We start from the raw sequence: 57,671 nt of genomic DNA on the forward strand, positions 1-57,671 counted from the left end.
ATCTTCCTAAACAACATCCTATTGAAGAACTTGCATGACAATGGTCTAACAGACGTTGTGGCAAGCCAAGTACCGACAGCAATGCTGTTGCCGGGCGCAGGTATGTTGTTTGGTCTTCTAACTGCGATCTTCTTTAGCTACCGTAAACCTCGTGAATACAAAGAGACTGAGCTGACCGTTGTTCAAGAATCTGAAGAGAAGCTAAACAAAAAGCATATCGTGGTTGCAGGCTTAGGTATTCTTGCTGCGCTAAGCGTACAGCTATACACGGGCTCAATGATCATCGGTGCACTAGCAGGCTTCATGGTGTTCACTTTCGGTGGTGTTATCGCATGGAAAGAAACGCACGACGTGTTCACTAAAGGTGTACACATGATGGCAATGATTGGCTTCATCATGATTGCGGCGGCAGGTTTCGCTGCAGTAATGAAGCAAACTGGCGGTGTTGAGACGCTTGTACAATCGCTATCAACCAGCATCGGTGACAACAAGCCTCTTGCAGCACTACTAATGCTTATCGTTGGTCTGTTGGTAACAATGGGTATCGGCTCATCGTTCTCTACGATTCCAATCCTTGCAACTATCTATGTGCCGCTTTCGCTAGCATTTGGTTTCTCACCGATGGCGACAATCGCACTAGTAGGTACAGCAGCAGCTCTAGGTGACGCGGGTTCTCCTGCTTCTGACTCAACGTTAGGTCCAACATCGGGTCTAAACGCCGATGGTCAGCACGAGCACATTTGGGAAACCGTAGTACCAACATTTATCCACTACAACATCCCTCTGATCATCTTCGGTTGGATTGCTGCAATGGTGCTGTAATCGCGTCATTAAATGGATACAATTCGTTACGAAAAAGCCGCTCATTGAGCGGCTTTTTGTTGTTTTGGCTTTGAAAACCGGTTTCGGATTATTGCGCTGGCATGTTGTCGATAATGCGCTCGCGAATCAGCTTCAACGTGTTTTCTGTCGACACATAATCCACTTCAATCGGGAAGTAAGCGTCGTTAATTTGCAGTACCAAACTCGGGTAAGAATTTACACCAAGACTCTTAGCAAGGCTCAATTGATCTTCGAACACACCTTCTAAGAAAGAGCCATCCATGTCATTCTTGAATTGCTGAACATTCAAGCCAATTTCTCTCGCTAGTTGCAAGTGAGTGGCTTCTTCATGAGGAGGCATCGCACGTAAGTAATACGCATGCTGAATCGCTTCTAGCATCTGCTCATAAGAGTCTTGAAAGCCCGCTGCAATAACCGCACGACAAGATTGGTAAGTGCTTCTAACTGGCGTACAAAGCTTCCAGAAATCGTAGTTAAACTTAGTGCCTAACTGGCGCTCAATCTGCTTCCAAATACCTTCGAGTTTTTGTTGCATCTCGGGCGGCATCGGTAAATTAGTATCTGGCGCAAGACCACCAACCACATACTCAAACTGAATCACACCTGGCAGTTGCTGTTTTAGTTTATCCAGCGTTGGTTTGTAACCCCAACACCAACTGCACATTGGGTCATGCACGTAGTAAAGCTTTATATCCACTTTAATAATTAAACCTTTAAAATCATCTCAAAATCTCAGAGTAATTATACAGTCTCATAAGTTGAAAAACTGCTTTATCTTAATAATTCGCTCTAAAGCCAGTCTATACGAGGCGTGTTAAGTTTCATTGTAGATCTTAGGTTAGATAAACAAGTCTGTCAGCTGAGAACTCTAGCCCACCTAGCTCATTTTGTTCGCACAAACTCTTAAAATGTTCAGTACAATACAGAAAGCTCGCTCCTAGCATCTTTGACTTGAAAACAACCTTTTCTGCAACGTCGCTTTCATTAAATACTAACACCTCTACACCTGCTAAGCTGCCATATTCAATTTTTTGGACGCACTTATCTTCATCTTCTTGCCCAAACTCCAACGGTGTATACAGGTACCATTCCTCTTCTTTATAGCGAATCGATAAGAACTCGCCTACTTTGCTCAATGGCTCTTTTAAAGATGCATAAGCTTTAGGGCAAAGCACTAAGAAAACCCGTAACCATAAACTGATATCAGGAAGTAATGAGTCTTTCTTGAGAACATCTTCAAACTCAATATCTACCTCACCCCATATACTTTTGAAAGAAAAGTTTTCTAATGGCTGCACAAAGATTTTTTCTATTAAATCCATGTCACCTAACTGCCTAGCTACAGAACTAGGCGTAGTGCTCACGATTTTATATTCATTGTGACAGTCGAAAATTTTATAAACCGTCATTAATCTATCAACTCCTCATGTTTTACTACCAAGTGCTACCTATGGGTAAGTTACTTTTCAAATCATTTTTCATGAAGGAAACAGGCCTAAAAAAGCTGCGTTTTAGAGGAGAAAGCTAATTTTCTCGTCGACCATTACAGTGCTTACAAACCTCAAAATCAGAGAAATAGTATTTTCATATTAATAAAAATCACTAATTAAATGGATCTGTCAAATTAGAAGAAAACATGATGCCATTGAGCTGATTTTGTTCACACAAAGCCTTAAACTTATCTGTACAGTACAAGGTGCCCGCTCCTTCTAACCGAGACTTGAAAACCATTTTGTCTTTAACATCATCGTCAATAAAAACAAGGGTATCTAACCCATCTCGGCTCCCATATGCGATTTTTTCTACACACTTTCTCTTGTTTTCCTGTCCAAAAGTCAGTGATGCATATAAATACCATTGCCCACCTTGGTAGTTAGCAGGTAAAAACTCCCCGTGTTCACTTAGATAAGCATTCAATATTTCATATGCCCTCGGAGATAAAACAAGGTATGTTCGCGCCCATAAACTAATATCAGGCAATAGAGAATTGTACTTAAATACATCTTGAAACTTTACCTCCACAGGCTTCCAAATATCTTGCAGAGATTGGTTTTTAATAGCCTGTAATAAGATCCTCTCAAAATAGTCGAAGTCACCTAACTGGCTAGCGATTTCATCGGGACCAGAGCAGACCGTTTGAAATTCTCTTAAATTATCTATTATCTTGTAAACTGTCATAATTCTCCCAAAACTTGGTTCTTAGCGTCCAATGCTGATTTATGATGGGGCTTACTCTTCGAGTGCATTTTGTGCCGAAATAAGTTGGCCTAAAAATTCTGGGGAGTTAAATTGCCTTTAGTGTAATTCCTTAACCAAATACCATTTGTAGCAACTCCCTTATCAAAGACGTGTAAGCAATGATGTTTGAAAACGACTTTACGAAATAGATGGCAGCATACATCGTAATTACACGCCAATATACATCAAAATTCATACTGGAATTTTTGTATACACTAGGCGGGATTAACATGGCTTCGCGAGGTTTACGAGATAGGCAGTTAGAACAAAGCTTTATGTTCATTCCACTAACCTAAAAAGAAAAAGGAGCCAGTACGGCTCCTTCGTATTCTATCGCTAAATGTGAGTATTTACGAATTACTCAGCTTGATCTTCAGCGCGCGCTGCTGCTTCTTTGATTAGAGGCTGCAGTTCACCTTTTTGGAACATTTCTAGAATAATGTCACAACCGCCGATAAGCTCACCTTCAACCCATAGTTGAGGGAAAGTTGGCCATTGCGCGTACTTTGGTAACTCAGCACGGATATCTGGGTTTTGCAGAATGTCTACGTAAGCGAACTTCTCACCACATGCCATTAGTGCCTGTGACGCTTGAGAAGAGAAACCACAGCTAGGTAGTTTCGGTGATCCTTTCATGTACAGCAGGATTGAGTTTTCAGAGATCTGCTGTTTGATTTTGTCGATAGTTTCCATCGCTTCCTCATTCATGGGTTTGAACTTTATTTATTTGCCACATTCTACTCAATAACGACAGAATAAAAACCATATAATTAATAAGGCTTAATTTTAGGTTGCTCATTGGCGAGCAATGCAGCACTTCACCACTGCTAACCTCTTAAAATATTTTCATATCGGGGTTTTAATAAAGTAAAAACTTGCTAAAATACTTAGCAAGTCAGCCTTAAAGGCGACATAGCTATAAAAAAACACTAGAAGCAATCGAAAGGTCATCCTTTCAAATCAATGGAGAATCGAGTAATGGCATTTGAACTACCAGCTCTTCCTTACGCGAAAGACGCACTAGAACCACACATCTCAGCAGAGACTCTAGACTACCACCACGGTAAGCACCACAACACTTACGTTGTTAAGCTTAACGGTCTTATCCCTGGTACTGAGTTCGAAGGCAAAACTCTAGAAGAGATCATCAAGACTTCTACTGGTGGCGTATTCAACAACGCAGCGCAAATCTGGAACCACACGTTCTACTGGCACTGTCTTGCTCCAAATGCGGGCGGCGAGCCAACTGGCGCAGTTGCAGACGCAATCAACGCAGCATTCGGTTCTTTTGAAGAATTCAAAGCGAAGTTTACTGATTCAGCAATCAACAACTTCGGTTCTTCATGGACTTGGCTTGTTAAGAAAGCTGATGGCTCTCTAGAGATCGTTAACACTTCTAACGCTGCTACTCCTCTAACAGAAGAAGGTACAACACCACTTCTAACTGTTGACCTATGGGAACACGCGTACTACATCGATTACCGCAACGTACGTCCTGATTACATGAACGGCTTCTGGGCTCTAGTAAACTGGGACTTCGTAGCTGAGAACCTAGCGAAGTAATATACTTCCCCCTAAGTTCAATTTAGTCTTATTCAAAAGCTCGCTATTTAGCGGGCTTTTTTGTTTCGCCTTCCCTAGCACCTTTAAATAATTCCCTCTTTTACTAAAGTTCTTCTTATTCACGCCGTTAAAAGAGCATCGAGCGAGGAACATCATGCAAATTCATACGTTAGACAAAGCTGCAATTATCAACGAACTTCAGTTCGGTAATGGTATTAACCATGCCGTACACGAAGGTCGTCGTGCGGATTTCTCGCTGATTCTGTCTATGTTCTCTAATGATGTTCGCGATGTGGTCCCAGTTGAAGAGGTCCAGGAAGTCATCACCAGTGACAGTATTCTTCGCCAACAATTGGGTTTATCGCAACCTCAAGCTCTTCGTTCTGATAGCAGCAGCTATGAACTCGCAGCTGAACAAGCGAAACAGTTTCACGATGCAGGATTGCCTTCCGCAAAGCTGAGCCATTACCTAAAACCAGATGCGCTGACTTACCTGCCTGAAGACACATTCAACCTACCAGAGGAGGTTTATCACAACCTATCTGGTCATGAGCGACGCAGATTGGGCGAACGCAACAAACAACTGATCCCAGATGCTGGGCTATATAATCAGCTAGTGACGGCTCAACGTCAGCATCAAATTCAAGCTAAAGCATAGAGATCCGCTTTTTATCCAATAGCTTGCAATACCTACACGTCAGAAATGTGACATCTTACAAATTACCGCACAATAGTCCTCACTCGAAAGCGTTAGTTTGAAGCCTTTCACACTGAACCCAACGAATTTCAACCATGCTATTAGCACAAACCACTGGTGTATTGTTTTTCACATATGGATACAGTGAAGGTGCTATGGATATCAAAGAATCAATTATTCTCGTCACGTCTGCAGGTTCGGTTATAGGAAGAACCTGTGCAAATCACTTTGCTCACCTTGGAGCAACGTTGATTCTTTGTGACCAAAATTCTAGCGCTTTGAGAGCGAGCTATGAGCAAATCAGCGCTTTCACTGACAAAGTGTATGCTATGAATGTGTGTAGTGATAACACAACGTCCATTAACTTATTGTTTGACCAGATAGAATCACAGCTACGTGCGACACCAGATGTGATTGTTAATTGCTGGACCAGCTCCCCTATGCCTGGCTTAATGGCGCCAGAACCAATGAGTACTTACATTGATCACTTGTCGTCTGCGGCACGCTTCCTTTATACCTACGGCCAAGTAGGAGCAGAGCGCTTTCGAGCCAGAAACAAGAAAGGCGTCATTGTTAACGTCATTTCTCATGACAACCATGAAGACTTTACGGGAGTTGAAAGCATGGCGGCGTTGGTGTCAGGTTTTACTCACAGCTGGGCAAAAGAACTCACACCATTCAACATTCGAGTGGGCGGCGTTATTCCCTCGGTAAATCATACAAAAGAAGAGCTCAACGAGAGGCACTGGGCTGAGATCCAAGACGAACTAGTCCGCAACACAGCATACATCGTCGCGAATGAATACTTCAGTGGCCGAGTAGTTGCGACCGAAGTGTAAGCATACACAGCAACTCTGTTTTCCCAAGCCAGATGTAAATCCTGCACCAAAATAAAAAAAGCCCCAGTCATTTGACTGAGGCTTTAACCTTTTCCCGATTAAGGTTCCGTGCTAGCGAAAACCTTGCTCACTCGATTTTTTAATTACGCGTCAGCTTTTTCTTTCTTTGCTTTAGGTGCTGCTTTTGCTGCTTCTTGGTCTGCTTTCTTCTTGATAACAGTTGTACCTTCGAAAGTTTCGCCTTCAACAAATGCTTTACCGTAGTAAGAAGCCATCAACACATCTTTAAGTTCGCTGATTAGAGGGTAACGTGGGTTCGCACCAGTACATTGGTCATCGAACGCTTCTACCGCTAGCTCATCCAGTTTCGCTACGAAATCTGATTCAGCAACACCTGCCGCTTGGATAGACATTGGGATGTCTAGGTTAACTTTTAGTTCATCCAACCATGCTAGTAGACGTTCAATCTTCTGAGCAGTACGGTCACCTTCTTGGCTTAGGCCTAGGTGGTCAGCAACTTCAGCGTAACGACGACGTGCTTGTGGACGGTCGTATTGAGAGAACGCAGTTTGTTTAGTTGGATTGTCGTTCGCGTTGTAACGTACCACGTTAGAGATAAGTAGTGCGTTAGCTAGGCCGTGTGGCAAGTGGAACTCAGCACCCAGTTTGTGAGCCATTGAGTGACAAACACCTAGGAATGCGTTCGCAAATGCAACACCAGCGATAGTAGCTGCGTTGTGTACTTTCTCACGAGCGATTGGGTCATTTGCACCGTTCGCATAGCTTGATGGTAGGTACTCTTTTAGCATCTTAAGTGCTTGAAGAGCTTGGCCATCTGAGTATTCGTTAGCAAGAACAGAAACGTAAGCTTCTAGAGCGTGAGTTACGGCATCGTAACCACCAAATGCTGTTAGAGACTTAGGCATGTTCATTACTAGGTTCGCATCAACGATTGCCATGTTTGGCGTGATTTCGTAGTCAGCTAGTGGGTATTTCGCACCAGTCTTGTCGTCAGTAACAACCGCGAATGGAGTAACTTCTGAACCAGTACCTGAAGTTGTAGTGATACATACAAGCTCAGCTTTTTTACCCATTTTAGGGAACTTGTAGATACGTTTACGGATGTCCATAAAGCGCATTGCTAGTTCTTCAAAGTGAGTTTCTGGGTGCTCGTACATTACCCACATGATTTTCGCTGCATCCATTGGTGAACCACCGCCTAGCGCTAGGATAACGTCAGGTTGGTAGCTAGCCATTTGAGCCGCACCTTTTTCTACTACAGACAGTGTTGGGTCAGCTTCAACATCGAAGAATGTTTGAACTTCCATGCCTTGAGCTTTTAGTAGGCTTACTACGTCATCTGCGTAACCGTTGTTGAATAGGAAACGGTCAGTTACTAGGAATGCACGTTTCTTACCTTCTAGGTCGCCCAGTGCGATTGGAAGGCTACCACGACGGAAGTAGATTGACTTAGGTAGTTTATGCCACAACATGTTTTCAGCTCGCTTCGCTACAGTTTTCTTGTTGATTAGGTGTTTAGGACCTACGTTCTCAGAGATAGAGTTACCACCCCAAGAACCACAACCTAGCGTTAGAGATGGCGCAACGTTGAAGTTGTACAAGTCACCGATACCGCCGTGAGTAGTCGGGATGTTGATTAGGATACGAGCTGTCTTCATCTTGTCACCGAAGTAACGGATACGGTCAGCGTTAGTATCTTGGTTAGTGTAAAGACCAGATGTGTGGCCGATACCACCAATCTCAACCATAGTTACCGCTTGAGCAACCGCGTCTTCGAAGTTGTCAGCACGGAATAGACCTAGAGTTGGAGATAGTTTCTCGTGAGCGAATGCGTCATCGTGAGATACTTTGCCCAGACCTTCACCAACAAGAACTTTAGTGTCTGCTGGAACTTTAACGCCTGCCATTTCAGCGATTGCTGCTGCTGGCTGACCTACGATTTTCGCGTTTAGCGCGCCATCGATAAGAAGCACTTTACGAACTTTATCAGCTTCTGCTTTGCTTAGGACATAAGCTTTGTGAGAAGCAAAACGCTCTTTCACTTCGTCGTATACTTCATCAACTACGATTGCAGCTTGCTCAGAAGCACATACTACCCCGTTGTCGAAAGTCTTAGACATAAGGATAGAAGCAACAGCACGTTTGATGTCTGCTGTTTCATCGATAACAACCGGCACGTTACCTGCACCTACACCGATTGCTGGCTTACCAGAAGAGTATGCTGCTTTAACCATGCCTGGACCACCAGTTGCAAGGATAAGCGCGATGTCATCGTGTTTCATTAGAGCGTTTGAAAGCTCAACAGAAGGCTGGTCGATCCAACCGATGATGTCTTTTGGTGCGCCTGCTGCTACTGCTGCATCTAGAACGAGTTTAGCTGCATCGTTAGTTGAGTTTTTCGCACGTGGATGTGGTGAGAAGATGATACCGTTACGAGTCTTCAAAGAGATTAGAGATTTGAAGATCGCTGTAGAAGTTGGGTTAGTCGTTGGTACGATACCGCAGATGATGCCTACAGGCTCAGCGATAGTCATAGTACCTAGGTTGTCATCCTCTTCTAAGATGCCACACGTTTGTTCGTCTTTGTATTTGTTGTAGATAAACTCAGAAGCAAAGTGGTTCTTGATTACTTTATCTTCAACAATACCCATACCAGATTCTTCTACCGCTTGTTGAGCTAGCGGGATACGGGCCTGGTTAGCTGCAAGCGATGCTGCACGAAAGATTTTATCTACTTGCTCTTGAGAGTAAGTAGCGAACTCTTCTTGCGCTTTCTTAACGCGAGCAACCATTGCATCTAGTTCAGCCATATTAGTTACAGGCATAGGGAATCTCCTAAAATTAACAAATATTAAAAACTTTTTACTAAGGCTATTACTTATCGTTTTTACTGTTTATCAGTCACTTAGAAAACAAACGTCTTAGTAAATTGCTTTCAGGACTGAGTATAATATTTCAGAGTGTGAAAAAAATTGACTTGGATCAGTTCTCACCACCTAAATACTACCAAAGTGGTGCCTCATCACACCAAAATGACATAAATCACTGATAAACAAATAAATTAACTTTCATTTTTTATTGAGTAAAAAAGAAGCAAATGGACAAATAAATAAAAGAAACTACAACAACCTGTAAAAAAGTTTCATTTTTGACCAACAAAATTACATGTAGGCCCAATTCTTTGTGCTACTGAGAGTATATCGAACCGAATACATCTCTCTACAAACCACCTTGGTTTTTATCAAAAATGTGCGAATGTTAACGTTTATGTAAAACAGTGCAATTTATCAGCAACTTTATACGTAACATTTCCTTTCCAGATTAGATACAGTTTATTAAAGAATTAGTTTTTCTCACTTAAATGGCAGGGAATGCGTTAGTTTTTTTCATTTCTTACAACCTAACTTTTGCCTTACATTACGCCCAAATTACCCCTTCTCCTTTTCACTAATGTGAACTTTGATGAGTACGCAACATGCAAACTTTTGAACTTGCTATCTTCTTGCAGTTTTTTCTCGGTTTGGTCGCCGCAGTAAACCCTGTTGGTATCATGCCTGTGTTTGTGTCACTAACCGGGCATATGACACCAGACGAAAAGCGCAATACGGCAACAACAGCAAATGTGGCTGTTGCGATCATCCTGATCATTTCGCTTTTTGCTGGTCAGTTACTGTTAGACATGTTCAGTATTTCTCTGGATTCGTTTCGTGTCGCTGGCGGGTTGCTATTACTTAGCATCGCATTCTCGATGATGAGCGGTAAACTGGGGGAAGATAAGCAGAACAAACAAGAGAAAACGGAATACGTCAGTCGTGAACAGATTGGTGTGGTCCCTCTTGCAATGCCTTTAATGGCAGGTCCTGGTGCAATCAGTTCGACTATTGTTTATGGTGCACGCTACCCAAGCATGTTCGATACCGTGGGCATTAGTATTACGATTGGTTTGTTCTGCCTTTGTTCATGGCTATTATTCCGCTCTGCCCCATTGATCGTACGATTTTTAGGTCAAACTGGAATCAACGTCATTACTCGTATCATGGGTTTGATATTGGGCGCGCTTGGCATAGAGTTCATTGCGAATGGCTTACGCAACTTATTTCCAGGATTAGCCTGAGTTTCTATAAAATTGTATGATAGAGCGATTCAACAATGGATCGCTTTGTCATGACGACTGACTCTCTTAAACATACTCTATATGTCACCATTTTTGGTACTCATACCAAAGCTGGTAAAACGTTCGATATTGCTCTCATTATCGCGATCATCAGTTCGTTAATCGTACTGGTGTTAGATTCGATACCCTCCGTTCGGGCCGAGTGGGAAAAAGAGCTGAAGTTTATTGAATACACATTTACTGGCCTATTCACGATTGAATACCTTCTAAGGCTTTATTGCTCTCCTAAACCTGCCGCCTACGCAAAGAGTTTTTATGGTGTCGTCGATTTACTTGCGATTTTGCCCACCTATTTAGCACTCTTCTTCCCATCCGCTTCGTTTATGGGTGTGATCAGGGCGCTGCGAGTGATGCGAATATTCCGCATACTCAAGTTAGTCCGATACCTCCAAGAGTCCAATATCCTCTTACGTTCACTGCTTATGGCGCGCAGAAAGATTTTTATCTTCTTTAGTTCCGTCGCCATTATGGTAACGATTTTCGGCTCATTGATTTTTATCATTGAAGGACCTGAAAACGGATTTACTAGCATTCCTAAGAGTATTTATTGGGCGATCGTGACCATCACAACGGTTGGGTATGGTGACTTGGTCCCTCAAACAGACCTAGGTAAAGGGCTTGCATCACTCACCATGTTACTGGGTTATTCCATTTTGGCGGTACCTACAGGTATTTTCACTGCCGAACTGCACCAAGAGATGCAATCGCACAAAGTATTGGTGAAATGCCCAAACTGCTCCCACGCAGGGCACGACTCTGACGCAATTTACTGTAAACATTGTGGTAGTGAACTGGCCGATCCAGACAAAAGAGTCGTTCGAACGGAAGACGACGCATGAAAAAAGAGCTCCCTACGGAGCTCTTTTATTTTGTCATCAAATAAAGGATTGATGTGATTATGCTTTCTCAGACAGAATAATTCTCAGAGTACGACGCAATGGCTCCGCAGCACCCCAAAGCAGTTGGTCACCAACAGTGAAAGCATTTAGGAAATCATCACCCATTGCCATCTTACGTAGACGACCCACTGGTACAGACATTGTGCCCGTAACTTTTGCCGGCGTTAGCTCTTGAGCAGTGATGTCACGGTCGTTAGGAATCACTTTCACCCAATCGTTATGAGTGGCGATGATTTCTTCGATTTCGTCCATTGGTACATTTTGTTTAAGCTTGATAGTAAGTGCTTGAGAGTGACAACGCATCGCGCCAATACGCACACAAGTACCGTCAATTGGAACAGGTGAACTTTGAGAACCCAAAATTTTATTCGCCTCAGCGCCCGCTTTCCACTCTTCTTTACTCTGACCATTATCGCGCTTCACATCGATCCATGGGATCAACGAACCAGCTAGTGGCACACCGAATTTATCGGTAGGGAAAGAGCCGCTGCGCATTGTATCCGCGACTTTCTTATCAATATCTAGGATAGAGCTTGATGGGTTTGCAAGTTCAGAGCTCACAGAGTCATTGATAACGCCCATTTGCGAGATCAATTCACGCATATTTTGCGCACCGGCACCAGATGCGGCTTGGTAAGTCATTGCGCTTGTCCACTCAACAAGGCCTTTCTCAAATAGACCACCTAGCCCCATTAGCATTAAACTAACCGTACAGTTACCACCGACAAATGTGTTCGTGCCACCGTGGATGCCTTGTTGGATTTGCTTTAAGTTCACTGGATCAAGTGTGATGATCGAATCTTCAGCCATACGTAGCGTAGAGGCCGCATCAATCCAGTAGCCTTTCCAACCAGCCTGACGAAGTGCAGGGAAAACTTTTTCTGTGTAGCTACCACCTTGACAGGTGATTACCGCATCAAGCTGTTTTAAGCTTTCAATATCATACGCGTCTTGCAGTAAGCCTGCGTCTTTTCCTAAGTTAGGAGCAGGAATACCAACTTGAGAAGTACTGTAGAATACTGGTTCGATTAGGTCGAAGTCTTTCTCTTCAACCATACGCTGCATAAGGACTGAACCAACCATACCGCGCCAACCAACTAAACCAACTCTCATCGTATTAACTCTCCATGTATTAAAAAACCTACCCCATAGTTAATTTTTCACAGCAAAATCTCAACCCCTATTTTGTAAATAAGCGCGTTTTTTAACCTTTTCCTCTGAAAAACCGGGTTACACGAGATTTTTTAGTGTTTGGTTTGCGGTTTTAACCATTTTTCAAGTAGGGAAAGCACTTTAGTCCCCTAATTGGTCTTACCACTCAATGAGAAATAACACATGAAGCACAATAATTTCACATTACACAACATTTAAAACCAAAAAAGTTAAAACAAACTAACAGTTAATTTCACAAGCAAACGTTTTTACCGACGAACATCAAGATAAAACACCAAATGTTCGAAATATAATTTTTGTTAATGTATGTTATGCGCGATTACAACAAGGAGCGCCTTCCTCTATTGCTCCAAGATTGACAGAGGCACATATGAAGCAAGTTACACCACGCCTACCAAGCTTGATACAGGTATTTATCTCGCTCGGTTTATTTCTCCTGCTGGCATTTTCGTTCACAGCCAAGCTAGACCTACCGATTCAGCTAGCGCTATACATAGGTTGGTTCATTGTCATGATATTGGGCATAAAGCTTGGCCATCAGTATAAAGATCTGGAAAAAGCAGCACTAAATGGCATTTCCAATGGACTTGGAGCCGTTTTAATCCTTTTGGCCGTTGGCGCGCTTGTAGGTACTTGGATCTCTGGTGGTATTGTTCCAACCATTATTTACTACGGCCTTAAAGCAATCCACCCTTCCATCTTTTTGCTCGCGACCATGATCATCTGTTCATTGACTGCGCTAGCGACTGGCACATCTTGGGGTGCGGCTGGCACGGCAGGTATTGCAATGATGGGTATCGGTCAAGGTCTTGGTGTTCCTGCGCCAATCACTGCAGGTGCCGTACTTTCAGGCTGTTACTTTGGTGACAAAATGTCGCCTCTATCGGATTCAGTAATCCTTGCTTCATCTATGTCTAACGTTGAAGTGATGGAACATATTAAAGGCATGTTGCCGATAGCACTCATTAGCTACATTATTACAGGCATTATGTTTACTGCATTTGGCTTCCACTACGCAGGTCAAGTTGACATGAGCCAGGTAGACTCTGTCATTAAAGCGATGGAACAGCAGTTCTACATCACCCCTTACTCATTTGTTCCTGTGATCATCGTATTGTCACTTCTAGCGATGCGTATGCCTTCATTCCCAGTGATCAGTTTTGGTTCTCTGCTAGGTATTATTTGGGCAGTGATGATCCAAGATGTCGATTTCCTAACCGCGTTCAACACGGCTTGGGCTCCGTTTGCAATCTCATCTGGCGTAGATTTCATTGACTCAATCCTTAACCGTGGCGGCATGTCTTCAATGCTTGGGTCGGTAGCGGTTATCGTATTCGGCCTTGGTTTTGGCGGTCTACTAGATAAAGTAGGCGTGCTAGAGACTATCGCGAAGCTGTTTGAAAAACGCGTTCAAAGTGCAGGTTCATTGGCAACAAGCACAATTGGTACGGCCTTTATGGGCAACGTATTTGGTTCAGCGATGTACGTTTCACTTATTCTGACCCCAAAAATCTGTGCGAAGAACTATGACCGTCTAGGCTACAAACGTAAGAATTTGTCTCGTAACGCAGAATTTGGCGGCACGCTAACCTCAGGTATGGTCCCTTGGAGTGACAACGGTATCTACATGGCCAGTATTTTGGGTGTTGCTACACTGTCTTATGCCCCGTTCATGTGGCTGAGTTTTGTATGTATCATCGTAACGATCTTCACTTCTTACATGGGTTGGTTTGTTGATAAGTGCGAACCAACAGCAGAAGCAGTTGAAGAAGCTGAAGGCGAATTAAAGCAGCAAACCGCTTAACTTCGCAGAGATAGGAAGAACCTCCCTTCCGAATTCAATACTAAAAAAGAGCACTTTAAAGCGCTCTTTTTTTATTTCCAAAACAAATCGTTAGCTTTGTTTGACTGGCGTTTTCACGGCTGCACGCTTCCCAAACCAATAGCCCAAGCCAAGCGGTGCAAAGAATATAACGGCAATGAACAGAATAAAGTAGATGATGGTACTTTTGACAAGTTCAATCAGCTTAGTCATTGCGAGATTCACAACCTCTTGCGACACTCGATCCATATCTTGAGCAAACTTCTCGCGCTCATGGGTAATGATCTGTGCGATTTCTTGACGTTCTCTGGCAACCATCAGCTCTATAGCTTGGCGTTCTTCACCCAACTGAGATAAACGCGCCTCCGTCCTTTGATCGATATCGTCAACCAAAGGTTGTAACTCCAGCGCCATTTGTTCTGCCAAATAACGCATGTACTCTGGGTTGTTATCGATAAAATCCCTCATCGAATCAGCGGTAACTTGCAAACTATTGAGCGCCGCATTGACTTTTTCGATACTGGCAGAGCTATTCAAGGCCAACAACTGCGCTTTCCACGTCATAATTTTTGGTGTCTGTTCTGATACCAGACTTAGACGTTCAGAGACATCCCCAAGTGCTTCTGGCATCGTGCCTAGCGTTGTAACGGCTTCCTCTTCGCTAATTTGGTTTGCATCTAACCACCCACGGTAAGCCGGAGTCCTAATCATGCTTAAATCAGCGAATGGATGCTGCTTGGCGAACTCTGCAACAAACGTTTGTGTCTTGATGTATGCTTCTTTCTTCAATAAAGATTGAGCCAGTTTATCTACCTCTTTCGCTAAATAAACGGAAACTAACTTGGCCTCATCAAACGCAAAGAGCTCATTACCAGAAGCGGTAGTAAAGAACTGTTCCATTTGTAGCGTGAAAGTCCATGTATCAATCAGTGCAGCCATTGGGGACACTTGATACGCAGAAGCTTGGATGCCTTCTTCAGCATTTATCTTCCAAAGTAAAATATAAGATTGATGAACTTTATCATGAGGATCATATTGTTCGTGTAGTGCATCTGCTGCTTGCTCAACCTGAGCAAAAAACTGCTGCGCATACTCACGAGTCAAAAGACGCATATTGAGCTCTTGTTTGGTAAGAGGGACGGTTTGACTCTCGATCTTGACTTCGAGCAGGGAGCACCCTGAAAGCATCATAACCAGCCCTATCAACATCATTGAAGACATTCGGCGAACGGACATGAAAACACCTTTAACAAATTGTATAGAACAGGAATAAAGCGAACTAAGTCATATAGTTCGAGCCTTTATTACCTCAACTCTTATGACATTAAGTCAGAGCAATATCAATCTGTTAGCGCTTCTGTTATCTTTTCACTATTGAGAACATTATTAGCAAAAAGTATGGTTTGTTTTAGGACATCATCTAAACATGCCAACTTCTCTTCCGGCACTTTTTGCCCTTGTTTAATCAACAGTTCAATATCACCCGAAATACAGTGCAATGGCATTGCACCTAAACTCCCTGAGACCCCTTTAAGACTGTGTGCGGCTCTTTGCGCTTGCTCTTTATCCTCTTCTAACAGCTGATACATTTTAGTGCCATCGCCAGAGTGGTCCTGAATAAAGACCTCCAGTAACATCCGCACAGCGCCCTCGTCACCAGACAGAGAATCTAACATTTTATTGATATCTATGTACGGCTCACGTTCCACTACTTCCACTTGTGATGAATTCACCTCATTACAACTTTTTTCGTTCATTTGGACGTTTTGAAAATTTTCTGACTGAGCTGAGGGAACAGTGTTAGCTCCATTTTCATCATCGCCAACTTGCTCTGACTTTTTATCATCGGTTCTGGGTAGTGGTATCGGTTGAATCGTTTTTGGGGAGAAGGCTCCCCATGAAATGAGGAAAAGGAGCAAACCACTGATTACAGACAGCCAAACAATAAAAGTCATTAGCTTCTGTTCCAACTGCTCATTTATCGAAGTTAACTGGTTCGGGAAATCTGGATTAAGCAGTTGATTAGATAAATAACTGCCCTGTGCCTGAGCAGATAGTGCGCTTGAGGTTTGAGCAAGCTGGCGCTGAAGAGCGCTTCGCTCTTCGGGAGAGAGCGTCTCTGATTCAATAAAAAGTCGGTCTAAGTCACGGTAAGTATCGCTATTCGTTGCAGAGTCACTAAAGACAGACTCAAAAACAAGCGCACCTAAGCGATAGTACATTGCCTGAATTTGCTCAGAGTTTTCTGTTCGAGCACGGCTGCTTCGTAACTGTTCTGCTAACGAAACCAATTCACTGTCACTTCTTACAAAAGCTCGAGCACTTTCTAAAAATCGGTCGGTCGTATAAAGTAATTGAGTGATGTCTGGTGTGATTTTCCCTTCAGAAAACTCACTTTCAAGCTGTAAGCGAACTGCATAAGCCAACTGAAGTTTCAGTGAAATTTGGTCGACGTGTTTAACACGGTAAGGCAGATCGAAGTTAAAAAAGTGCCTGACTTCTTCAACTTTACTTCCTAACTCATTTACAGTCGAAATCGTTTGAATCGTTTGTTTGGCTTGCAGCCAAATGCCAAGTGCTAAAACACACCACAAAACGAACCAGAACCAAACAAACCGCCGTATTCCTTCTTTTAGCTTCAGCAACACTTGCCCCTCGCATATCTCCATTAATTACAAGCATATACTATGGATGTTTCTTATTCACATAAAAAAAGAGAGCCGTTTGCTCTCTTTATTTAACGATATGATTTTAATTGCGACTTAACTGATCTTTTAGATTTGGAGGCGTCCCTTTAATCGTTAAGGTATCCGTCTCTGGATCATAAAAAATACGCTCGCCAAGTAAGAGACTATCGAAGCTAATATTCAAACCACCACCAGCTCCAACAAATTTAGTCAGTTTGCGAACCGTCGCACGATCACCTGGGAAAGACTCTTCAAGCTCGTACCCTTGCTCTTTGGTGAAATCCATAAAGCTCGTGCCATCTTGGCTTTGAGGAAGCTCTCCGGAAAGCTCTGAGATTTGAACCTCATCACCGGATTTAATTTGCTCATTGCAGTAGTCGTAAACTTGTTTCTTGTACTCGTTCACTTCTTGCTTTTCTAGCTTCGAGTCAGCACAAAAATCATCCACCGCCTGCATCAACACTAAGTTTTGTTGTTTAGTATCTAAGCCAATATCCGCTTGCAGAAAATCTAGGAAGAAGTCCGCCACTTTACGGCCAACACGTCCTTTAATGTATTGCAGATAACGATTGGATTCCTTGTCGGTCTCGTAGCTCGACAGGTCGATGCGTGCGGCAATATCCATTTTGGTGATATCTAAGTAATCTGTCGCACTGATGTCCAAACCTTCGGTCACTTTTAAACTCTGATTCATTGGTAAGATACCGATGAACAAGTAGTCCGTTGCTAAACTCTGATACTCAGCGAAAACCAAGATACCTTCATCCGCAAATGGGTACTTAATCAACTCTTCTTTCAAGCGATTTGCACTAATTTGTGAGAAGTCGTAAAAATCTCGCTCTCCTTTGCGCATTTCTTGAAGCCAAAATTGAAATTCGCTGTCTGACTGGAAAGCGCCAAAACCTTTACCAGCTTTAGAATGGAATACTCGGTGAAGCTCAGCGACTAAGTTTTCTGTAGATGCATCGTTCTCTAATGATGCTGGACGAAAGTTTACAACCAGCTCGTCCTGATCGTTTTTGCACAGTTGATGCAGAATAACGTTTGAAAGATGAAGACTCATAGTGATTTTATCTTGCTACAAGGTTTTAGTTGATGGGCATTGTAGGTTATCATAAGCCGCTTTTACTATCATTATTAGAGTCTTTATGCCGATTACATCTAAATATACTGACGAGCAAGTAGAAAAAATTCTTGCTGAAGTAGCAACAGTTCTTGAAAAACATGCTGCTTCTCCTGAGTTGACGCTAATGATTGCCGGAAATATCGCAACCAATGTCTTAAATCAACGTGTTGCTGCTTCACAACGCAAAGCGATTGCTGAAAAATTTGCTCAGGCGCTGATGTCTTCTTTAGAAACACCAAAAACACACTAATCACGGACAATAGAACACATACATGGTAGACAGCGGAAACTCATACGGCGAACGTGTATCTCGACTAGTTGGTTGGGGTCACTGGTTTGCATTCTTCAATATCGTTGCATCGATGTTGATAGGCACACGCTACATTGTTCAGTCTCCTTGGCCCGAGACGTTACTTGGTCAGTTTTATCTGGCGGTTTCTTGGGTTGGTCACTTTGGCTTTCTAGTTTTCGCACTTTACTTGCTTGTTCTATTCCCGTTGACGTTTATCCTGCCATCGCGGAAATTGTTCCGTTTGGTGGCAGTGATTTTCGCAACCGTTGGGCAAACCATATTATTAATTGATACCCAAGCGTATCAGTCGATCAATTTGCACTTAACTCCCGTTGTCTGGGAGTTACTATTCAGCGAAGACAAAAGTGCACTCAGCACTGACCTACAACATTTATTTGTTGTGATGCCGCTGATCTTCCTTATTCAACTCGCACTATCCGAATGGGTATGGCGAAAACAGCGCAAACTATCTCATAAGCACGTAGGACGCCCTCTCGCGGCCGTCTTTTTCCTCAGCTTTATGACCAGCCATTTGGTTTACATTTGGGCAGATGCGTATTTTTACAACCCAATTACTAGCCAGCGTTCAAACTTCCCGTTGTCTTACCCGATGACAGCGAAGAGTTTTATGGAAAAACATGGTCTACTTGACCGTGAGGAATACCTAAAACGTTTAGCAGAAAACGAAGGCAACGTAGAGTTAGTCAACTACCCTCTTGAAAAGCTTGAGTTTAACCGCCGAGTTAATAAGCTCAATGTGTTGATGATAAGCATAAACAATTTACGAGCGGATGCGCTGAACCAAGAAGAGATGCCTAACCTCTATGAGTTTGCTGAAAACAATCAGAACTTCCGTAATCATTACAGCTCAAGTAATGATACATACGGGGCCTTTGGTTTGTTCTATGGCTTACCGACCAGTTATGCATCAAGCATCAAGGCGCAAGGTGCTTCCCCAGTATTGCTCGATGTACTGAAAGATCAGGGCTACAACTTTGGTTTATTCAGTGGCAGTGGGTTTGAAGATGATCTCTACTCAGAAATTATTTTCCGCGACTTGAACTTAGCGGAAGACCTAGATGGCACGCAAGCTCATACCGATAAACAATCTATCGCAAACTGGAATACATGGTTAGCAGAGAAAGCAAGTCAGCCATGGTTTAGTTACATCGAAGTCACCACCGTTGATAATTTTGAATCGATTCCTTCAAATAATGACGAAGAAATGCCCGCAAGTGAGCGATTCAAAAAAGCTTATGAATATGCAGTGAAGTCGGCGGATAGAACTATCGCCGGTATTATTGATGAACTAGAAACGACGGGACAACTGACAAACACCATCGTAATCATCACTTCTAATCACGGTAGTGAATTTAACGAAACCAATACGAACAGCTGGGGAGCAAACAGCAACTACAGCCGTTATCAATTACAAGTTCCGATGGTGATCCATTGGCCTGGAATGCTGGCTGGCGAATTTAATCACAGCACAAGCCACCTGGACCTCTCGGTTACACTATTGCAAGATATGCTCGGCGTATCTTCCAACCCATATGATTACAGTAGTGGTCGCAACCTATTCGATGAAAGTCGTCGTCGCTGGATCTTGGCGGGCGATACTCGCGAGCTTGCCTTAATTACTAGCTCACAAACCACAGTGATCGATAAGTTTGGCAACTACAAGCTGTATGACAAAAACTACAAACGACTTCGAGATGATGCACCGAAGTTGCCAGTTTTGATGCAAGGTTTAACTGAGTTACAGCGTTTTTATTCTAAAAACGATTAATACCTAGCAATCCATATGCTATTCAAACTCCCCTTTTTGGGGAGTTTTTGTTTATTTCAACAACACAAACCACAAATTTGCGCAGTAAACATCCAATCAGTTCAACTAGGGGTTTACAACATTTTCAAAGCCTTATATTATGCGCCTCAACAACGGAGAGATGGCTGAGTGGTTGAAAGCACCGGTCTTGAAAACCGGCATACGTTAATAGCGTATCTAGGGTTCAAATCCCTATCTCTCCGCCACATTTAGAAAAAGCCCGCTAAGAAATTAGCGGGCTTTTTCGCATCTCCAGACTTAAAAAGATTTGTACAAATCACTTATCACTTCTTGAACGCAACTAAGCACTCCGCCACACTCAGAAAGAACCCACAAAAAATTAATGCCCTTTTCGTTCGTTCCAGTGTTGAATCAATTTGATATTTACGTCTAGTTGTATCTACTCATCAATAAAGACTTCTTTAGCGGCATTGATAAGCTGCAAATGGATTGGGACGAGGTCAGCATGATTCGTTCGATATCCACCTCCAACGACAGCTGCGACAGGGATACCTCGAGATTTCACTGTTTGCATTAAAAATCTATCACGTTCTAAGATCCCTTGCGTCGACACATCAAAATATCCAAGCTCATCGTCTTGATGTATATCGACACCAGCATCGTAGATAACTAAATCAGGGCGATGAAGATTAAGTGCCATATCGACCACTTCTTTAAACGCCATTAAAAAGTCCTCATCACCTGTTCCTCGCACCAAAGGCACATCGAGATCAGACTGAGGCTTCCTCGCTGGGAAGTTTTTATCACAGTGGAAAGAAAGCGTGATGATATCTGGCTCATCGTCACATAAAGTTGCTGTTCCATCCCCATGGTGAACATCACTATCAATGATCAATACGTTATCGACATGCTCGACTTCGAGCGCTTGCCTGGCCGCGATCACTAAGTCATTAAATAAACAAAAACCACTGCCAAACTCTTTGTGTGCGTGGTGATACCCACCACTCAAATGAATGGCCACACCGTACTCAAGTGCCTTTTTTGCGGTCAGAGCCGTGCCCGCTGCTGACGTTAGCGTTCTGGTAATGAGAGACTCACTCCAAGGAAAACCTATTCGGCGCATCTTCGCAGCTGGCATGTTTCCACTAACAAGTAACTCGACGTATTCCTCGTCATGAACACGTTTTACTTCCCCAACAGTTAATGCTTCGGGCTGGAAAAACTGCGTGTGCTCTTTCCAGTTATCTTTCTCTATATGCACCAATACCGATTCATAGAGGTACTGGTATTTCATAATTGGGTAACGATGCCCCTCTGGCAACTCAAGTTGAGAATAAATCGGGTGGTAGATAAATGGCAGCATGAGAAATTCTTAATAACAATGGTAACGAAATAGTATCAACTTAAAGGGTTGAATAAAACGCAATTTAATATACATATGAATTCTACTTTCTTTGCTATTCTCGGCGCACTGTTTGGCTCTCTTTGTGCCCTGTCCCTATTTTCATCTCTTGTTGTTGGTGCGTGGTGGTTGGTTGATTTTATTGTGCTTAACTAACACAATGACTTTCAACTGAAATCAAAAAAACATAGGTGTTTGTATGAGTCAAACCGTCTTTATTACCGGAGCAAATCGCGGCATTGGCCTTAGCTTAACTGAGCTGTACCTGAAGCAAGGCCACCAAGTACATGCTACTAGCCGTTCCTTAGAGAACAGTTCAGAACTACAAACTCTAGCCTCACAATTCAGCAATCTAGTTTTGCACGAACTGGATGTCACGCACTACGAACAAGTCGCTAAGCTTGCCGATAAACTCCCTGCCATCGACTTACTCATCAATAATGCAGGATATTACGGCCCCAAGGGATATGGCTTTGGAAATACTGACGTAGAAGCATGGCGTAAAGTCTTCGAAGTAAACACCATTGCTCCGTTAAAACTGGTTGAGTACTGTTACCCTCGCTTACAACAAGGCAAGATGAAAAAGATTGCTTGTATCTCATCAAAAGTCGGCAGTATGACCGAAAATACGTCCGGCGGCGGCTATATTTATCGCTCATCGAAAGCGGCGCTTAACTCGGTTGTTAAAAGCTTAAGTAATGATTTAACACCTGAAGGGTTTACTGTTTTGGCGCTTCACCCTGGTTGGGTAAAAACGGCGATGGGCGGGCCAAATGCTTTGATAGATACGCAAACCTCCGCGCAAGGCCTAGCGAACGTGATAGAACTGAGCACACCGCAGCTTTCAGGTCGATTTATTAACTACGATGGTACTGAGTTACCTTGGTAGCAGCATTAAGACAGAACCATCACTAAACCAAATACCATCAAAGCCAGGCTTCATAATCGTGACTTGGTTGGCAAACATAATGTTCATCAGTGATCCACCAGCATAATTCGCGCAATCTAACTTGAATTTATCTACATCCAATCCAGACTTAGGAAAAAGTAGAACAAATAAGGAGAAAGCTCGATGGCAGCAGATAGGGATTTGGTTAATTTTAGCGAAGAGCACGAACTAAATTACTGCTTGAGAAGTGCTGGTAAACGCCAAACTCAAGCGAATCGAGATACATTAGTTGACTTGGGCAACCAGGTGAAAGAGGTACTGGACAAACGCGTGTTAACTCAAGGTGAAGTAAGAGGCGCGATCCAAAACCACGGTGACCTGTTCGAGTAATCTATTTTCAAGCATGCGCGGTGTTTAATTACGCCGCGCTTGTCCTATGCCTACTTACCTTTGGTTGAACGAGATTTAGTCGCGCCACCATTCTTTGAATAACTGCGCTTTTTACGTTTAAACGCAGGACGTTCCACCTTGGGTAGATGACGTAATGAATCAGGGATAGGCCCTGCTTTTACTTGTGCCATCAAGCTATCAATGCGCTGTTCCAGTGCTTGCATGAACGGCTGATATGCGTGATTTCTCTCTGCCATACCTTGTAACTGGTGCTCCCAATGAGCCGTCATATCAGGGTATGTTGAATCTTCTGGCAAGGCATGAATGAGACCTCTTCCCGCAGGAGAACTGAGAATTGACTTACCTTGACGCGTAAGCAGTTGGCGTTTGAACAGCGTGTCCAAAATACCAGCGCGAGTCGCTTCCGTGCCTAGCCCATCAGTGTCACGAAGGATTTTTTTCAGTTCTTTATCCGCAACGTAACGGGCGATCCCGGTCATCGCTTGCAACAGCGATGCTTCGGTAAAATGCTTTGGTGGCTCGGTTTTTCGGTCTTTTATTTCCCCTTCACGACAAGTTAACACGGTGCCTTCGGGTAGCGGTGGCACGGCATCAATACCTTCATCTTCCTTGTCAGTTTTGCCCATTAGCGCTTTCCAACCCGGCGAAACTAACTGACGACCTTTCGCGACAAACGTACCACCAGCGATATCGAAAACCAATTTCGCTTCTGCGTAAACCGCCGCCGGATAGAACTGCATGAGGTACTGGCGCGCAATCAATTGATACACTTTCATCTCATTGCCGGAAAGCGCATTCACATTAGCTTGCTTCGGTGTAGGGATAATCGCATGGTGCGCATCCACTTTTTTATCGTTCCAGGCTTTGGACTTTAATGTTAAGTCTGCTCCCTGAACGGCAACTTGCAACTCTTTTGCGTTATTCGCAATAGCAGTTGTCACCGTCCCTGCTTGTGAGTAGTGTTCCATCGGTAAATAGCGACAATCTGAACGCGGGTAAGTGATCAGCTTGTGCTTTTCATACAATGCCTGACAAGTATCTAGTACTTGTTGCGCACTCATACCATAGCGCTTCGCGGCATCGATCTGTAAAGCAGATAACGAATAAGGTAATGGTGCTGATTGCTTGGTTTGCTTTTGTTCCGACTCCGTCACTTTTGCAGGTTGACTTGCGATACGGTTTGCAACATTTTCCACCAACTTACGGTTTAACACTCGACCTTCTTCGTCCTGCCAAGGCTTGCATGCCTCACTTGGCTTCCAACGAGCACGAATATCAAAAGTACCATTGGCATCTTGATATGGGATCAGAGCATGTAGGGTAAAATAGTCCTTCGGGACAAAGTTTTCGATTTCTTCATCACGACGCACCACTAAGCCAAGAACTGGCGTTTGCACTCGCCCTACCGAGAGAACACCTTGATACCCTGCTTTTTGACCAAGCAAGGTATAAGCACGAGACATGTTCATACCATACAGCCAATCAGCCCGAGAGCGGGCCAATGCTGAAACTGAAAGTGGGATAAACTCGCGATTACTGCGCATAGAACTGAGAGCACGTTTAACCGCAGGTAAGTTCAAGTCGGAAATCAGCAAACGCTGTGTGGATTCCTTCTTGGTTTTAGATAACTTGCAATAGTCGAGAACTTCATCAACTAACAGCTGACCCTCTCGATCTGGGTCTCCTGCATGAATGACTTCATTAGCTTCTTTGAGCAATTTACGAATCACGGTTAATTGCTTACTTGCACTTTTCCTCGGTCTGAGCTGCCATTGCTGCGGAACAATTGGTAAATCTGCCATATTCCACTTTTTATAACGCTCATCGTAAGCGTCGGGTTCGACTTGTTCGAGTAAGTGGCCGATACACCAAGTAACGATATCCCCGTTCCCACAGCGGATGAATCCTTGATCTTTCTTTTGAGGGTTTGGCAGTGCAGCGGCAATCGCACGGCCTAAACTTGGTTTTTCAGCAATAAACAGACGAGACATAACGTTTTGGAAATAAATATAATTAGGGCCACATTATCGAATGTAGCCCTAATAAATCAAGAAAAACTGTATAAATAAACAGTCAATTTATTTAAGTTTTCAGTTATAGGAATTCAACAAACTGAGAAAGGTCACGCTCAGGAACTTTCATCGGTGTACAACCAGGCGTGCCTAAGTACAAGAAACCAACAATCTCATCGTCACCCTCTAAACCAAATGCTTGATGAACTTCTGGATGGAACATCCACTTACCTGAGCGCCAAAACCCTTGAAAGCCTTGCGCTACGGCTGCCATTTGCATCGCTTGTACAGCGCATCCCGCAGATAAGTGTTGCTCTAGTGCTGGTACTTTCTCATGTTCTGTTACTTTAGCAATCACCGTGATCACCATTGGTGCGCGAAATGGGGCATTCTTTACCTTTTCGACCACCGCTTCATCACTATTTTCAGCTTCTGCCGCTTTTACCAATATATCTGACAGTTTTTTCAAACCATCGCCCTGTGCGATAACGAAACGCCAAGGGGTTAATCCCGCATGGTCAGGCGCACGAAGGCCAGCACGAATGATGTTCTCAAGTGCTTTACCTTCTGGAGCAGGCGCGGATAACTTCGCGATAGATCGGCGATTGAGCAAAAGATCGAGAGCGTCCATGAAAGAATCCTTATTGAATATCGTTGTTATTTTGTTTACGCCACTTTAGCACAATCTGCTCCTGCGAATAACAACCGGTTTTCTGTGGGCTTGATAACGAGCTTCACTTAACATCAATCTGGGTTTAATGTTAATTTATTCGCGAAATGAATAAGTTGAACATAGGCAGGTTGATGAACAAGGACAAACAAAACAGCATTTACGAAAAGATCGTTAATGACGAAGATGCCCGTGCCTGTAAGGCGATTCCTGAATCAGCTTGTCATCAAGTTCCCGGCAACTTTCTTAAAATCATTCTCGCTCAGTTTTTAACGAAGGTCGGCGATGCGTTAATCAACCCTAAAGTCACGTTGCCGTGGATACTACAAAGTCTCGGGGCTCCGGTTTACTTAATTGGTTGGCTGGTTCCTATTCGTGAGTCAGGATCCCTTATCCCACAACTTAGCATCGCGCACTACATCCGACGCATTCCAGTAAGAAAATGGGTCTGGGTAATTGGCAGCATCTTGCAGGCTCTTTCCATATTTGCAATCGGATTGGTCGCATTAACTCTAACAGGAGCAGCTGCGGGTTATGGTGTGATTGCATGTCTTGTGATCTTCAGCCTCTCACGCGGTTTAAATTCCGTCGCATCAAAAGATGTATTGGGCAAAACCATCCCTAAAAACCAACGAGGTCAAGTCAACGGCTGGTCTTCAAGCGCTGCTGGCCTGGTTACGCTGCTTTTCGCTAGCCTTCTGGCACTAGCCTGGTTATGGGACGTAGAGCCGACAGAGCGCTTTTACGGTCTGAGTTTAGGCTTAGCGGGCGTCATATGGCTCATCGCGGCATTCGTCTATGCGCGAATTAATGAGTATGCCGGTGAGGTAGACGGTGGTCGAAATGGCGTCCTCGAAGCATTTAAACAACTCGCGTTACTTAAGACAGACGTGACCTTTCGTCGATTCGTTATCACGCGGACACTATTTTTATGTTCTGCGCTGAGTGCACCGTACTACGTTGTGCTGGCACAGCAATCTCTGGGTGGACAGCTCTGGGTGCTAGCTCTCTTTATGTTTGCGAGTGGCTTAGCCTCCTTTGTGTCAGGTCCTTTCTGGGGAAGAATGTCCGATCGCTCTAGCCGCAGTGTGATGGTCATAGGCGCAATGATGAGCGCGCTACTTGGTGTTGTGTTATTTGTTTACGATACATGGGTCACCGCTAGCCAAAGCTTCCTATTCGTGATTCCTCTGCTTTACTTTTGTGTTTGTATTGCCCACGACGGAATACGAGTCGGACGAAAAACCTATTTAGTTGATATCGCAGAAGGTGACAAACGGACGAGCTATGTAGCCGTGAGTAACACAGTGGTTGGGATAATGCTGCTTCTAATGAGCTCTCTTGGTGTTATGTCGAACTTCTTGAGCCTTTCAGCTGTGGTGTTAGTGTTCTCTTTTATTACTTTTGCTGGCGTGGTAATGGCCAAACAACTGCCAGATATCAGTGACTAGTTCTATACAAAAAAGCTGCGCTCAAAGCGCAGCTTTTATGGTAAACACTGTGCCGTCCTAAATAAGGTTGACACTTTCCACCCCCAAAATTGGAGAGTGTTATGAAATCAACAACTAAAAGAACTCAGCGCGATTACTCCCTCGCTTTTAAACTCACTGTAGTTGATGAGGTTGAAAAAGGAAGCCTCACTTACAAACAAGCCCAAGAGAAGTATGGCATCCAAGGTTGCTCTACGGTTTTGGTTTGGCTTCGTAAGCATGGTCGACTAGATTGGTCTAAAGGGACACCTAACTTTATGTCCAAAGGAGACTCTATGACCGAGTTCAATTCACCTCCCACACCAGAGCAACGTATTAAAGAGCTTGAGAAGCAACTTGAAGATGCTCAGCTCAAAGCCGACTTCTTTGAAGCTGTAGTGAACGTTATGGAACGTGACTATGGCGTTAAAGTGACAAAAAAGCACAAAGAAGCGTTGTCCAAGAGAAAACCATAGCAGGTTTGAGCGTCACGAAGTTTTGTCAGTTAGTACAAATCTCTCGTCAAGCTTATTACAAGCAGTGCCAGACTCAGACTCGTTGTGAGCATCATGAGCATGCTGTCATTGGCTTTGTCCGTGAAGTCAGAATGAAGCAGCCACGCATTGGTGCGCGAAAACTGAAGTTCTTAGCTGCAATAAAGGGCCTTCAAATAGGTCGAGATAAGCTCTTTGAGCTTCTCAGAAAGCATCACCTGTTAGTGAGAACAAGACGAACCTATCAACGAACGACTGACAGTCGTCATCGGTTCTTCTGTCATCCTAACAAAGTGAAAGATGGACTGACACCAACGAAGCCAGAACAACTGTGGGTTGCTGATATTACTTACTTGCCGACTCAAAATGGAGAGAGCTATGTCAGTCTGGTTACGGACGCTTATTCAAGGAAGATTGTTGGTTACTATGTCGATGACAACATGAAAACGCAATCCATTAAGCGAGCATTTATCTCAGCGCTCAGGCAACGGCGGAGTGAAGAAAAGCTAATACACCACTCAGATAGAGGCTCACAATACTGCTCGAAGGAATATCAAGATATCCATAAGAAACATAGAGTGACTTGCTCAATGACAGACGGGTATGACTGTTATCAGAATGCTTTAGCTGAGCGTGTAAATGGGATACTCAAAATGGAGCTCTTGCTGAAGAAACCGAAAGATCTGAAAGAAGCAAGGACGATGGTAGCAGAGTCCGTAGATATCTATAATCAAATGAGGCCTCATACGGCTTTAAAATACAAAACGCCCGATGAAGTACATCGAGCGTTTTAGTTAAAAAGTGTCAACCCATATCAGGACGGGTCACACACATTAAAAGGCTAGAGTTTTACCGCCAATTTAACACCTTGACGAATCGCACGCACAGCATCAAGTTCACCCGCATGGTCAGCTCCGCCAATGATATGAATCTTCTCTCCAAGTTCAGACCATTTATCTTCAAACGGACGTACAGACTCTTGCCCAGCACAAATGATAACTTTGTCTGCATTAAGTACCTGCGCGCTTCCGTCTACATGAATGTGCAAACCTTGATCATCAATTTTATCGTAAGACACGCCGCCGACTAAATGTACGCCCCGTTTTTCAAGGGTACGTTTATGGATCCAACCTGTCGTTTTACCCGGACCTTTACCTACACGACCTTTACGACGCTGAAGTACCCAGACTTCTTTATCGCTGACCGCATCAGGGTAAGGGTATAAACCACCCGGCTGAGACATCTCCTTGTCGATTCCCCATTCATGCAACCAGTCATCCAACGTTTGTCCAACTGGCTCTGTGAGCATGGTCGCGACATCTACGCCAATGCCACCAGCACCAACGATAGCCACTTTCTCACCGACTGGCGTTTTGTCTCGAATGAGAGTTTGATAGTCGACGACTTTCTCTGGGTTATCAATTCCATCAATATTGACTTTACGTGGCTCAACACCCGATGCCATCACTATCTCATCGTATTCTGTGAGTAAGTCATAGTTCGCTTCCGTCGATAAGTGCAGATTCACGCCTGTTTCATCAATACGGTTAGCGAAATATCGTATCGTCTCTCGAAACTCTTCCTTACCAGGGATCTGCATCGCAAGACGGAACTGACCACCGATGCGGTCGTTCTTTTCGAACAAATCAACCTTATGGCCACGTTCAGCCAGTGTGGTCGCACAAGCCAAGCCCGCAGGTCCAGCACCAACAACTGCAATGTTTTTCTTTTTAAAGGCTGGTTCAACAACAATTTCGGTTTCATAGCACGCTAGAGGGTTCACTAAGCAACTGGCGCGCTTACCTTTAAACACGTTATCTAGACACGCCTGATTACAACCAATACACGTATTAATAAGCTGCGCTTTTTCCTGTTCGGCTTTAGCAACAAAGTAAGGATCGGCCAAGAATGGGCGCGCCATCGAAACCATGTCGGCATGACCTGAAGATAAAATGCGTTCTGCTTCATCTGGCGTATTTATACGGTTGCAAGTGATAATAGGAACCGAAACGTGAGGTTTAACTTTTTCCGTAACCCATGTAAACGCACCACGTGGTACTTGAGTCGCAATGGTCGGAATTCGAGCCTCATGCCAACCGATACCCGTATTAATAATCGTGACGCCAGCCTCTTCAAGTGCTTTCGCCAATTCGATAACGTCTTCAAAAGTGCTGCCCTGCTCGACAAGATCCAGCATAGAAAGACGGAAGATGATGATGAACTTGTCACCCACCGCCTTGCGTACCGCTTTAACAATTTCTAGCGGAAAACGCATACGTTTTTTATAGCTGCCACCCCATTCGTCGTAACGCATATTAGTACGTTTACATAAGAATTGGTTTATCAAGTAACCTTCCGAGCCCATTAACTCGACGCCATCATAACCAGCAAGCTGTGCTAACTCCGCACTATTAGCAAACGCGTCGATGGTTTTCTTTATCTGGCGGTCGCTCATTTCACTCGGAGCAAACTTTGCAATCGGCGCTTTAATGCCAGATGCACTTTGCGAGAATGGATGCATTGCATAACGCCCAGCATGGAGAATTTGCAACGCAATTTTACCACCGTGCTTGTGCACCGCTTCTGTCACAACTTTATGGGCTTTAGCATGTTTTGGCTTGCTGAATTCAGCACTCAACGGGTGTAAACGACCGCGTAAGTTAGGAGAAAAACCTCCGGTTACAATCAGTCCGACACCGCCTTTCGCGCGTTCTTCATAAAAAGCAGCGAGCTTCTGTAATCCTTCTTTGTGCTCTTCTAAGCCCGTGTGCATTGATCCCATCAGAACTCGGTTTCGTAATTGTGTGAAACCGAGGTCCAGTGGCTTTAATAGGTTTGGGTACATGGCAGACATCACTTAACATCCATTGTTATTATCATGGTCTGACCAGATTAAGCCTGCTCAACCAAAAAATCAAACAAGCGTTTACATTTTTGTAACACCGATCAATCTCGTGTGAAAATATGCCAATTGTTGAGTGGTCGTGATAAGCTAAAAAAATGTTATCTTTTGAGATCTTAGAGATAAGAACCCATACTTTGTTAGACTCGGCGTAACTATCTCGTTATGGAGACAAGATGAAAAAACTCTTCAAATTTATTGGTTTGATATTTAAAGGGATATGGAAAAGTATCACTTTCATCAGACTCGCACTGGCAAACCTAATTTTCTTGCTGATGATTGCCGTTTTCTACTTTGCCTTTACTTATACCGGAGACGGTCAACCTGTCGTCGAAAAAGAATCGGCATTGGTGATGAACCTTTCAGGCCCAATTGTCGAACAAAGACGTTATGTAAACCCAATGGACTCTTTTGCTGGTTCCCTTTTGGGTAATGAGCTACCGAAAGAAAACGTCCTTTTCGATATCGTTGATACTATTCGCTACGCGAAAGACGATCCTAAAGTGTCTGGATTAGTGCTAGCACTGCGAGACATGCCAGAAACAAATCTCACGAAACTACGTTACATCGCGAAAGCGTTGAACGAATTTAAAGCGTCAGGCAAACCCGTTTACGCCGTAGGTGATTTCTACAACCAAAGCCAATATTACTTGGCAAGTTACGCTGACAAAGTTTATCTGGCACCTGATGGTGGTGTATTGATTAAAGGTTACAGCGCTTACTCAATGTACTACAAAACGTTACTTGAAAAGCTTGACGTTTCTACTCATGTTTTTCGCGTAGGTACTTATAAATCCGCTATCGAACCGTTTATTCGTGATGACATGTCCGATGCGGCGAAAGAGTCAGCAACACGCTGGGTTACTCAATTGTGGAGTGCTTTTGTTGATGACGTAACAACAAACCGAAACATTGATGCGAAAGTGCTTAATCCAACCATGGATGAACTGATTAACGAGATGAAGTCTGTAAATGGCGATATTGCTCAGCTCGCAGTCAAATTGGGGCTAGTGGATGAACTTGCGACACGCCAAGACATTCGCACTCTATTCGCAAAACAGTTTGGTAGCGACGGCAAAGACAGCTACAACGCGATTGGTTACTACGACTACCTTGCAACGATTCGTCCCGATTACACACTACCTCAGCACGACATCGCCGTTGTTCTAGCAAGTGGCGCGATTATGGACGGTCAACAACCTCGCGGAACTGTTGGTGGTGACACAGTCGCAAGCTTGCTGCGTCAAGCACGCAATGATGAAAAAGTGAAAGCGGTCGTATTACGAGTAGATAGTCCAGGAGGCAGTGCCTTTGCTTCTGAAGTGATTCGTAACGAAGTAGAAGCTCTGAAGCAAGCAGGTAAGCCGGTTGTTGTATCCATGTCGAGTTTGGCTGCTTCTGGTGGTTATTGGATTTCAATGAGCGCAGACAAAATCGTTGCTCAGCCAACAACCCTGACGGGCTCCATTGGTATATTTAGTGTCATCACCACGTTTGAAAAAGGCTTTAGCAAGTTAGGTATTAACACTGATGGCGTTGGCACATCGCCGTTCTCAGGTGACGGTATTACCACTGGCCTTTCTGAGGGCGCGTCTCAAGTGTTCCAATTAGGTATCGAACACGGTTACAAGCGCTTTATTTCTCTAGTTGGCGAGAATCGCGATATGTCTCTAGAGGAAGTTGACAAAGTTGCTCAAGGTCGAGTTTGGACTGGCCAAGATGCACTATCCTTTGGTCTTGTCGATCAAATGGGTGACTTTGATGATGCTGTAGAGCTAGCGGCGAAACTAGCGAACGTGACCGATTATGGCATTTACTGGGTAGAAGAGCCTCTTTCACCTACTGAACTATTTCTACAAGAGTTTATGAAACAGGTGAAAGTCTCTCTAGGTATTGATGCTACAAGCTTGCTACCAAAAAGTCTTCAACCCGTAGCTCAACAATTCGAACAAGACGCAAGCTTGCTCCAAAGCTTCAACGATCCTAAAGGTCAATACGCATTTTGTTTGAACTGCCAAGTGCAGTAGTTTTTCCATCAATATTACAAAGGGCACTTCTACTTGAAGTGCCCTTTTTATTAGGCTTTGCATCTCCTCAGATGACTTTCTGATGCTGTGCGTATAGCCTCGCATCTCAAGGTTATTTAGGTATATAATCCCCGCCTCTGTTCCCCTACACGAAAGAAAAAACGATGACTAGAAAACACATCTACATCGCTTACACCGGTGGTACCATCGGAATGCAAAAATCCGACCACGGCTATGTGCCTGTTGCTGGCTTTATGGAAAAGCAATTAGCAAGCATGCCCGAATTCCATCGTCCTGAAATGCCGGATTACACCATCCACGAATACGACCCTCTGATTGACTCATCAGATATGACACCTGCTGACTGGCAGCAGATTGCGAATGATATTCGTGACAACTATGACAAATACGATGGTTTCGTTATCCTACATGGTACTGACACCATGGCGTACACAGCGTCCGCATTGTCTTTCATGCTTGAAAACCTTGGTAAGCCAGTGATTGTAACGGGTTCACAAATCCCTCTCGCAGAGCTGCGTTCTGACGGCCAAGCAAACCTATTAAACGCGCTACATATTGCGGCAAACTACCCGATCAACGAAGTAACTTTGTTCTTCAATAATCAATTGATGCGTGGTAACCGCAGCACAAAATCTCATGCTGACGGTTTTAATGCCTTTACTTCACCAAACCTTCCTCCACTATTGGAAGCTGGGATCAATATTCAAGTTAGCAACAGCGTAACCGTTGGTGCACAACCAGAAGGTGAGTTTAAGGTTCACAACATCACGCCACAACCAATCGGTGTGATCACCATGTACCCTGGTATTTCACACGAAGTTATCCGCAACACGCTTCGTCAGCCCGTGAATGCGATGATTCTTCTGACTTTTGGTGTCGGCAATGCTCCTCAAAACCCTGAGCTGCTTGGTCACCTGAAAGAAGCCTCTGAGCGCGGCGTTATTGTCGTAAACCTAACTCAGTGTTTGGCAGGTAAAGTGAATATGGGCGGATATGCCACAGGTTGTGCGCTCGCAGACTCTGGTGTTATCAGTGGCTTTGACATGACGCCCGAAGCGGCGCTGGCAAAACTACACTACCTTCTAAGCCAAAACCTTTCTTACGAAGAAGTAAAAGCGAGAATGCAACAAGTACTGCGTGGTGAAATGAGCCTGTAAGTTCAAGCTTTCTGCGATCTAAAAAGCCCAATACAATTTGGGCTTTTTTCTTTCAAAATCAAAATAATAAAATTTTGAGAAATAAGGCGTAAGGATTAATCAATGTTCGGATTGACACGAACAATATCGCTCTCTTCTCCGCTGAATTGTTTTTTAAGCTCTTGTTTTGATTTAAAACTGATTTCACCACCGGCTGCAACCGTCATATGCTGCGCATCAGTATTATGTTTTGATTGATACAACATCACAGCTTGCATACACGAATCTCGCTGCTCTTTAGAAAGTGTTGTACCCTCAGGCCATCTTCCCGTTTCTACTGCATAGACTAAGCGATCATAAACTTCTGGAGTCATCGCTTGTAATAGTTGTTCTGCGTCCATAGTGTACCTTCTTATTACATTCTATTTACAGAACATAACGGGTTAAGAAACTGAGTCAAGAATACGAAAATGAATTGGTGTAACGGATCACAAGCAAAGCCATGAAAAGAACAAACTGGTTACTTCTCAGCCTCGCATGTTTTGCGCTATCGGGCTGTTTTGAAGGTAACGTGACAACCGAAGAGTTGTGCCAAAAAACACCAGAGCTGCGTTGCGAGCAGCTCAATATGGATGACGGCCAATGTCGAATTCCAAGAACAAATTTGGTTTGGCATCGGTTTGAGCAATTGAAAAACCCATCAGAGGCCAACCAAATCATCGAATACGGTCTGGTCGCTGGATATAGGAAATGCTTAGAACTCGCCTCCCAGATCACCCCTATTGATCAAAGTGCTCTCAAAAGACAACGCTTTAATGCATTGGTACACAGTATTGATGAGCTAGAGCGCATTGTAAACGAGTTAAAAGGCTCAGAAGACCCGGCTACTTTGTATTTCTTATGGTCTCAAATGGGAGATACTCAAGCTCGGCGCGCATTTTTACAAATGGAAGGGTCTCCCCAATTAAATAATGCTGAGATGCAATATGCATTAGCCACTTTTTATACCAACCGAGATACCAAGAAAACCCTGGAGCTTCTTAATAACGCGTTGTCTTTATCTGATGAAGACAACATCAATCCGGTCATTCTCAAGTCAATGGCAAGTATTCATCAGGGGCTTGGAGACAAAGAGCAAGCGTATCTATGGGCAATGGTCGCGAAGAGATTCGACGTACCGCTTGCTGATGAAAAGCAGCTCCAACGTATGTTCAATTTCAGTCATCCAGAGCGATATAAGCAGTTGGATGAATTAGCCGAATCGGTGGCGAAAGCCATAGAGAAAGGTATCTATTCCCCAGCAATGATACCCAGTGAGATATAAACGAAAAACTCCCGCAATGAGCGGGAGTTTTTATTTAAGTCGAGCGACACTCAGATCACCGTTGAGCATGAATCATCCTGAAAGGATAAAACATCTCGAGCACAATTTTGTCGTTATTATTCTGATTTGTTGAAAATTAACGACACAGAATTAACACAAAAACGCTCTCCTGTGGTCTGTGGGCCATCTTCAAAAACGTGCCCTAGATGGCTATCACACGTTGCACAACGAATCTCTGTACGTACCATTCCGTGACTTAGATCTTCTAAATAGCGCACCGCTTGATCGTTGATAGGCGCATCAAAACTTGGCCATCCGCAGCCAGAGTCATACTTGTTATCAGAGACAAAGAGAGGGGCATTACAACAAGTACAAGCATAAACACCAGTTTCCTTATTATGCAGTAGCTTACCGCTGAAAGGAGGCTCTGTACCTTGCTCTCGGCAAACACGGAACTCTTCATCAGACAGTTGCTCACGCCACTGTTCATCTGACTTCGTCACTTTTTTCCCGCTTTGTTCCACGACTTTCGGCTCCTTATTTACTGTTCTTGGTATTGAATTTTTTAGCAAAAAACTTGCTTCTCTTAACAGTTGTAGCACATACTTTCTCACCAGGACACCATGCGTAATTAATTTGATAAGAGCACTTATCTCACCAGTTATATTACGCCAACTGGGCTACAGAAGAATCAGTTAAAAGTTTAAAAAACGTACATTTGCAAAGAATTGTTAAAAAAAGCGTCGCTTTTTTTTGACTTTAAACAAGTTAAGTCCGATTATCACTTGCAGATGTTTACTGGATTCTGTAATTTTACTACCAGTTATCTTTAATCAGAAATTAAGTTGTGGAGCAACTATAATGACTATCAAAGTAGGTATTAACGGTTTTGGCCGTATCGGTCGTTTCGTATTCCGTGCAGCGCAAGAGCGCAACGACATCGAAGTAGTAGGTATTAACGACCTTATCGATGTAGATTACATGGCATACATGCTTAAGTATGACTCAACTCACGGCCGTTTCAACGGTACTGTTGAAGTTGAAGGCGGTAACCTAATCGTTAACGGTAAAACTGTACGTGTTACTGCAGAGCGCAACCCTGAAGACCTAAAATGGGACGAAATCGGTGTTGACGTTGTAGCTGAAGCAACTGGTCTTTTCCTAACTGACGAGACTGCACGTAAGCACATCACTGCTGGCGCGAAAAAAGTTGTACTAACTGGTCCTTCTAAAGACGCTACTCCAATGTTCGTTAACGGCGTAAACTTCGACACTTACGCTGGTCAAGACATCGTTTCTAACGCTTCTTGTACTACTAACTGTCTAGCGCCTATCGCTAAAGTTCTTAACGACAAGTTCGGTATCGAATCTGGTCTTATGACTACAGTTCACGCAACTACAGCAACTCAAAAAACTGTAGATGGTCCTTCTGCTAAAGACTGGCGCGGTGGTCGTGGTGCTTCTCAAAACATCATCCCATCTTCAACTGGTGCTGCTAAAGCTGTAGGCGTTGTACTTCCAGAAGTAAACGGCAAACTAACTGGTATGGCTTTCCGCGTACCAACTGCTAACGTTTCTGTAGTTGACCTAACTGTTAACCTAGTTAACGGTGCTTCTTACGAAGACATCTGTAAAGCGATGAAAGAAGCTTCTGAAGGCGAACTAAAAGGCGTTCTAGGCTACACTGAAGATGCAGTTGTATCTCAAGACTTCATCGGCGAAGTTTGCACTTCAGTATTCGATGCTAAAGCTGGTATCGCGCTAACTGACAAATTCGTTAAGGTTGTATCTTGGTACGACAACGAAATCGGTTACTCAAACAAAGTTCTAGACCTAATCGCTCACATCTCTAAGTAATTAGAAAGTTAGCAATTAGCGAATAACTTCGTTAAAGAAAAGGCGGCTCTAGAGTCGCCTTTTTTGTATCTGGAATTTGAGAGAATACAGGCTCGATGTTGCATTTAATGTGCGAAGCGCGTCTAAAAGCTCTCCCCAGCGATAGGAAACTACACATGGATTTAAAAACTCTCCCAGCCCTAACGGTGCTATCTGATAACGTCACTATCGTTGAAGTTGATCAGATAAAAATCGTCCGCGTGATTCATGACAAAGCAACGGCAGGCATCTCGCTACACGGTGGTCATGTCGTGTCGTTCACGCCTAAAGGTCAAGAAGATCTGATCTGGATGAGCGAAAAAGCTGTCTTCGATGGTAAAGCTGCTCTTCGCGGTGGTATTCCGGTTTGTTGGCCTTGGTTTGGGCGTATTGCTGCTCCAGCTCACGGCTTTGCCCGCACCGCAGAATGGGAGTTGGTTGAACATCGTGAGAACCATAACGGTGTGATTGTTGAACTTGCTCTGTTCCCGACAGAAGAAATCCACGATATTTGGCCCCATATGTTTGACGCTCGTTTGGTGATTGAAGTGGGCGATGAGCTAAAAGTGACGCTCAAAGTCATGAACATTGATGACGAGGCTTGGACCTTCTCTGGCGCATTACATACTTACCTAAACGTTGGAGACATTAAGCAAGCACAAACGACAGGCATGGGTGCCGAGTACATTGATAGCTTGAAAGCTGATGCGGTATGCCAAGGTGGTAATGTTCTACAACTAACTGACACCATTGATCGCGTTTACACGCAACCAGAAGCGAAAATTTTGGTAAAAGACCCGGTATTGGATCGTACGCTAAGCGTACACAACCAAGGCCACAACTCAGCAGTATTATGGAACCCTTGGGCAGAAGGTGCGCAAAGCATGGGTGACATGGCTGACGATGGTTATCAAACCATGTTGTGTGTGGAGTCTGCTGTTCATGCACCAAGTATTGAGCAAGGTCAAACGCTCCAACCAGGTGAGACACATGAACTTGTCACTGTCATTTCAGCGCAGTAAGAATCACCATATAAAGGCCGGGATACCCGGCTTTTTTTTGTAATAAAAGCTCTGCTTAGATGGTCCTATCTTTACTAACTTATTGGTTACTGGTCACTTTTGACGGTTTCATTAATAAATATCAAAAAAATTGATCATATAAACCGATAGCATACCGATACAAAACTCATAAATAATAAAAATATCAGGAATTAGTCTATGTTAGAGAGATACCGAAATCAAAGTGTCGGATTCCAGTTGAAACTGGTGATCACTTTGTGTCTATTCATTGCTTTCAGCAGTATTGCAGCGCTTGTTTACCGCAACGCTTCCGATGTTCTATTGGAAAGCACACTGAAAGAACACCAATCTAAAGTAGAATCAATGGCAAAAACCATTGCTGGCCAATTCGATGCTTACCTGCACACCGCTAAAGTCCTCGAATCTACTTTTCGCAATGGCTACCTTGCCGGTGTCTATGTCGAAAATTACACGGTTGACTTCATGGGACATGAAGTACCAAACATCACTCAATACAGTGAAAGCTTAATTAATGACACCAAGTTGGTCGACAGTTTCACACGTGATACCGGCGCTATAGCAACGCTATTCGCACCATTGGGTGACGACTTTATTCGGGTGTCCACCTCCCTAAAAGATCCACAAGGTCAGCGAGCGGTCGGAACCACGCTAGGCATCAACCATCCTGGTTATCAGCAACTTAAAGCAGGACAACCGTATTACGCTCAAATTAAATTGTATGGCGAGCGCTACATTACCTACTATGCCCCAATCAAAGATGCGACAGGAAAGGTAGCAGGCCTATCGTTTATTGGCTTACCAGTAGACCAAGCGACACAAACCTTATTCGATGCACTCGAAGAGATAAAATGGGGCGACACTGGTTACACCATTATCGTTGATAACGACGAAAACAATCTTGGTAAATACCTACTTCATCCAGCAAAAAGCGGCTCAGATTCGTCAATACTAGAAGTCGCCGACTACAATGGTCACAAGCCTTTTGGTCAGATTTTCGAACAATCTAGTGGATTAATTCGCTACCCTTTCGAGTACCAAGGTAACGTAGGCGAAAAGTATCTTGTCTACACAGAGGTTCCAGGTTGGAACTGGAAACTGCTAGGTGGTACGTTTATCAAAGAAGTGACAAAAGGTAGCGACACGCTTCTCACACTCATTGCCATCATTTCTTCGGTAGCGGCAATCATTACTTTTGTTGTACTGACACTTTTCTTGAATCGCAGCTTACAACCTCTCACGACTCTAAACTCATACATGACTCGCTTAGCCGGCGGCGAAGTCAGCTTGAGCATCCCAGCGTCTCGTAAAGCATCAAAGAATGAAATTACGAACCTGAGCTCGGGTGTCGCCAGTATGGCAAGTCAGCTCAATGAACTTGTTGGTAAGATCCGTTCAACAAGCGACTTAGTGGAGAGCAACTCTACCAGCGTTGCCAACGATGCACATAGCAATTTGACCCAAGCCGACCGACAACAACAAGAAGTCGAGCAAGTTGTGACAGCGATTGAAGAAATGGCCTCTTCCGCTCAATCTGTCGCACAACAAGTCGAAAGCATTGCGGAAAACGTACGCTCAGCAAATACCGATAGCCAGTCTGGTCTCGCGATTGTTGAAGGCGTATGTATCGACGTTACTCAACTTAACGATCAATTGGATCAATCAGCAACGGCTATCGAGCAAGTAAATCGCGATAGCGAGAGTATTCAAACCGTCACTAAAATGATTGATGAAATTGCTGAGCAAACCAATTTACTTGCCTTGAATGCCGCCATTGAAGCAGCACGAGCAGGTGAGCAAGGCCGTGGCTTCGCAGTTGTAGCAGATGAAGTGCGCACACTTGCGCACCGAACCCAAAGCTCAGTTCAAGATGTCGTGGAAATTATCGAGAAACTAAAAGGGTCGACTCATAATGCAGTTAATATGATGACAGACAGCCAACGCAGTGCAAACCAGGTCTTGGACAAAGCACAAGACGCGGGCACAGCATTAGAAGCCATCGCAGTACAAGTGCAGTCGATAGCCTCTCAAGCCGACGCCATTGCAGCGACTTCAGAAGAACAAGCTCAAGTTTCACAAGAAATTGCAGCAAATGCCCATTCTATCAGTGAACTTAACCGAGAAAGCCGCAACACGAGCGCAAAAACCTCGCAAAGTGCCATTGAACTTCAACAACAAGCACGAAACTTGAAAGAGCAAGTCGACTTCTTCCACTAATACTTAATAAGAGCCGACCCAGTCGGCTCTTTTTGTTTCACTTGATACCACGCTTTTTGATAGAATTTGCCGCCCTACTTTCTGTTCGAGATCGTCATGAACTATCAATGCCCTCTATGCCACCAAGCTCTAGCGTTAAATGAAAAAACGTTTAAGTGCGAAAACAATCATCAGTTTGACTTAGCAAAAGAAGGCTACGTTAACTTGATGCCAGCGCACCACAAACGTTCTAAAGATCCTGGTGACAACAAAGAGATGATGCAAGCTCGTCGTCGATTCCTCGAAGGAGATTACTACAACCCAATGCGCCAAGAAGTGGCGCAGCTGTGTGCAACATACACTGAGGGGAGCACCCATCAATTATTAGATATTGGTTGTGGTGAAGGTTACTACACAGATCAAGTACAAAAGACGATAGAAACACAAGCGAACCATGCCACGATTTATGGCTTAGACATTTCCAAAGTTGCCATTCGTTACGCGGCGAAGCGTTACACGCACTGCAACTTTAGTGTGGCTTCTAGTCACCGACTTCCCTTCGCAAATGAATCCTTAGATGCCATTTTGCGCATTTATGCCCCGTGTAAAGCTGAGGAGCTGCAGCGCGTTGTAAAAAACGACGGCGTTGTTGTCACGGTTACTCCTGCTAGCCGCCACTTATACCAACTGCGTGAGCGCATTTATCAAGAAGTTCGTCTTCACAATGAAGAACCAGAACATATTGAAGGGTTTGAATTAGAGCACCAGCAGCATCTTAACTATGTTATGGACTTGAAAAACGGAGCCGCAATCGATTTATTGCAAATGACGCCATTCGCATGGAAAGCAACCGATGCTCTTCGTGAAGAGTTGAAATCCGCTACACTTTTCCAATGTGAGGCTGATTTTATGTTGCGTGTATATCGCAAAAAAACACTCAATTAATAAGTCAAAAAAACAACAAACGCAAATAGTTATCATTTATATTGATTCGTTGCTCAGCCTCCATTAATATCATCCGGACATTTTTGGAGGCTTTTCAATGCGCTTTTCTACTTTGAGCTTGCTCTTTGCAGGCTTACTTACTGGTTGCTCTTCATATACGCACACCAACTCTCACGCAACCTCAGCGGAAGTCACTAGTTTTTACGACTACCAACTATACACCCCTTCTGGCGAGCACATCGCTCTAAGCAAACTGCCAATTGAGCTGCAACAAGCAGATGTCATTCTTATTGGTGAATGGCACACACACGCCGGCGTTCATCGCTTTCAAACCGATATGCTCAAACAACTTACGTCCTACGACCGCTCACTCGCGTTATCTATGGAACAATTTACCCGCGACAAACAACCTGTTGTTGACGCTTACCTACGTGGGGAGATCGGCGAACAGTACTTAATGAAACAAGCCAACGCTTGGCCCAATTATGAAAGCGACTATCGCCCTCTCGTGGAGTTTGCTAAGCAGAAAAATCTCCCGGTCATTGCAGCAAATGCACCAAAGAGCATTGTCCGATGCATTGGTCGACAAGGGCTAGATTACATTAACAAGCTCGATGATGATCAGCGGATGTTCATTGCACAAGCCATCAACACTGGTAGTAGTCCGTACAAAGAAAAGTTCATGGCATCCATGCATCACGGTAAGCCAGAGCAGACGGAAAAACAGTTTGCAGCTCAAGTTACTTGGGATGAAACTATGGCGGAATCTATCGTTAGCTACCTAGACGACAACCCAGGCGCTCAGGTTGTCCATGTTGCAGGCAAGTTTCACACCGAGCAAGGGTTGGGTACGGCAGCATCAATCTTAAGCCGCAACTCGAGCTTAAAAGTGGTTGTAATTAGCCCAACAGATAACGTGCTTTCCGATAATACTGACTATCAGTTAGAGGTCCTCGCACCACCAGTACGGTATGTACAAGATGCTCACCGCATGGCGGCATATCAACATCTAACTAAACGCAATAACGATCTTCAATGTAAGTAGCTGGTCTTCAATTTAAGTTACTACCTTGCGTTGCGTTGCATCATCACACCGCTCCGAATTCATAGGGTGACAACGGTCTGCTTCCTGCTGGTCTATTTTTTGCTAATGATCACCAATAGAAACTAGAAGCGGCAAAAGCAGACCTGTTTTTATCCAAATAGCTTCAGAAATAAACTTTGCCGCCGATAAAAATATAACTGCTTTTTGCCCGCACTCAGTGACCGAGTGTCGATGTTCCAAGGAGTATTCGATGAATCCAGTAGGAAGCACTTCTGTTAATAGCTATGCCAAACAATCTGTCGCCTCTAAACAAGCAAGTATTGCACAAGAAGAAACTAGTGCTTCGCCTCTGAAAGTCGAACACAATAAGGTGACGCTTTCGACCGAGGGCAAAGCGCTACTTGCCGCTCTGCAACAAATCGAGCACGACAGCAAGAAAATAGAAGCAGAAGATAAATCTGTTGGTGAAAAGGTCGAATCTTTCACGCATGGTGCGCTTGGCATGGATCACCCTGATAAAATCGAGAAAGAAGAGGATGGCTCATATTCTGCGGGTCAATACCTGTCTGCGGCACTTACCGTTGGTGGCATCATATTGGCATTAGTCTGATAACCAGTCTGATAATCGTCACGACAACAAATCCTATTTGAACCAAACACTTACTGCAGCCCATAATTTAATAAGCCAAAGAACGATATGATGCAAACGTAAGTGAATTCGACCGCTCTTGTGGCCCGATAATACATGCTCGTTTATTGCTCCCTAAACTAGGTTTCTTGTGAAGGCACTGAATGGATAACTTTAGTCCATGCTTTCAACTCCTAAGCGTAATCCAAGCCCACGTTTGTGGGCTTTCTTCTTTCCAAACTAACGAACGTTAGAGAGCGACTCATTTTTTCTGCAAAACCAAACAAAAACGACAATTTGGTTAAACTTTTATTACCGACACAAAACCTTCATAAATCATTGCTTTAATGCCTGCGCTTTCAATAAACAAGGAAAATATAATGAAGCGCTTAGTATCTCCAATCGTTACGGCAGTGGCTGCATCTACCCTCTCTTTCAATGCACTCTCAGCTGAAATCAAAAACGTCATTTTGATGATCGGCGACGGCATGGGTCCTCAACAAGTTGGTTTACTCGAGACCTACGCAAAACACGCACCTAACTCGGTTTACAAAGGCGAAAGCACAGCGTTATACAAACTCGCTCAAGAAGGTGTGATTGGATCATCACTGACCAATCCAGAAGACGCAATTGTCGTCGACTCTGCGTGCTCAGCTACGATGCTAGCGACAGGAATCCCTACCGCTTCTGAAGTCATTGGCATTGATAGCCAAGGCAACCATGTCGAAACTATTTTAGAAAAAGCCAAAAGTAAAGGTAAAGCAACTGGGCTCGTCTCTGATACGCGTATGACCCACGCAACGCCAGCAGCATTTGCCGCTCATCAACCACATCGCTCCCTAGAAAACAGTATTGCGGCGGATATGCTCGAAACAGGCGTAGACGTGATGATGTCTGGTGGACTTCGTCATTGGATTCCAAAGTCGACAAACGACAAGGGAGAGACATATGAGCAGCTTGAAAAGCTCACTGAAGGAAATGTCTACCTAAAATCGAAACGCAAAGACGAACGCAACTTGCTTACTGAGGCGCAAGACCAAGGTTACAACCTGGCTTTCAGCCGCGATATGCTCACACAAGCTAAAGGTGACAAATTACTTGGACTTTTTGCTTACTCGGGCATGAACGATGGTATTGCCTACAGTCAAAGCAAAAACGATCCAAAACGCACGCAGCCATCGCTGAAAGAAATGACCACCAAAGCAATCGACATTCTTTCAAAAGACAAAGACGGTTTTTTCTTGATGGTTGAAGGCGGCCAAATTGACTGGGCTGGCCACAGTAACGATGCAGGTACGATGCTGCATGAAATGCTTAAATTCGATGAAGCGGTAAACTCAGTTTATGAGTGGGCAAAAGGCCGTGATGACACCCTGATCATTGTTACTGCTGACCACGAAACCGGCTCTTTTGGCTTTAGCTACTCATCAGCAAACTTGCCTAAACCACAAAAACGCGACGGCGAAGCATTCAAAAATCAGGATTACGCGCCAAACTTCAACTTTGGTCAGTTCGAGATCCTCGATGGTTTATACAACCAAAAGAAAAGTTACTACGGCATGATCAGTGAATTCCAAGCGCTTGATAAGAAAGAGCAAACTCCAGAGAAGTTTGCGGAAGTCGTGAACGCAAATAGCGATTTTTCGATTACGCCTGAGCAAGCAGAACGCGTATTAGCAAGTAAACCAAATCCATACCGACTCGCTGGACACAAATACTTAAGCGAAGAGAACGTACCGACAATCAATGACTTTGATGCTTTCTTTCCTTACAACGACCGTAGCAACTTGCTAGCGCGTGAGCATGCAACAAAGCAAAACACAGTATGGGGGACGGGTACTCATACGCATACTCCTGTCAACGTATTTGCTTGGGGACCTGCAGAAACTATCCTTCCAGTATCAAAAATCATGCACCACTCGCAACTAGGCGAGTACTTGAAGCAACAAATTAAATAATCAACTTGCACTTACTTCACAACTCGTGATGTTTCAACGCTCTCGCAAGGGAGCGTTTTTTTATGCATGAAAACAGTTGACGTTTTAAATCGTACACCACAATAATTATGGGTCTTTAATTATATGAATAAAGAAAATGTGCGAAATCTTTGCTAAGCAACCCCAAGACAACTATCAGTTCATCACCCGCTCTATCCGTATTGATGGTCACGCGACCAGTGTAAAACTTGAAGCGAGCTTTTGGACAATTCTTGAGGAAATCGCTAGTGCTCAAAACATGACGGTTCCTAAATTCATAAGCACTGTTTATCAAGAAGCACTCGAATACAATGGTGAAGTGAACAACTTTGCCTCCTTACTTCGATGCGCTTGCCTCACTTACGCCCGCCAACCTCAAGAGACCACTCGTCAAGCACTTGCGCAACTTAACAGTTAATAGCAACCAACCGACCAATAACCATCCTAGGCTATGCATCCGTATTATAAACCCTTGAGCATCTTCTAATTTGTCGTACTAGAGTACTACCCAGACTCCTTTTGAAATCGCTAACCTGTGCGGACTATCAAGGAGTACCTATGACAAAAATGATTCACACCATGATCCGAGTAAGTGATCTGGACCGCTCTCTACAATTTTACTGTGACATACTTGAACTAGAAGTCGCTGATCAATACATCTTTGATGGCTTTTCTCTAACCTATCTAGCCAACCAAGAAACTGGCTTTGAATTGGAACTGACGCACAATCACGACCAAAGTGAGCCCTACACTCACGGCTCAGGTTACGGCCACCTTGCCGTCAGCGTGGAGGACATTGAACAAGCCCACAAACGCATTAAATCTCTCGGCATTGAAACTGGTGACATCAAAGCCTTTGACCATCAACAAAAGCATTTAGCAACGTTCTTTTTTGTAACCGACCCTGATGGTTACAAAATTGAGTTCCTGCAACGCCAAGGGCGTTACCTATAACAAAAAGAGTAAACATTATGATTCACTTGACGGCTACCTTTCATGCACAACCGGGAAAAGAACAAGAGTTGAAAGAGGTACTTACCCGAGCGCTTGAACCTACTCGCAATGAAGAAGGTTGTGTTCGTTATCAATTGTTCCAAGATAAAGACAATGCATGCCACTTCGTTTTTCAGGAGCAATTTAAAGACCAACAAGCATTTGAGCTTCATGGTAAAACAGAACACTTTGCTCTTTTGATTAGCCAGATCGACAACTTGTTAGAATGCGAGCCGAAACTGGTGTTCTTCGACGAACTGTAACTATAGCGCTAACCGAAGATCAAAAAAGGCACTCTATCTAGAGTGCCTTTCACTAGTTGGGATCTGTGATTAAGCGTCTTGCTTCTCCACCATATGCAAATGCACATCTTGTTGTGGGAAAGGAATCGAAATACCTTCTCGGTCGAAGCGTAGTTTCACTTCTTTAGTCACATCCCAATATACATCCCAGTAATCATCCGTTTTTACCCAAGGGCGCACAATAAAATCTACAGAAGACGTATTTAATGTATGAACTTTGATCATTGGCTCTGGAGTGCGAAGTACCGACGGGTGAGAGGTAATGATATCAGACAATACTGACTCCGCTTTTAAGAGGTCATCCGCATAGCCAATGCCAAACACCATATCCACGCGGCGAATGCGTTCATGCGTGACGTTCTTAATAACATCTCCCCAGATTTTGCTGTTAGGAACAATAATAATTTGGTTATCAAACGTACGGATTGTGGTGTTCACCAAACTCATATGGCTTACCTTGCCATCCACACCGCCAGCATACACAAAATCACCAACATCAAATGGGCGATAAATAAGCAGCATCATACCCGCCGCGAAGTTGGATAACGTGTCTTGCAACGCGAAACCAATAATCACACCAGCAATACCGAAACCGGTTAGGATTGGCGCTAGGTTCAAACCAAGCTGAGATAAGCCCACCATGATACCGATCACCCACACGAATTTGCCGGACATCGAGATAAAGAAGTCCTGCATCAAGTGGGAAAGTTTTAAGTTTTTCGATGCAACTGCTTTACGGACGACTTTGCGAGTTAACTTAGCCAGTCCGCGAGCGATCAATAAAATCAGCGCAAAAACAAACAACTGGAAGATATGCTGCGGTGCATTCTCGGCAAACCAATCCAGTGCCGAGTTGGACCAGTGACTCAGTATTGACCACACAACTTTGGTATTCAGTAAATCATGGGTGATATTACCCGTCACTTCAAAAATTTGGCGCTTGTATTCAGACGTTTCTAAACCGACTTTATCACCAATTGAAATCAGGTTGCGTAAGCTTTCTGTCGCAATATTTAGCCTTTGTTTAGTAATGAGCTGACTAAGTTGCAACGACGCTTTTTCCGACTCTGGGCTAGACGAAAGTTGGGAGCCAATGATCTCACTTTGCTGACTCAAGTACTCAATTGAAGCAGACAGTAAGCGCATACGTTTATCAATTTTATCTTTTAATTCCGCTTCTGCGCGCTCGTTTTGGGCCCCTAGCTCCTTCAACCAAGCGAGATTTTGCCAGCTCGAATCGAAGCTAACATCAAGATAACGCTGTAGCTCTCGATAATCATTAACAAGAGCAAGCTTCTCTTCATCCTTAGCCTTATTTAAATCCTCGACGACTTTCTTTATTTTTTCCGATAGATAGTTCGTCGCGTCCTCAGAGTATTGTTCTTGTTTTTTAACTAGCAAGATCAGCTTGTCGCGAGAGATAGTTTCACGTTCAATCGCTGACGCTAACTGGCTTCTTAATTCTTCATTCTTTTGGAATAGTTGCAGTTGAAGGGCATCACGCTCGTCGCCACTCGCTTGCGAGAGGCTTTGGGATAAATCCACAATCTCTCGGTTCAAGTTGTCAATCGAGATTTCGGCAGCAGAAGGCTCTTGGATGTCGTCAGTAGCAGTCGCATGAACAGCCATTGGGGAGAACATAATGACGGCAAGTGCGAATAATGTCACCCAAGATGTCAGGCGCAGTTTCTGGGGGAAATGAAACGTCATGTTTACCTCATAGGGAACAATCCTGATCAAAACAATCAGAAATAGAAGTGTAAAGCGTTGAAATCATACTCCTAAGTTTACAACACTAAATAATAAACTGAGCAGCATTTCGTTAGCGAGACGTCAAAGTTGGGAGCCCCAATAGCAAACAAGCCTTTCATTTAATCAATGAAAGGCTTGTTTTTATTCGACTAAGGACGGTTGGGATGATTTAAAATATGGTCTTCCCAATCCACCACATCAATCTCGTAAACGACTTTGTTACGGACACTTTCCCCTGCCGCATGCATTGCGGACTTAGAGCCTGTAATCAACGGATGCCATTCTGGTAAAGGCTGCTTTTCAGCCAACAGACGGTAAGCGCACGTGTGTGGCAGCCAAGTAAAATCGTCGATGTCTTCTCGGGTCAGCTTGGTGCACTCTTCACCCGAAGTGAAACGGTTTGGGTAATCCTTACATGAACACGTTTTACTGTTCAGCCAGCTACAAGCCACATTGGTATAGTAGATTTCATCGGTATCTTCATCCATCAGCTTATGCAAACAACATTTGCCACAACCATCACAGAGAGATTCCCATTCCTCTTCTGTCATCTGCTCTAACGATTTACTTTGCCAAAATGGAGTGCTCATACTTCAGGTCTCACCAAGGGAATTTAGGGGGCGATTTATACTCTTCTCAACGCAAAAGTTCAAGTTTTGAGAAGATCTTGCATCCTTCCCACATAACGGTGGAGATATTCAACTACTTTCGTTTTACTGTTCTATCCTTAAACAAGTTTCCATTACTCAATTGATCAAGAAGGCATTAAGGAGTTTTCATGGGTATTATTTCTTGGATTATTTTGGGCTTAATCGCCGGCGCACTTGCTAAATGGCTCATGCCAGGAAAAGATGGGGGCGGTTGGATTGCAACAATGTTACTTGGTATTGCAGGGGCATTTGTAGGTGGCTTCCTTGGCGGCATTCTCGGTTTCGGCGGAGCAACTGGCGTCAACATTGGTAGTATCATTACCGCAACACTAGGCGCATTTATTCTGTTGTTTGTTTATAACCGTTTCTTAAAATAATCACGATGATTTAAAAGCAAAAAACCAAAAAGGGAGCGTAATGTTAAGCGCGCCCTTTTATTTTTTTCTTTCTTCACTCTTCCAATCCACGTCAAAATGACCATAATTGCCCCCTTAATTTTTAAGAGGTTTACATTATGGATTGTCGATTAGGATGTGGAGCGTGCTGTATTGCGCCAAGTATCTCTTCACCAATACCTGGAATGCCCAAGGGCAAACCTGCAGGTGTTCGTTGTGTGCAACTCAACGACGACAATTTGTGCAAGCTATTTGGTAAGCCTGAACGCCCTAAAGTCTGTCACGATTTTAAACCGTGTCCGATTGTATGCGGCAACACCAATCAAGAAGCACTCGACAACATCACTGAATTAGAACAATTGACGTAATGCGACTCTAGACCACACGTTTAAAGTTAGTACCTCGGTTGTTTCTCTCCGAGGCAGTAATCAAAGCCAACTCAAGATTTAGCACTCCCCCCTCAGCCTTTTATCTCACCCTTGAGAACTCTTGCCACATAGCGTCCCATTTGCGGTTTTCGCGCGATCTCCCTCACAATTTATTGACAATTCTCGACTATGTTCAGCGGGTCATTTAATTAAAGATCAGGAAAGAACATGAATAAGTATTTGGCTGAGGCTTTTGGCACGTTCTGGCTAGTGTTAGGCGGCTGTGGTAGCGCGGTGTTGGCTGCGGTTTTCCCTGAAGTGGGTATTGGTCTGTTGGGCGTTTCTTTGGCATTCGGTTTAACCGTTCTGACGATGGCATTTGCTATCGGTCATATTTCAGGTTGTCACTTGAACCCTGCAGTGACAGTTGGCCTTTGGGCTGGCGGTCGTTTTGAGACAAAAGACGTTGCTCCCTACATCATCTCACAGGTGATCGGCGGGCTTATCGCAGGTGGCGTGCTTTACGTTATTGCATCTGGACAAGCAGGATTCGATGTTGTGGGTTCTCGCTTTGCCGCCAATGGTTATGGTGAACACTCTCCAGGCCAATACTCGATGATCGCTGCACTTGTGACTGAAGTTGTCATGACGATGATGTTCCTGATTGTCATTATGGGTGCAACAGACAAACGTGCGCCACAAGGCTTTGCACCTATCGCAATTGGCCTGTGTTTGACTCTCATTCACCTGATCAGCATTCCTGTCACCAATACGTCAGTAAACCCTGCTCGTAGCACGGCAGTCGCAGTATATGTGGGTGACTGGGCGGTTTCTCAGCTATGGCTGTTCTGGATTGCTCCTATTGTGGGTGGCGTGCTTGGTGCAGTTATCTACAAAAATCTTCTTGGTAAAGAATCGAACGATTAATCGTTCCTAACTCCCAAAATCAAAAAAGCCGCTGAATTCAGCGGCTTTTTATTAAATTCTGTGTCGACCTAATAGCGAATGTGACAACGTCGTGCCATCAACAAGCTCTAGCTCCCCACCGACAGGCACACCATGCGCGATGCGGCTGGCATCAACTTGGTGCTCTTTACATAGCTCTGCGATGTAGTGGGCAGTGGCTTCACCTTCAACTGTTGGGTTTGTCGCCAAAATCACTTCGGTAACATCACCGCGACGTAAGCGGTAATCAAGGACATCCAACCCAATATCACTTGGACCAATACCATCTAATGGCGACAAATGCCCCATAAGAACAAAATACCGACCAGAATATTGGCCTGTTGCTTCAACGGCTGCGATGTCTGCCGGGCTTTCTACCACACAAATTTGACCATTTTCTTGGCGTTTTGGGTTGGTACAAATGTGACAGACTTCTTCTTCGGTGAAGGTTCGACACTCAGTACAATGACCTATTTCTGTCATTGCCTGACTAAGCGCATCTGCAAGCTGCAAACCGCCTTTTCTATCGCGCTGTAACAAATGAAAGGCCATACGCTGCGCTGACTTGGGGCCAACCCCAGGTAGACAACGTAAGGCCTCCATCAATTGTTCCAGCATATGACTGGTACGCATTAAAAGTCCGCTTAATTAAATATCAGCAGATTAGAATGGCATTTTCATGCCTGGTGGTAGTTGCATACCGCCAGTTACAGAAGCCATTTTCTCTTTTTGAGTTTCTTCAACACGACGGGCTGCATCGTTGAACGCCGCAGCGATAAGATCTTCAAGCATTTCTTTGTCGTCTTCCATCAAACTTTCATCGATGTCAACACGACGTACGCTGTGACTACCAGTGATAGTAACTTTAACTAGGCCAGCACCAGACTCGCCAGTTACTTCCATATTCGCGATTTCTTCTTGAAGCTTTTGCATGCGATCTTGCATTTGCTGGGCTTGCTTCATTAGGTTGCCCATACCGCCTTTACCAAACATGTTTATCTCTCTGGTTTAATGAGGTGTTGCATCAATTAATGGGGTTATACCTTTGGGTTTTCAACCCCATTCCATTCGATTATTAGATAGGGCGCACACTATCTTTATCAAGCTCTGCAGCAAAACGACGTTCAATAAATTGAACATTTGGATCGTTTTCTAAACTGTTCAGCGCTTGCTGTAATTTCTCTTGGTAGAGCCTATCTCTCAGTTCAAGTGGTGTTTCTCCACTCTCCCCTATTTCGATGCTCATGTGGCACTCTTCACCCAACACGGTATTAAGTGCTTTAAGCAATTCGGCTTGAGCTCTATCAGTATTCAAATGAGCTTGGCTGCTTCTCAATAGTAACGAAACGGTTGTTCCTTCCTTACTATAATGAGAGTTTAGCGCAAGTTGCTCTACCAGCTTAGGGATCTCCATTAAGCTGATTAGCTTCGCCCATTCATTATGTTCTAATGACTCATCGATGAGCTTTTGTGCCATTTCAGGCGTTTTCTCATGCTCAAGTGCCTGCTTGAGCTGCGTAGGTGTCAGTTTTGTATTTACTTTTGTCTCAACAGGCTTGCTTGGACGCCAGCGATACGCTTCCTCAACTTGTGGCTCCGTCGACTTCGGAGCTAAGTTTGGCGACACCTGCGCGGAATTGCCATGCAATTGCGCTACTCGGTCGATAACCGATTCTGGTTGTGCAGATGCCGCTTTAGGCTTTTTTGAGCCACCATTTTGAGGAGTATTCTGTTGTAGGCCTTGACGCTGAGAACGTAATTGGTGACGTAAACCGCTTAGACCACCGCGCGCTGGTGTTGAAACGCTCTCTTGCATTTGTTGAGGTGGCGTTTCATGCTGCGGCGCTGGGTTTTCACTCATCGGCGGCGCCATATCATACTGTGGTGGAACCGTCTCATATCCACTCGCTTGATACTCAGGTTGCGAACTGGATGAAGGTTGAGGCGCCACTTGTGGTGTGCTTTGTGCTGGACTCGGCTGTTGAGCTCGAGGGGCAGCTGCGGTCTGAGCTGGCGCAGCCTTTGATTGACTGGCACTTTGAACTGGGGCTGAAGCTGATTCGCAGTTACTGGAAACAACATTTGCCCCACTGTTACTTGATGGGCGGAACGCCATCATACGCAGCACAATCATTTCCAGACCGACTCGCCCATTTGGCGAGAGAGTCAAATCTTCACGACCTTTCAATGCAATTTGGTAGTAAAGCTGAACGTCTTGCGGACTTAGTGCTTTACTCAACAACTCGATTTTTTCTGCATCTGGCTGCGCTCGGTCTAGCGACGCTGGCAGCGCTTGATACATCGCAATTCGATGAAGCTGTGTTGCGACTTGCTGCAACAAACCATCCCACTCAACACCATTTGCTGCTAATTGCTGGATTTTATCCATGGCTTGTTGAGGTTGCTTGCTGCTGATTGACTCTAGTAAGTGAATCGCTTGGTCGGTATCAATCGTCCCCAACATGTGGCTGACAATATCGGTTTGCACCGCACCGTTACCTAATGCAATTGCTTGATCAGTCAAGCTGAGAGCATCACGCATACTGCCATCTGCAGCATGTGAGATCATACCCAACGCTTTTGGCTCTGCTGAAACTTGCTCTTGACCTAGGATGTAATCAAGTTGCTGGTGAATCTCATCAACGCTGATTGGTTTCAGATGAAACTGAAGACAACGCGACAATATAGTGACAGGCAGCTTTTGTGGATCAGTTGTTGCGAGTAAGAACTTCACATACTCTGGCGGCTCTTCCAGGGTTTTCAACAACGCGTTGAAAGAGTGACGCGATAGCATGTGCACCTCATCGATGAGGTACACTTTAAAACGTCCACGAGCAGGTTTGTATTGAACGTTGTCTAACAGTTCACGAGTGTCTTCAACTTTAGTACGTGATGCTGCGTCGATTTCAAGAAGATCGACAAAGCGACCTTCATCAATTTCACGACAAGTATCACACTTACCACAAGGTGTCGCGGTAATGCCGGTTTCGCAGTTCAAGCCTTTGGCAAACAGCCTACCGATACTCGTTTTACCCACACCACGAGTCCCGCTGAACAGATAAGCATGGTGTAAACGGTTTTGCGCCAGTGCGTTTTCCAACGCCGTCAGGACATGTTTTTGTCCGACAACTTGGTCAAACTGATTAGGACGCCATTTTCGCGCTAAAGCTAAATAACTCATTGAATGTATTAATGTCCTTCAAAATCGCAGATGCTGTACACGTTTAGACCTAGTGCTTCTAAACGTTTATCGCCACCGATTTCTGGTAGGTTGATAACGAACGCAGCGTGCTCAACTTCACCACCCAGTTGGCGAATCAGCTTAGTCGTCGCTTCAATAGTACCGCCCGTTGCCAATAAATCGTCGACAACCAGTACTTTGTCGCCTTCAACGATGGCATCTGTATGGATTTCTAGTGTATCAACGCCGTATTCAAGCTCATAAGATTGAGCAACAGTAGGGCGTGGTAGCTTGCCTGGTTTACGCACTGGTACAAAACCAACACCTAGCTCAAGCGCTAAAGGCGCGCCAAATAGAAAGCCACGAGCTTCCGTACCCACAACCTTGGTAAAGCCCATATCTTTGTAACGTTCAACAAGTAAGTTGATCGTCGCTTGGTATGCTTTTGCGTCTTCAAGAAGGCTCGTCACATCACGAAATAGAATGCCTGGCTTTGGGTAGTCTTGGATGCTTTTGATGCTAGATTTGATCAGTGAAATTGTTTCTGTAGTCATAATACCGATTTACTTAGATTGGCTCATCGCCCTCTCTAATCGCAGTATCACGAGGGCAACGAACAATAGGTTTTCACCACTATGTGCTTATTTTCGTAAAAGTCACAGGCGCTGAAAATACAAACGCCCACTCGAAGAGCGGGCACACTATTCTCTACAATCTTAGTGATTTTCTTCTCGGTCAGCAACCAACTCAATCACAGGCAGACGCATAAACCAGCTGAGTAAAACGATTAGCATCACTAAAAGACCAATTTTTACCCAAACGAGGGGGACAACAACGATTGAAACCATGAAACTAAGCGCAATAAAAATCGCACCACGCTTTTTTACTTTTGAAGTAACAGCCCGATGCTTATGCCAATTGTCGAGAATGGGTCCAAACGTTTTGTGGTTATGTAACCATTGATGAAATGCGGGGCTACCACGCATAAAACATGCGCTAGCAAGCAAAATAAAAGGTGTGGTGGGTAACAGTGGAAGGGCTATGCCGGCTATGCCGAGCACAATACAGAGTCCACCAACAGTATTGAAAAAGTAACGCTTAATACGAATGGTGAACTCCGGTACAAAATAGCTAGATTAAAAGCCTGCGTAACCATTCATTACACGAAGCCAGGTTAGCGTTGCAGGAAGTGTTGGGATCAAAAGAACTGCAATAAAACCTAAAAAGTAAAAAATATTATAAGGCTCTTTAAAATCTTTGTCTGCCATGATGTGTCTTCTCACTAGTTGACTTTGCTTCTCCCAAGGCACAGCGTTAAATTATCGTTGCACAAATGGGTCATTATTGTTTTAAGCGCTGACTATACATTAAACAGCCAAATCTAAACACCAGTAAAAAGTAAGGTTATTAAACTAAACGTATGTTGTGTTGGTGGTTCTAAAAAGATAATAAGCAGCGTAAGGACGCTGCTTATTGGTTTGCAAGTCATAATTATACTAGTCGGGATTTCCGGGTAATACTTAAACTAAAACTTGAAGAACCTAAACACCCGATAGATAACTGTCCTGCAACACTAAGCGGTAAATCGCGGGTGATGAAGTTTTTCATACTTCCTCCCCCTAAACGGTTACCTGCTGCGATGTGTTGATTCGTATTTCCGTCAGACCAATGGCTATCTAAACCCGCAGGCAATATAGAGACCGAGGATGAAGCGAGGTCGGCGACACCAAACACAGCATTGACTGCACCCGCACACTCCGAACACTCAATTCCTTTTTCAATGATCCCTACCATGTCCTTGAGATCAGCACTGAAACTTTTCAAGTTACGGAGATAGTCGTCAAACAATGCCCTAACGAGCAATGTCGTCGCAACTCCATCATTAGCTTGAGAAGCAGAATCAACGAGATAAAACGCAAATTGACCATTCATTAACCAACGATAATCGAAAACCAAGGGCATCACATCCGTTGATTGCAATAAACGGTACGAGCAGCGCCAATCTCCCTGAGCAGCATCCTTCTCTGGCAATAGCGCTTGCAGTAAATCTCTTGCCGCACTCGGATTCTGTTGTAAATATTCCAGATGCCAATATAGCTCTTGTTCATCTGGGATTTCACCACCATCATCAACCCTGAACCACTGACTTGAAAAGTCACGTTGTTCTGAGAAGTGGCTATCGGTATCTTCTAGCGTATTCTCTATCGCCTGAGATAGGTGCTCATAATTACCTATCGGTTTAGGAAGAAAATCTTTAATACCAAATCGCAACGCTTTCGCGACATCGGACATTTCATCCGTGCCTGATACCACGATAAGCGGCATATATGGGTATTCGAGACTAACTTCTTCGACGAACTCGATACCATCTAAGACCGGCATCGATAAATCACATAAGATAAGATCGGGTTGGCATTCCCTGAGTTGTTGAAGCGCTTCTAGGCCGTTTTCTGCTTCTACTACTTTAAAACCCTGACTTTCTAAATAGGCATTGGTTACTTTACGAAATATTGGATCATCGTCCACCAACATTATTAGTTTTTGATTAATCACTTCCTGTGCCGAGACCATTGCCGTTTGACTGTGAGTCTTAAACATACCTTTATCCCTCACAAAGCTCAGTCAAAAAAACAGATTTATTATTAAGTCATTATTTTTGTTGTGTTTACTTCCAGCAAAACGTGTCACAGCAAGACCTGAGGCCGCTTTGCCTTGTTATAAAACTTAGCTCGGAAACTGCATTAATACAAATATTACGGCGTATAACAGTATTTACTCAAACAGGGTTGCTGTGTTCAAATGATGCAACATGTTGACTTAAAGCAAGCTTTGATCACAAAGTTAATTATAAATTAACCGTAATCGGTAATTTAATGTGTCTGGAAATATGAAATTAGATGACTTAAACCTGTTTCGACTGGTTGTCGAAAATGGGAGCTACACCGCAACTTCGCGAAAAACCATGATCCCGGTTGCGACCATCACCCGACGCATTCAAGCGCTAGAAGACTCTGTCAATCTTCGACTATTGAACCGTCATGCTCGCAAACTCTCGCTCACTGAAGCAGGGGAACGTTTTTACCATGAGTGCTCTCCTTTACTACAAAGGCTAACAACCGCAGCAGAGGAAATCACTGACGACTGCCGAGGAGCATCCGGCAAGATTAAGATATCCGCGCCTTATAACTTAACTAAACGAATGATGATGCCGATGTTCAACAGCTTTATGAAGCAGTACCCGGACATCAACATTGAGCTAACGACAGAGAATAATGCGGACAAGCTTGACCCTACTGAATGGGATGTAATTTTTCGAGTGGGACCGCAACGCGACTCTAGCCTCATCGCGCGTAAGATTGGCGAAGTGAAGGATATTCTCGTTGCAAGCCCTGACTATCTAACCTCGAATCCTGCGCCACATCATGCAGAAGAGCTCTCTAACCATTCATTGCTAAAAGGGTACCCACTTATTAAGTGGACCTTGATTAATAGCAAAGGCGAGTCTGTGGTGAATGTTGATCGTGGTCGTTTTCAAGCAAACGCGCTCAATGTGGTGCGCAGCGCTTGTTCCGAAGGTTTAGGCATCACACTAATGCCAGATGTCATGATCAAAGAGTACATCGAGAGCGGCGATTTGGTACGCGTACTGCCAGATTGGAGTGCAAACCCGCGCGACATTTATATGCTTTACAACCACAAAGACCACCTGCCAGAGAAAGTTCGCCTCTTTATTGACTTTGTGATCGCTTATAACATTCACTAATTAAGTAGCGAAAACAAAAAACCAGAGCCGAAGCTCTGGTTTTTTTACGACTTAAGAAAACGCACCCTATGCGCCTTCGTTATGAAGCTCTAGGTTTGCTAAATCCTGTTGGATTTCAAGTTGTGTTTTCGCATCATCATTACGAAGACCATCCAAAAAGTCTAGGTATTGTTGGTCAATATCACCCGTTACGTATTCGCCGTTAAACACGGATGTATCGAACTGAGTAATATCTTGGTTTCCAAGACCGACCGCCTCTACCAAATCTTCTAGACGTTGATAAATAAGCGCATCGGCACCAATCTGCTTACAAATTGTATCGTTGTCACGGCCATGGGCAATAAGCTCTGTAGCACTTGGCATATCAATGCCGTATACGTTCGGGAAACGAACTTCAGGAGCCGCTGAGACCATGTACACTTTCTTGGCACCAGAATCACGAGCCATCTCAATAATCTGCTCTGACGTTGTACCTCGAACAATAGAGTCATCCACCAGCAACACATTCTTACCTTTGAATTCCGAACGAATAGCATTCAACTTGCGACGTACTGATTTCTTACGTTGTTGCTGGCCAGGCATGATAAACGTACGTCCAACATAACGGTTTTTCACGAAACCCTGGCGATAAGGGATATCGATCGCTTGAGCGATTTGCAGTGCAATGTCGCAAGACGTTTCAGGGATAGGAATGACA

General features: G+C 44.1%; 55 protein-coding genes and 1 tRNA gene (2 of these 56 cut by a window edge). 31 read left to right on the forward strand and 25 right to left on the reverse strand.

Going from position 1 to position 57,671, the window contains the following annotated elements; translation table 11 throughout:
• Positions 1–822: the 3' portion of a Na+/H+ antiporter family protein gene (locus tag R7044_RS15875; RefSeq protein ID WP_005444668.1), read on the forward strand. It extends 504 nt beyond the left edge of the window; only the last 822 of its 1,326 coding nucleotides appear in the window; its start codon lies beyond the left edge, outside the window; the stop codon is at positions 820–822.
• 88 nt (positions 823–910) lie between these two features.
• On the opposite strand, the gene R7044_RS15880 is transcribed toward R7044_RS15875, so the two are convergent.
• The 4 genes from R7044_RS15880 to R7044_RS15895 form a co-directional block, all read right to left on the reverse strand.
• A complete protein-coding gene (locus R7044_RS15880) occupies positions 911–1,540 on the reverse strand; it encodes a DsbA family protein (protein WP_205390967.1) in 630 nt (209 codons plus the stop codon).
• A 136-nt stretch (positions 1,541–1,676) separates the two neighbouring features.
• Positions 1,677–2,252, reverse strand: coding sequence for a hypothetical protein (locus R7044_RS15885; RefSeq protein WP_017821150.1), 576 nt, complete (start codon positions 2,250–2,252; stop codon positions 1,677–1,679).
• Positions 2,253–2,445: 193 nt separating this feature from the next.
• Positions 2,446–3,021 (reverse strand): hypothetical protein, encoded by a 576-nt coding sequence (locus R7044_RS15890; RefSeq protein ID WP_033907341.1) that lies wholly within the window; start codon positions 3,019–3,021, stop codon positions 2,446–2,448.
• Between the two features lie 417 nt (positions 3,022–3,438).
• Positions 3,439–3,774 (reverse strand): Grx4 family monothiol glutaredoxin, encoded by a 336-nt coding sequence (locus R7044_RS15895; RefSeq protein ID WP_017635833.1) that lies wholly within the window; start codon positions 3,772–3,774, stop codon positions 3,439–3,441.
• Positions 3,775–4,059: 285 nt separating this feature from the next.
• Here R7044_RS15895 and sodB point away from each other — a divergent pair, with 285 nt between their 5' ends.
• The 3 genes from sodB to R7044_RS15910 all read left to right on the forward strand — a co-directional run bounded on the left by sodB (position 4,060) and on the right by R7044_RS15910 (position 6,180).
• Entirely contained in the window at positions 4,060–4,644 is a 585-nt protein-coding gene (gene sodB / locus R7044_RS15900; RefSeq protein ID WP_005396533.1) for a superoxide dismutase [Fe], read from the forward strand.
• Positions 4,645–4,798: 154 nt separating this feature from the next.
• A complete protein-coding gene (locus R7044_RS15905) occupies positions 4,799–5,302 on the forward strand; it encodes a VC2046/SO_2500 family protein (RefSeq protein WP_033907342.1) in 504 nt (167 codons plus the stop codon).
• Between the two features lie 134 nt (positions 5,303–5,436).
• Entirely contained in the window at positions 5,437–6,180 is a 744-nt protein-coding gene (locus R7044_RS15910) for an SDR family oxidoreductase (protein ID WP_005380732.1), read from the forward strand.
• A gap of 143 nt (positions 6,181–6,323) precedes the next feature.
• Here the strand turns inward: R7044_RS15910 and adhE are convergent, their stop codons facing one another.
• Entirely contained in the window at positions 6,324–9,026 is a 2,703-nt protein-coding gene (gene adhE / locus R7044_RS15915; protein WP_005380731.1) for a bifunctional acetaldehyde-CoA/alcohol dehydrogenase, read from the reverse strand.
• Between the two features lie 650 nt (positions 9,027–9,676).
• Between adhE and R7044_RS15920 the strand changes: the two genes are divergently transcribed.
• A complete protein-coding gene (locus R7044_RS15920; protein WP_005380729.1) occupies positions 9,677–10,315 on the forward strand; it encodes a YchE family NAAT transporter in 639 nt (212 codons plus the stop codon).
• 35 nt (positions 10,316–10,350) lie between these two features.
• Complete coding sequence (locus R7044_RS15925) at positions 10,351–11,214, forward strand: ion transporter (protein WP_005380728.1); 864 nt, start codon at positions 10,351–10,353, stop codon at positions 11,212–11,214.
• A 57-nt stretch (positions 11,215–11,271) separates the two neighbouring features.
• Here the strand turns inward: R7044_RS15925 and asd are convergent, their stop codons facing one another.
• A complete protein-coding gene (gene asd, locus R7044_RS15930; protein ID WP_005380727.1) occupies positions 11,272–12,387 on the reverse strand; it encodes an aspartate-semialdehyde dehydrogenase in 1,116 nt (371 codons plus the stop codon).
• 430 nt (positions 12,388–12,817) lie between these two features.
• Here asd and nhaC point away from each other — a divergent pair, with 430 nt between their 5' ends.
• The gene (gene nhaC, locus R7044_RS15935) at positions 12,818–14,251 is read left to right on the forward strand and encodes a Na+/H+ antiporter NhaC (RefSeq protein ID WP_005380726.1); all 1,434 of its coding nucleotides are present in this window, start codon (positions 12,818–12,820) and stop codon (positions 14,249–14,251) included.
• A 90-nt stretch (positions 14,252–14,341) separates the two neighbouring features.
• Here nhaC and R7044_RS15940 read toward each other — a convergent pair whose 3' ends face one another.
• From R7044_RS15940 to yejK, 3 genes are all read right to left on the reverse strand, one after another.
• On the reverse strand, positions 14,342–15,505 hold the full coding sequence (locus R7044_RS15940) for a chemotaxis protein (protein WP_225455677.1): 1,164 nt from the start codon (positions 15,503–15,505) through the stop codon (positions 14,342–14,344).
• A gap of 104 nt (positions 15,506–15,609) precedes the next feature.
• The gene (locus R7044_RS15945; protein ID WP_031812878.1) at positions 15,610–16,938 is read right to left on the reverse strand and encodes an Hpt domain-containing protein; all 1,329 of its coding nucleotides are present in this window, start codon (positions 16,936–16,938) and stop codon (positions 15,610–15,612) included.
• An 82-nt stretch (positions 16,939–17,020) separates the two neighbouring features.
• A complete protein-coding gene (gene yejK, locus R7044_RS15950) occupies positions 17,021–18,019 on the reverse strand; it encodes a nucleoid-associated protein YejK (RefSeq protein ID WP_005380723.1) in 999 nt (332 codons plus the stop codon).
• Positions 18,020–18,104: 85 nt separating this feature from the next.
• Between yejK and R7044_RS15955 the strand changes: the two genes are divergently transcribed.
• The 3 genes from R7044_RS15955 (at position 18,105) to R7044_RS15965 (ending at position 20,408) form a co-directional block, all read left to right on the forward strand.
• Entirely contained in the window at positions 18,105–18,332 is a 228-nt protein-coding gene (locus R7044_RS15955; protein ID WP_005380722.1) for a YejL family protein, read from the forward strand.
• A 22-nt stretch (positions 18,333–18,354) separates the two neighbouring features.
• Positions 18,355–20,163 carry a DUF3413 domain-containing protein gene (locus R7044_RS15960; RefSeq protein WP_005380721.1) on the forward strand — a complete coding sequence of 603 codons (1,809 nt, stop codon included), beginning with the start codon at positions 18,355–18,357 and terminating at the stop codon, positions 20,161–20,163.
• 154 nt (positions 20,164–20,317) lie between these two features.
• A tRNA-Ser gene (locus R7044_RS15965) sits at positions 20,318–20,408 on the forward strand.
• Positions 20,409–20,602: 194 nt separating this feature from the next.
• Here the strand turns inward: R7044_RS15965 and R7044_RS15970 are convergent.
• Positions 20,603–21,526, reverse strand: coding sequence for a histone deacetylase (locus R7044_RS15970; RefSeq protein ID WP_047104536.1), 924 nt, complete (start codon positions 21,524–21,526; stop codon positions 20,603–20,605).
• Positions 21,527–21,764: 238 nt separating this feature from the next.
• Here R7044_RS15970 and R7044_RS15975 point away from each other — a divergent pair, with 238 nt between their 5' ends.
• Both R7044_RS15975 and R7044_RS15980 read left to right on the forward strand, forming a co-directional pair.
• Entirely contained in the window at positions 21,765–22,454 is a 690-nt protein-coding gene (locus R7044_RS15975; protein ID WP_005384911.1) for an SDR family oxidoreductase, read from the forward strand.
• A gap of 183 nt (positions 22,455–22,637) precedes the next feature.
• Positions 22,638–22,844 carry a hypothetical protein gene (locus R7044_RS15980; RefSeq protein WP_005380717.1) on the forward strand — a complete coding sequence of 69 codons (207 nt, stop codon included), beginning with the start codon at positions 22,638–22,640 and terminating at the stop codon, positions 22,842–22,844.
• Between the two features lie 50 nt (positions 22,845–22,894).
• Here R7044_RS15980 and R7044_RS15985 read toward each other — a convergent pair whose 3' ends face one another.
• Both R7044_RS15985 and R7044_RS15990 read right to left on the reverse strand, forming a co-directional pair.
• Positions 22,895–24,856, reverse strand: a complete 1,962-nt coding sequence (locus R7044_RS15985) for a DNA topoisomerase III (RefSeq protein WP_047104534.1) — start codon at positions 24,854–24,856, stop codon at positions 22,895–22,897.
• Positions 24,857–24,959: 103 nt separating this feature from the next.
• On the reverse strand, positions 24,960–25,508 hold the full coding sequence (locus R7044_RS15990; RefSeq protein ID WP_005380711.1) for an NAD(P)H nitroreductase: 549 nt from the start codon (positions 25,506–25,508) through the stop codon (positions 24,960–24,962).
• A 173-nt stretch (positions 25,509–25,681) separates the two neighbouring features.
• Between R7044_RS15990 and R7044_RS15995 the strand changes: the two genes are divergently transcribed.
• A complete protein-coding gene (locus R7044_RS15995; protein ID WP_025767195.1) occupies positions 25,682–26,998 on the forward strand; it encodes an MFS transporter in 1,317 nt (438 codons plus the stop codon).
• 101 nt (positions 26,999–27,099) lie between these two features.
• A protein-coding gene (locus tag R7044_RS16000) for an IS3 family transposase (protein ID WP_225455678.1) occupies positions 27,100–28,304 on the forward strand; the annotation gives its coding sequence in 2 pieces (ribosomal slippage) (positions 27,100–27,466 and positions 27,466–28,304; 1,206 coding nt in all).
• Positions 28,305–28,351: 47 nt separating this feature from the next.
• On the opposite strand, the gene R7044_RS16005 is transcribed toward R7044_RS16000, so the two are convergent.
• Entirely contained in the window at positions 28,352–30,364 is a 2,013-nt protein-coding gene (locus tag R7044_RS16005; protein ID WP_005380708.1) for an NADPH-dependent 2,4-dienoyl-CoA reductase, read from the reverse strand.
• 224 nt (positions 30,365–30,588) lie between these two features.
• On the opposite strand from R7044_RS16005, the gene sppA reads away from it, so the two are divergent.
• Both sppA and ansA read left to right on the forward strand, forming a co-directional pair.
• A complete protein-coding gene (gene sppA / locus R7044_RS16010) occupies positions 30,589–32,439 on the forward strand; it encodes a signal peptide peptidase SppA (RefSeq protein ID WP_005380705.1) in 1,851 nt (616 codons plus the stop codon).
• A gap of 164 nt (positions 32,440–32,603) precedes the next feature.
• Positions 32,604–33,617, forward strand: coding sequence for an asparaginase (gene ansA / locus R7044_RS16015; RefSeq protein ID WP_054577621.1), 1,014 nt, complete (start codon positions 32,604–32,606; stop codon positions 33,615–33,617).
• 95 nt (positions 33,618–33,712) lie between these two features.
• On the opposite strand, the gene R7044_RS16020 is transcribed toward ansA, so the two are convergent.
• Positions 33,713–33,997, reverse strand: a complete 285-nt coding sequence (locus tag R7044_RS16020) for a YeaC family protein (RefSeq protein ID WP_005380700.1) — start codon at positions 33,995–33,997, stop codon at positions 33,713–33,715.
• A gap of 101 nt (positions 33,998–34,098) precedes the next feature.
• Here R7044_RS16020 and R7044_RS16025 point away from each other — a divergent pair, with 101 nt between their 5' ends.
• Positions 34,099–34,920 carry a DUF2989 domain-containing protein gene (locus R7044_RS16025; protein WP_225455679.1) on the forward strand — a complete coding sequence of 274 codons (822 nt, stop codon included), beginning with the start codon at positions 34,099–34,101 and terminating at the stop codon, positions 34,918–34,920.
• A gap of 116 nt (positions 34,921–35,036) precedes the next feature.
• Here R7044_RS16025 and msrB read toward each other — a convergent pair whose 3' ends face one another.
• Positions 35,037–35,444, reverse strand: a complete 408-nt coding sequence (gene msrB / locus R7044_RS16030; protein ID WP_005380698.1) for a peptide-methionine (R)-S-oxide reductase MsrB — start codon at positions 35,442–35,444, stop codon at positions 35,037–35,039.
• Between the two features lie 337 nt (positions 35,445–35,781).
• Here msrB and gap point away from each other — a divergent pair, with 337 nt between their 5' ends.
• The 10 genes from gap to R7044_RS16080 all read left to right on the forward strand — a co-directional run bounded on the left by gap (position 35,782) and on the right by R7044_RS16080 (position 45,881).
• On the forward strand, positions 35,782–36,777 hold the full coding sequence (gene gap, locus R7044_RS16035) for a type I glyceraldehyde-3-phosphate dehydrogenase (RefSeq protein WP_005380697.1): 996 nt from the start codon (positions 35,782–35,784) through the stop codon (positions 36,775–36,777).
• A 155-nt stretch (positions 36,778–36,932) separates the two neighbouring features.
• A complete protein-coding gene (locus R7044_RS16040; RefSeq protein WP_017820788.1) occupies positions 36,933–37,817 on the forward strand; it encodes a D-hexose-6-phosphate mutarotase in 885 nt (294 codons plus the stop codon).
• A gap of 198 nt (positions 37,818–38,015) precedes the next feature.
• Positions 38,016–40,052: a methyl-accepting chemotaxis protein gene (locus tag R7044_RS16045; RefSeq protein WP_171342832.1), complete on the forward strand. Its 2,037-nt coding sequence runs from the start codon at positions 38,016–38,018 to the stop codon at positions 40,050–40,052.
• Between the two features lie 96 nt (positions 40,053–40,148).
• Entirely contained in the window at positions 40,149–40,976 is an 828-nt protein-coding gene (gene rlmA / locus R7044_RS16050; protein WP_005380691.1) for a 23S rRNA (guanine(745)-N(1))-methyltransferase, read from the forward strand.
• 97 nt (positions 40,977–41,073) lie between these two features.
• Positions 41,074–42,021 (forward strand): ChaN family lipoprotein, encoded by a 948-nt coding sequence (locus R7044_RS16055; protein ID WP_064376892.1) that lies wholly within the window; start codon positions 41,074–41,076, stop codon positions 42,019–42,021.
• 250 nt (positions 42,022–42,271) lie between these two features.
• Complete coding sequence (locus R7044_RS16060; protein ID WP_005380688.1) at positions 42,272–42,631, forward strand: hypothetical protein; 360 nt, start codon at positions 42,272–42,274, stop codon at positions 42,629–42,631.
• A 398-nt stretch (positions 42,632–43,029) separates the two neighbouring features.
• Positions 43,030–44,607, forward strand: coding sequence for an alkaline phosphatase (locus R7044_RS16065; RefSeq protein WP_033907356.1), 1,578 nt, complete (start codon positions 43,030–43,032; stop codon positions 44,605–44,607).
• 136 nt (positions 44,608–44,743) lie between these two features.
• A complete protein-coding gene (locus R7044_RS16070) occupies positions 44,744–45,043 on the forward strand; it encodes a ribbon-helix-helix domain-containing protein (RefSeq protein WP_005384938.1) in 300 nt (99 codons plus the stop codon).
• A gap of 140 nt (positions 45,044–45,183) precedes the next feature.
• Positions 45,184–45,579: a VOC family protein gene (locus tag R7044_RS16075; RefSeq protein WP_033907357.1), complete on the forward strand. Its 396-nt coding sequence runs from the start codon at positions 45,184–45,186 to the stop codon at positions 45,577–45,579.
• A gap of 17 nt (positions 45,580–45,596) precedes the next feature.
• Positions 45,597–45,881 (forward strand): putative quinol monooxygenase, encoded by a 285-nt coding sequence (locus R7044_RS16080; protein WP_033907358.1) that lies wholly within the window; start codon positions 45,597–45,599, stop codon positions 45,879–45,881.
• Positions 45,882–45,950: 69 nt separating this feature from the next.
• Here the strand turns inward: R7044_RS16080 and R7044_RS16085 are convergent, their stop codons facing one another.
• Complete coding sequence (locus R7044_RS16085) at positions 45,951–47,630, reverse strand: mechanosensitive ion channel family protein (RefSeq protein WP_005380681.1); 1,680 nt, start codon at positions 47,628–47,630, stop codon at positions 45,951–45,953.
• A 191-nt stretch (positions 47,631–47,821) separates the two neighbouring features.
• Positions 47,822–48,262: a YcgN family cysteine cluster protein gene (locus R7044_RS16090; protein ID WP_005384948.1), complete on the reverse strand. Its 441-nt coding sequence runs from the start codon at positions 48,260–48,262 to the stop codon at positions 47,822–47,824.
• Positions 48,263–48,450: 188 nt separating this feature from the next.
• On the opposite strand from R7044_RS16090, the gene R7044_RS16095 reads away from it, so the two are divergent.
• The 3 genes from R7044_RS16095 to aqpZ all read left to right on the forward strand — a co-directional run bounded on the left by R7044_RS16095 (position 48,451) and on the right by aqpZ (position 50,012).
• The gene (locus R7044_RS16095; RefSeq protein ID WP_005380625.1) at positions 48,451–48,699 is read left to right on the forward strand and encodes a GlsB/YeaQ/YmgE family stress response membrane protein; all 249 of its coding nucleotides are present in this window, start codon (positions 48,451–48,453) and stop codon (positions 48,697–48,699) included.
• A 137-nt stretch (positions 48,700–48,836) separates the two neighbouring features.
• Positions 48,837–49,085, forward strand: coding sequence for a YkgJ family cysteine cluster protein (locus R7044_RS16100; protein ID WP_017820793.1), 249 nt, complete (start codon positions 48,837–48,839; stop codon positions 49,083–49,085).
• A gap of 228 nt (positions 49,086–49,313) precedes the next feature.
• Complete coding sequence (gene aqpZ, locus R7044_RS16105) at positions 49,314–50,012, forward strand: aquaporin Z (RefSeq protein WP_033907359.1); 699 nt, start codon at positions 49,314–49,316, stop codon at positions 50,010–50,012.
• Between the two features lie 51 nt (positions 50,013–50,063).
• Here the strand turns inward: aqpZ and recR are convergent, their stop codons facing one another.
• The 7 genes from recR to R7044_RS16140 form a co-directional block, all read right to left on the reverse strand.
• Complete coding sequence (gene recR, locus R7044_RS16110) at positions 50,064–50,663, reverse strand: recombination mediator RecR (RefSeq protein WP_033907361.1); 600 nt, start codon at positions 50,661–50,663, stop codon at positions 50,064–50,066.
• Positions 50,664–50,693: 30 nt separating this feature from the next.
• A complete protein-coding gene (locus R7044_RS16115) occupies positions 50,694–51,023 on the reverse strand; it encodes a YbaB/EbfC family nucleoid-associated protein (protein ID WP_005380618.1) in 330 nt (109 codons plus the stop codon).
• A gap of 82 nt (positions 51,024–51,105) precedes the next feature.
• A complete protein-coding gene (gene dnaX / locus R7044_RS16120; RefSeq protein WP_064376893.1) occupies positions 51,106–53,211 on the reverse strand; it encodes a DNA polymerase III subunit gamma/tau in 2,106 nt (701 codons plus the stop codon).
• An 8-nt stretch (positions 53,212–53,219) separates the two neighbouring features.
• A complete protein-coding gene (apt, locus tag R7044_RS16125) occupies positions 53,220–53,765 on the reverse strand; it encodes an adenine phosphoribosyltransferase (RefSeq protein WP_005380615.1) in 546 nt (181 codons plus the stop codon).
• 162 nt (positions 53,766–53,927) lie between these two features.
• A complete protein-coding gene (locus tag R7044_RS16130; RefSeq protein WP_080276930.1) occupies positions 53,928–54,314 on the reverse strand; it encodes a YbaN family protein in 387 nt (128 codons plus the stop codon).
• A gap of 33 nt (positions 54,315–54,347) precedes the next feature.
• Positions 54,348–54,479, reverse strand: coding sequence for a hypothetical protein (locus R7044_RS16135; protein WP_005380608.1), 132 nt, complete (start codon positions 54,477–54,479; stop codon positions 54,348–54,350).
• Positions 54,480–54,702: 223 nt separating this feature from the next.
• The gene (locus R7044_RS16140) at positions 54,703–55,809 is read right to left on the reverse strand and encodes a response regulator (RefSeq protein WP_005380606.1); all 1,107 of its coding nucleotides are present in this window, start codon (positions 55,807–55,809) and stop codon (positions 54,703–54,705) included.
• Positions 55,810–56,098: 289 nt separating this feature from the next.
• On the opposite strand from R7044_RS16140, the gene R7044_RS16145 reads away from it, so the two are divergent.
• The gene (locus tag R7044_RS16145) at positions 56,099–56,974 is read left to right on the forward strand and encodes a LysR family transcriptional regulator (protein WP_005384959.1); all 876 of its coding nucleotides are present in this window, start codon (positions 56,099–56,101) and stop codon (positions 56,972–56,974) included.
• Between the two features lie 66 nt (positions 56,975–57,040).
• Here R7044_RS16145 and purF read toward each other — a convergent pair whose 3' ends face one another.
• Positions 57,041–57,671, reverse strand: partial view of an amidophosphoribosyltransferase gene (gene purF, locus R7044_RS16150; RefSeq protein ID WP_005380592.1) — the 3' portion only. The gene runs 884 nt beyond the window's last position; only the last 631 of its 1,515 coding nucleotides appear in the window; its start codon lies off the right edge, out of view; the stop codon is at positions 57,041–57,043.

Source organism: Vibrio sp. 1402, from assembly GCF_033340275.1.

What these genes read in the sequence shown, in the direction of transcription:
- R7044_RS16045 (WP_171342832.1), top strand. Translation starts at nt 38,016, where the DNA reads ATGTTAGAGAGATACCGAAATCAAAGTGTCGGATTCCAGTTGAAACTG.
- R7044_RS16095 (WP_005380625.1), top strand. Translation starts at nt 48,451, where the DNA reads ATGGGTATTATTTCTTGGATTATTTTGGGCTTAATCGCCGGCGCACTT.
- R7044_RS16040 (WP_017820788.1), top strand. Translation starts at nt 36,933, where the DNA reads ATGGATTTAAAAACTCTCCCAGCCCTAACGGTGCTATCTGATAACGTC.
- R7044_RS16100 (WP_017820793.1), top strand. Translation starts at nt 48,837, where the DNA reads ATGGATTGTCGATTAGGATGTGGAGCGTGCTGTATTGCGCCAAGTATC.
- R7044_RS15980 (WP_005380717.1), top strand. Translation starts at nt 22,638, where the DNA reads ATGGCAGCAGATAGGGATTTGGTTAATTTTAGCGAAGAGCACGAACTA.
- R7044_RS15955 (WP_005380722.1), top strand. Translation starts at nt 18,105, where the DNA reads ATGCCGATTACATCTAAATATACTGACGAGCAAGTAGAAAAAATTCTT.
- R7044_RS15945 (WP_031812878.1), bottom strand. Translation starts at nt 16,938, where the DNA reads ATGGAGATATGCGAGGGGCAAGTGTTGCTGAAGCTAAAAGAAGGAATA.
- yejK (WP_005380723.1), bottom strand. Translation starts at nt 18,019, where the DNA reads ATGAGTCTTCATCTTTCAAACGTTATTCTGCATCAACTGTGCAAAAAC.
- R7044_RS15895 (WP_017635833.1), bottom strand. Translation starts at nt 3,774, where the DNA reads ATGGAAACTATCGACAAAATCAAACAGCAGATCTCTGAAAACTCAATC.
- aqpZ (WP_033907359.1), top strand. Translation starts at nt 49,314, where the DNA reads ATGAATAAGTATTTGGCTGAGGCTTTTGGCACGTTCTGGCTAGTGTTA.
- sppA (WP_005380705.1), top strand. Translation starts at nt 30,589, where the DNA reads ATGAAAAAACTCTTCAAATTTATTGGTTTGATATTTAAAGGGATATGG.
- R7044_RS16055 (WP_064376892.1), top strand. Translation starts at nt 41,074, where the DNA reads ATGCGCTTTTCTACTTTGAGCTTGCTCTTTGCAGGCTTACTTACTGGT.
- R7044_RS16115 (WP_005380618.1), bottom strand. Translation starts at nt 51,023, where the DNA reads ATGTTTGGTAAAGGCGGTATGGGCAACCTAATGAAGCAAGCCCAGCAA.
- R7044_RS16070 (WP_005384938.1), top strand. Translation starts at nt 44,744, where the DNA reads ATGTGCGAAATCTTTGCTAAGCAACCCCAAGACAACTATCAGTTCATC.
- R7044_RS15905 (WP_033907342.1), top strand. Translation starts at nt 4,799, where the DNA reads ATGCAAATTCATACGTTAGACAAAGCTGCAATTATCAACGAACTTCAG.
- R7044_RS15885 (WP_017821150.1), bottom strand. Translation starts at nt 2,252, where the DNA reads ATGACGGTTTATAAAATTTTCGACTGTCACAATGAATATAAAATCGTG.
- R7044_RS15890 (WP_033907341.1), bottom strand. Translation starts at nt 3,021, where the DNA reads ATGACAGTTTACAAGATAATAGATAATTTAAGAGAATTTCAAACGGTC.
- R7044_RS15995 (WP_025767195.1), top strand. Translation starts at nt 25,682, where the DNA reads ATGAACAAGGACAAACAAAACAGCATTTACGAAAAGATCGTTAATGAC.
- R7044_RS16025 (WP_225455679.1), top strand. Translation starts at nt 34,099, where the DNA reads ATGAAAAGAACAAACTGGTTACTTCTCAGCCTCGCATGTTTTGCGCTA.
- R7044_RS16075 (WP_033907357.1), top strand. Translation starts at nt 45,184, where the DNA reads ATGACAAAAATGATTCACACCATGATCCGAGTAAGTGATCTGGACCGC.
- nhaC (WP_005380726.1), top strand. Translation starts at nt 12,818, where the DNA reads ATGAAGCAAGTTACACCACGCCTACCAAGCTTGATACAGGTATTTATC.
- adhE (WP_005380731.1), bottom strand. Translation starts at nt 9,026, where the DNA reads ATGCCTGTAACTAATATGGCTGAACTAGATGCAATGGTTGCTCGCGTT.
- R7044_RS15975 (WP_005384911.1), top strand. Translation starts at nt 21,765, where the DNA reads ATGAGTCAAACCGTCTTTATTACCGGAGCAAATCGCGGCATTGGCCTT.
- R7044_RS15960 (WP_005380721.1), top strand. Translation starts at nt 18,355, where the DNA reads ATGGTAGACAGCGGAAACTCATACGGCGAACGTGTATCTCGACTAGTT.
- sodB (WP_005396533.1), top strand. Translation starts at nt 4,060, where the DNA reads ATGGCATTTGAACTACCAGCTCTTCCTTACGCGAAAGACGCACTAGAA.
- R7044_RS16005 (WP_005380708.1), bottom strand. Translation starts at nt 30,364, where the DNA reads ATGTCTGCCATGTACCCAAACCTATTAAAGCCACTGGACCTCGGTTTC.
- R7044_RS16145 (WP_005384959.1), top strand. Translation starts at nt 56,099, where the DNA reads ATGAAATTAGATGACTTAAACCTGTTTCGACTGGTTGTCGAAAATGGG.
- dnaX (WP_064376893.1), bottom strand. Translation starts at nt 53,211, where the DNA reads ATGAGTTATTTAGCTTTAGCGCGAAAATGGCGTCCTAATCAGTTTGAC.
- R7044_RS16085 (WP_005380681.1), bottom strand. Translation starts at nt 47,630, where the DNA reads ATGACGTTTCATTTCCCCCAGAAACTGCGCCTGACATCTTGGGTGACA.
- R7044_RS16140 (WP_005380606.1), bottom strand. Translation starts at nt 55,809, where the DNA reads ATGTTTAAGACTCACAGTCAAACGGCAATGGTCTCGGCACAGGAAGTG.
- R7044_RS16135 (WP_005380608.1), bottom strand. Translation starts at nt 54,479, where the DNA reads ATGGCAGACAAAGATTTTAAAGAGCCTTATAATATTTTTTACTTTTTA.
- asd (WP_005380727.1), bottom strand. Translation starts at nt 12,387, where the DNA reads ATGAGAGTTGGTTTAGTTGGTTGGCGCGGTATGGTTGGTTCAGTCCTT.
- recR (WP_033907361.1), bottom strand. Translation starts at nt 50,663, where the DNA reads ATGCGTACCAGTCATATGCTGGAACAATTGATGGAGGCCTTACGTTGT.
- R7044_RS16020 (WP_005380700.1), bottom strand. Translation starts at nt 33,997, where the DNA reads ATGGACGCAGAACAACTATTACAAGCGATGACTCCAGAAGTTTATGAT.
- R7044_RS16090 (WP_005384948.1), bottom strand. Translation starts at nt 48,262, where the DNA reads ATGAGCACTCCATTTTGGCAAAGTAAATCGTTAGAGCAGATGACAGAA.
- R7044_RS15910 (WP_005380732.1), top strand. Translation starts at nt 5,437, where the DNA reads ATGCTATTAGCACAAACCACTGGTGTATTGTTTTTCACATATGGATAC.
- R7044_RS16080 (WP_033907358.1), top strand. Translation starts at nt 45,597, where the DNA reads ATGATTCACTTGACGGCTACCTTTCATGCACAACCGGGAAAAGAACAA.
- R7044_RS15990 (WP_005380711.1), bottom strand. Translation starts at nt 25,508, where the DNA reads ATGGACGCTCTCGATCTTTTGCTCAATCGCCGATCTATCGCGAAGTTA.
- R7044_RS15940 (WP_225455677.1), bottom strand. Translation starts at nt 15,505, where the DNA reads ATGTCCGTTCGCCGAATGTCTTCAATGATGTTGATAGGGCTGGTTATG.
- gap (WP_005380697.1), top strand. Translation starts at nt 35,782, where the DNA reads ATGACTATCAAAGTAGGTATTAACGGTTTTGGCCGTATCGGTCGTTTC.
- R7044_RS16060 (WP_005380688.1), top strand. Translation starts at nt 42,272, where the DNA reads ATGAATCCAGTAGGAAGCACTTCTGTTAATAGCTATGCCAAACAATCT.
- apt (WP_005380615.1), bottom strand. Translation starts at nt 53,765, where the DNA reads ATGACTACAGAAACAATTTCACTGATCAAATCTAGCATCAAAAGCATC.
- R7044_RS15985 (WP_047104534.1), bottom strand. Translation starts at nt 24,856, where the DNA reads ATGTCTCGTCTGTTTATTGCTGAAAAACCAAGTTTAGGCCGTGCGATT.
- R7044_RS15920 (WP_005380729.1), top strand. Translation starts at nt 9,677, where the DNA reads ATGCAAACTTTTGAACTTGCTATCTTCTTGCAGTTTTTTCTCGGTTTG.
- rlmA (WP_005380691.1), top strand. Translation starts at nt 40,149, where the DNA reads ATGAACTATCAATGCCCTCTATGCCACCAAGCTCTAGCGTTAAATGAA.
- R7044_RS16065 (WP_033907356.1), top strand. Translation starts at nt 43,030, where the DNA reads ATGAAGCGCTTAGTATCTCCAATCGTTACGGCAGTGGCTGCATCTACC.
- R7044_RS15925 (WP_005380728.1), top strand. Translation starts at nt 10,351, where the DNA reads ATGGATCGCTTTGTCATGACGACTGACTCTCTTAAACATACTCTATAT.
- ansA (WP_054577621.1), top strand. Translation starts at nt 32,604, where the DNA reads ATGACTAGAAAACACATCTACATCGCTTACACCGGTGGTACCATCGGA.
- R7044_RS15970 (WP_047104536.1), bottom strand. Translation starts at nt 21,526, where the DNA reads ATGCTGCCATTTATCTACCACCCGATTTATTCTCAACTTGAGTTGCCA.